The following is a 56,582-nucleotide window of genomic DNA, read 5'->3' on the forward strand; positions in this document are numbered from 1 at the left end:
CGCACCCAGTCCGCGGCCCGCCGCGTGGCCGAGATCGCCGACGCGCTGCGCACCACGGACCCGCGCACCGCGCTGCTGCTCGGCGCCGCCTCCTGGCGCGTCGCCGAACTGCCGGAGACCCGCCGGGCGCTGCTCGGCTCCCTCGCCCAGCCGGAGACGGGCACCCTCACCGGCCCCGTGCCCGTCGACGAGACCCGGCGCACCCTCGACGACACCGGGCGCATCATGCTCAGCGCCCAGGGCCGCTCCTGGCGCGCCTGGGACGTGACCACCCAGCGCGTAGTCGGCTCGGGCCGGGTGCCCGAGGGCACCGTCGACGAGGCCGGCCCGGACGCCCGGGTGCTCGGGGTGGACGTACACGACGGCGTACGGCTGTGGGACACGGCCACCGGCCGCTGGACCGGCGGCTCCCACGCCGTGCGCGACGCGGGCGACGTCTTCTTCTCCGGCGACGGGCGGTCCTTCCTGACCACCCAGGGGGACCGGCTGCGGCTCCGCTCGGTCACGGACGGCCGCGTGCTCTTCGACGCCCGGGCACCCGACGCCGCGATGACGGCGGTGAGCGAGGACGGACGGCTCGCGGCCGCCTGCGCCACCGGGGGCACCCCGCAGGTGTGGGACACGTCCGCGCACCGCGTCGTGACCGGAGCCTGGCAGCACGACCACGCCTGCGAGGAGGGCATCGGCACCTTCCTCATCCTCGGTGGCGACCGGCTGGCCGCCGCCACCGGCACCGGGGTCCGCATCTGGGACACCCGCACGGGCCGGCGGAGCGCCGACCTCGGCGACACCGGGGTGCAGTACGCCGCCTTCAGCCGGGACGGCGCCTTCCTGGCGACCGCCGACCGCACGGAGATCCGGGTGTGGCGCCTGGCGGACACCGAGGCACCCGTCTTCCGGTACGCGCTGAACAACCAGCACCTGCGCGGCGGCGGCCCGGTCTGGGACCGGGACGGCCGTTTCCTGCGCTATCTGGAGGGCGGCACCGTCCACACCCTCGACCTCCGGGAGGCCGTCACCTCCGGCTGGCGCGCCACTCCGGCGTCCGAGGTGCGGTTCAGCCCCGACGGCCGCACCTACGCCACCGCCGAGCGCACCGGCGACCGGTACGTCTTCCGGCTCCACGCGACCACGGACGACCGCGTCCTGCGGACCCTGCCACCGGTACGCGTCCCCGTCTCCAAGGACCCCACCGTGCCCGTCGTCCCCGGCGACACCCAGGCGCTGGCCTCGTTCAGCCCCGACAGCACCCGCTTCGCGTACGGCGTCTCGGCGCCCGGCCGACTGGCCGTCGCGCAGCGGGTCCACATCTGGGACGTGCCGCACGGGCGGGCCGTGACCTCGCTGGACCTGCCGGGCGGGGCGCTGATCGACATCGCCCTCGGCCCGGACGGCCGCACTCTGAGCGCAGCCCGCACCCCGGACATCGGCGAGATGACCGACGAGGTGTGGGACATCCCGCGCCGGCACCGTACGACGGTCCTGAACGGCGTGACCGGCAGCCACCTCGCCGTCCGCCCCGACGGAGAGCTGCTGGTCGGCGAGGGCCGGGCGGTCCGACTGCCTTCGGGCCGGGCCGACGGACACGACCTCGTGCAGGGCGACCAGACCGGCGCGCTGGCCTTCACCGCCGACGGCTCGCTGCTGGCGGCCGGCGACCAGACGGGCCGGGTCGCCCTGTGGGACGGGGACCTCGCCCACCGCGAGGGCGTCCTGCGCAGCGTCTTTCCCGCCCCGTACGGCACCGACCCGGAGGGCGTGAGCGCGGTCGCCTTCAGCCCCGACGGGCGCACGCTGGCCGTCGGCGGCTCCGCGGGCAGCCTCCAGCTGTGGGACGTGGCGACCGAACAGCCCCTCGGCGGCCCGCTGACCACGGCGGGCGACGCGATCGACTCGCTCGCCTTCGGCTCGGGCGGCACGACGCTGTACGCCGGAAGCGCGCACGTTCCGCTCCAGCGCTACACGGTCGACCCCGAGCAGGCGCTCCGGGCGGTGTGCGCGCGGGCGGGCGGCGCCGAACTGACGCGGGCGCAGTGGCGGACCTATGCGCCGGAGATGCCGTACCGGACGGTGTGCGGGTCCGCCTCCTCGGCATCATCGCCGAGGACGCCCGCGACACGGAGGCCGCCGAGGAGCACTACGTCCGTGCGCTGAGCCTGCTGGAGCGGGCCGGTGCCGTCGGCGACCTGGCCGACCTGTGCCGGCTGCTCGGCGATCTGCTGCGCCGTACCGGCCGGGTGGAGGCGGCCCTGGACGCGTACCGCACGGGCCTCGGCCACCGCACGGCCCCGGGCACCACCACCCTCGGCCCCGCACCCGCACAGCCTCCTCTGTGACCAATGCCGTTCTTCGACCAATGCTGTCCTTCCTGGCGTTTCACCCCTGTGGGCAGGGCTACTCGGACGGTGGTTTCGAGCGGGCGCGACGCCAGTCCCGCTGCGATCGAAGGAGGCGGTGGTCGTGCGGCCCGAGGACGACCGTCACGGCTTCTACGGCGGTGATCCCCGCCCGGCCGGTGAAGGATTCCGTTCGGTCGGTCACGACGCGTGTTCGGGAAGGACGGAGCGCGACCCGGACCGGCTCAGGACCGCCGAGGTGATCGCCGCGGGGGTGCATGACGCGCAACCCGCGCAGATACCGGCCCGGTTGTGCAGGGTGGCGGTGACGCTGCTGCCGGTCGTCGGTGCGAGTGTGTCGCTGCGCAGCGACGGGATGTCGGTCCGACTCGGCGCGAGCAGCGACCAGGCCTCGTATCTCGCGGAACTCCAGACCACCCTCGGCGACGGGCCGTTTCTGTACGCCTCCGAGGCCGCTGCCCCCGTGCTCGCCTGCGATCTGACGGCCGGCCGGGACGTGTGCCGCTGGCCGGTGTTCGCACAGCAGGTGACGGCGGCGGGGGTGCAGGCGGTGTACTCGCTGCCGCTGGGCAATGACACGGTGACCGTGGGCACCCTCGACCTCTACCGTGCCACCCCTGGTGGACTGACCGAAGACGAGCTGAACCGTGCGCTGATGGTGGCCGGTGTCATGACGCTGGCCGTCATGACCCTGCCGCGGGAGGAGGCCGGCAGCGGAGCGGGCGAGCGCTGGCTGGGCGGGCTGGCCACCGACCACGACAAGGTCTACCAGGCCATCGGCATGATCATGGCGCAGCTCGGGGTCGACGCCGACGAGGCGACGGCCCGGCTGCGGGCCCGCGCCTTCACGCAGGGCCGTACCGCGCTCGACGTGGCGCGCGACGTGGTCGCGCACCGGGTGATGCTGGAAGGCGGCTGAGGAATCCTAGGATCGTGGCATGGACATTCTTGGATTCTCCCTGATCACCCTGCTCATACTCATCGGCATCGGCAGCGTGGAGAGCCGGATCTCCCGCCAGGACAAAAGAGTTGCCCGGGTCGAGTACAAACTCGACCTGATCCTCGGCCACCTGGGGCTGCGCGAGCGGGAGCCGTGGTCGGACGAAGTGGACGCCCTGCTGCGGGACGGCAAGAAGATCGCGGCGATCAAGGCGTACCGGGAGGCGACGGGTGCGGGCCTGAAGGAGGCCAAGGAGGCGGTGGACAAGCTCGGTTAGCCGCCGAAACACGAACACGGACACGGGCGCGACCGCGGACTCGGGCGCGAACGCAAACCCGAGACGTCGGACTCGGGCGCGAACGCAACCCCGACCTCGGACCAGGGCGCTATACGCGCAGCCGCGCCTGTTTCCGCACGTCGGCCAGTCGCTGTGCACCCACCTGTACGAAGGCCCTCGTGGCGTCGGCCGACACCACGCCGGGGCCGCCGTGGGTGAGGGCGATGGTGTCGTCACCGATGCGGACCGCGGCGACGTCCAGGGTGAGCATGGTCGGTTCGCCGTCGGCCGTCCGCCCGGCGAAGGTGAGCCGCAGCCCCTGCCGGGCGTCCCCGACATCGGGCAGTGCGGCCTCGTTGACCTGGACGTCCTGCACGGAGCCGTAATCGGTGACCGCCGTGAACCGTCCGCACGTCGCCGTCAAGGTCTTCATCCACGCCAGCGTCCGGTTCACGTCCGCGGGAGACAGGGCCAGCACCTGGTAGCGCAACTGCGCCTGGTCCATGGCGTCGTCGAGCGCGGTCACGGCCCGTGGCCCGCTCGCGGCCCCGAACAGGTCGTCGGTGTACAGCGCGTCCAGAAGCCGTCGGCAGTCGGGTGCCTGGGCGGTCGCCTTGAGCACGCCGTCCCGCCAGGTCGCGGTCCCCTGCGTCGACGCCCAGGGCGCTCCCAGATCGCCCTCGGTCACCAGCGCGGCGTGCGCCTGTGCCTCGGTGAGGGGGCGGGAGGAAGGGGGCCCGGTCGGGGGCCCGGCCGGCTTCGCGCTGCGCGAAGGGGCGGGCGCCTGGACCCTCACCTGCGCACCGAGGCCGCACGCGCTCACGCTCACCAGGGTCCCCAGGGTCAGCACGGAGGCGAGGAGGACGCGGTGCGGGGTGCGGATCATCGGAGTCCTCCCTGGTCACGATCGGTGCGTCTCCAATGGATCACCCCCCGGGCCACCTCACCAGCGCGCCGGTCCGTCCGGGTTACCCGCGGCACGCCTGCGGCCGACTCCACACCCGCGCAGCCCGTACACCCGCTCCCCGTCCGGAAGGAGACTCGCGACCGCCCCGTCCCGCCCCCGAAAACCAGTCGCCCTCTCCCCGCCCCCGCGTTACCGTCCTCCCATGAAGCGCGCCCATTCGTTGTTCACGACGACGCCGGAGAGTGTCCCGGCGCGCTGATCACTGGACTGGAAGTCCGAAGCCCCGGGGCGAGTGCCCCGGGGCTTCGTCGTCGGTCGCTCGCCCGTGAGACCCCTGACCCGCGAGGAGACCGACCATGTACGACCACCGCAGGCTCGGCCGTGAACTGGACCTGTTCGACACCGATCCGCTGATGGGCGCGGGGCTGCCGTACTGGCTGCCCGACGGGGCGATCGTGCGGCACGCACTGGAGGAGTACATCCGGGACCAGGAACGCGCGGCCGGCTACCGGCACGTGTACTCACCCGTCCTCGGCAAGCGCGAGCTCTACGAGATCTCGGGGCACTGGTCCCACTACAGCGACGACATGTTCCCGCCGATGGAACTGGGCAGCGAACAGGTCGTGCTGCGGCCCAGTCTCTGCCCCCATCACGCCCTCATCTACCGCTCCCGTTCCCACAGCTACCGTGAACTCCCCCTCCGCATCGCCGAGTTGGGCGGCATGTACCGGTCCGAACTGTCCGGGGTCCTCGGCGGCCTGACCCGCGTACGGTCCATCCAGCTCAACGACGCCCACATCTTCTGCACCCTGGAACAGGCGGTGGACGAGGCACGCGCCGCCCTCGCACTCATCGGCCGCGCCTACGCCGACCTGGGCATCCGCGCCGCCCGCTACCGGCTGTCCCTGCCGGGGGAGGGCGGCAAGTACGTCGCCGACCCGGAGTTGTGGGAGCGGGCCACCGGGCTGCTGAAGGAGGTGCTGGAGAGCAGCGGCCTCCCGTACGACGCCGTGGCGGGCGAGGCCGCCTTCTACGGGCCCAAGATCGACGTCCAGATCACCGACTCCGCCGGACGCGAGTCCACCCTCTCCACCGTTCAGATCGACTTCCACCAGCCCGAACGCTTCGACCTGCACTACATCGGCCCCGACGGGGCGAAGCACCGCCCGGTCATGGTCCACCGCAGCATCATCGGCAGCGTGGAGCGGGCGGTGGCGCAGCTGGTCGAGGAGCACGGCGGGGCCTTTCCGGCGTGGCTCGCGCCCGTGCAACTCGTCGTGCTGCCGGTGTCGGACGCGCAGATGGCACAGGGCCAGGAGATGGTGCGCCGGGCCGTGGCACGCGGGCTGCGGGCCGAGCTCGCCGGGCCCGAGCAGGGCACCCTCGGCGCCCGCATCCGGGCGGCACGCCTCGTGCCGTACCAGGCGGTGATCGGCGAGCGGGAGGCCGAGAGCGACCTGGCGGCCGTACGACTGCGGGACGGGCGGCGTCCGGGGGCCCTGCCGGTGGAGCGGCTGCTGGAGCGGATCGGCGTATGTGCCGCAGCCCGTGGCGCCGAACTGTGGGCAGCTGCGTAGGGTCGTCCTCGTAGCGTGGAGAGAGAGGAGCGCGGCCGTGACCGGTCAGCCCATCCCGGTGATCATCGACTGCGACACAGGTGTCGATGACGCCCTGGCCCTGCTGTTCGCCGTACGCCACCCGGCGCTCGACCTGCGGGCCGTCACCTGCGTCGCCGGGAACACGGACGTCGACGGCGTGGTCCGCAACACCCTGACCGTGCTGGAGCAGGCCGGCGCCCCCGACATCCCGGTCGGCCGCGGGGCCGAGCGCCCGCTGATCGAACCGGCGCGCTCCGCGGCCCACGTGCACGGCATCGACGGCATGGGCGACCTCGGCCTGCCCGCGCCCACCCGCACTCCCGCCGACGTGGACGCGGTCACCCTGCTGCGCCGCGAGATCCTCGCCTCCCCGCGCCCGGTCACCCTGATCCCCACGGCGCCCCTGACCAACATCGCGCTGCTCCTGCGCACCCACCCGGAGGTGACCGGCAACATCGAGCGGATCGTCTTCATGGGCGGCGCGGTGGCCACCGGGAACGCCACGCCGGTCGCCGAGTTCAACGTCTGGCACGACCCGGAGGCGGCCGCGGTCCTGCTCACCGCAGGGGTGCCGATCACGATGTACGGGCTGGACGTGTTCACGCAGGTCGTCGTCCCCAGCGCCGCCGTGCACCGGCTGCGCGCCAGTTCCGAGCCCGGTGCCCGGCTGGCGGGCGAACTCCTCGCCCACCGGCCGGCCCACCCGGGCGAGGCCGCCGAGGCCGAGGCCGAGGACGCGGGCGGCCTCGGCGACGCGGGCGCGGTGTGCTCGGTCGTCGACCCGGTCGGCATCACCACCAGCCTGCTGCCCGTCGAGGTCTCTCTCGCCCCGGGCCCGTCCCGCGGCCAGACGGTCGTCGACCGGCGCCCGCGCCCCGGAGAGTCCGAGATCCACGAGGGGCTGCGAGAACAGCCGCTCGTGGACGTGGCGTTGGAGGTGGACGTGGAGCGGTTCGTGAAGCTGTACCTGGAGACGGTCGAGATTCCGGGGGCTTGAACCGGGCCCTGGACCGGGCCTTGGACCGGGCCTTGGACCGGGCCTTGGGTCGGGTCCTGGGTCGAGTCCTGGGCGGGGCCTTGGACCGGGCCCTGGATCTGGCCCAGAACGGTTCGTGGACCGGGCGCCGGACCGGGCCCTACTCCGCCTCGGTGGCCGGAATCGCGGAACCGCAGAGGGCTGCTCGCGCCATCATGAGGGAGTGCGGGCCTCGCACCGCGGCGCCGAGTTGATCCGGAAGCAGGCCCGGGGGCTGAACCGCCCGCGGACCGGTCCGGGCGCGGTCATGGGGCCCACACCTCTGGCGCGTTCGCGGACCGGGCATGACGAACGCCCCGGAGCGGGGGTCTCCGGGGCGTTCGTATCGGGATGGCTCAGGAGCGGGCCGTGCGCCGCCGCTTCGTCACCACGACGATCGCCGCACCGGCGGCCAGGAGGGCCGCGGCGCCGCCGGCGATGATGCCGGAGTCGCTGCCGCCACCGGTCTCGGCGAGGTCACCGCCGCCGCCACCGTTCGGGGTGGGCGCGGGCGCCGAGGCCGACGCCGAGGCGGACGGGGTCGGGGCCTCGGTCGAGGGGGTCTCGGACGCCGGCGGGGTCGTCTCCTGCGCCGGCGTCGACGGCTGCTCGGTCGCCGGGGTCGACGCCGGCGGGGTGGCCGGCGGCTGGGACTCCTCGGCCGTCGTGCAGTCCTTCGTGCCGCCGTTCCACGACGCGATCAGCTTGTCCTTGATGACCGGGTGGTCGGGGCCCTTGGGCAGGTCCCCGTGCTCGAAGCCGTCCTTCGCGTCGAGCTTGCCGTCGAACTTGACGGCGCCGCGGTAGAGGTCGATCTGCGCGAAGCAGCCGGCGTCCGGCACCGCGATGTCGAGCGAGTCGGTCTGCCCCTGCTTGACCGTCACCGAGTCGAAGTCGACGAACACCTGCTCGCCGGAGGTGGCGAAGGAGGAGCCGTGGGCCAGGTACGAGGCAAGGGAGGCCGTGCAGGTCGTCGCGTCGCCCGCCGTACGGACCTTGACGTGGATCTTGCCGCCGTCGGTCGGCTTCAGGGTCTGGTCGTCGACCTTGACCGAGTCGAAGAAGTTGACGCCGTCCAGAGAGAACTGGCAGCGGTCCGCCTCCGTCTTGGTGCCGGCGCCCGTGCCCGGGTGGTAGGCGCCGCCCGACTTCCAGCCGTCACCGCCGGGGGTGTCGGTGGCCCAGGCGCCCGAGGCGGCGGCGACGGTGGCGGCACAGAGGGCGAGCGACGCGGCGCCCGTACCCAGGAGACGTCGCGCGGTGACACGGCTCGCTATGGACATGCAGGATCCCCACTTTTGCGTGTACAGACCCGGCGACGGCGGCGCAGGACAGCATGCGGCAGCCGGCTGTACCGGGGTGAATGGTCTGAGGAACACCGGGCTCACTGTTCACATGCGCCTCAGTGTGCCCACATGGTGGATGCCGTGATCGAACGGTGTCAACCTGCGGTGACGCCAGAGTAGTTCAATCTTCGATCACGATTTCGCCACAGAGGGAACAGGCGGCTCCGCATCCGCTCGGCCACCCACACCTCATCGCACGGTCGGGCTCGGGCTGGCCGCCTGGTTGGACGACTCGCCGGGCAGGACCGGCGGCTGGGTGGTGCTGTCCACCGGCGGCGTGAGCACGATCTCAGGCTGGCCCGCGGCCGGCGGCGGCGGGGTCAGGTCCGTGGAGGGCAGCTTCGGCGGGGTCGTCTCCTGGAAGAGGACCTGGTCGAAGTTGACCAGGCCGGTCTGCTCCATGACCGTGATGTGGTCGAGGACCGTCACGTTCGCCTGGTCGGCCAGGGCCCGCACCACGGTGTTCTTGGTCGTCGAGCGGATCTTCGCGATCGTGTTGAAGATCGAACCGTGCGTCACGCGCAGGATGTTGGCGAAGTCCGTGTCGAACTGACTGCCCTGGTCCGCGGCGAGCGTGTTGACGAAGCCGACCTGCTGGGGACTGGCCACGTTCGGGATCGTGATGTTGAGCATCGTGCTGATCTTGCGGCAGCTGGCGTCCAGCGCCGCGTGCCCGTCGATCAGGTGCTTGCTCGCGATGAGCACCCCCTTGCTCTGCCCCTTCTTCAGGCCCATCTGCCCGACCGGGTACTCCCACAGCCCGGCCGCGCGCACTTTGACCACGAAGTCCCGGTCCGCTTCCGTCAGGGGACCCCACTGGGTCTGCGCGATGATGAGTGTCCCTGAGCTGGATGTGGTGTTGACTCCGAGCATCGCGGGATACGCGAGCGCGGCCAGTGTCACGCTGAGCGCACCGCCCACGAAGAGGGTTCCCATCGCATTCCGCGAAAAGCGCACCGTGCCTCCTGCCCGGTCGAGGGTCCCCGCCGAAGATCTGCGGGGTCGGACGGTGGGGAGTACGGATCGGGTGCGCCGCGAAACCTTTTGATTTGGTAAAATCCTTGGAGTGTGAGGCAGGTAACGCCCGTCGGGCTCCGGCCGGTTGACGGAATGTTGACCAACTCCACAAGGAGTTGACCAAGTCACGGGAGAGTCGAGACGAACCCCCGACCTAGATTCGGCCCATGCCCCCACAGCCCCGCAGACTCCCCACGGCCCTGCCCGTCCTGCCTTACCGCAAGCCCACCAAGGGCCGCGACTACTGGGTCCTGGACGACGTCCTGCCGGACGTGGACGCCGTACGGGAGCGCTGTCTCGCCAAGGACGACTGGGCCAAGGGGTATCCGTACACCTCGGAGACCTGGCCGGGCCTGCGCACCATGCCGGGCCTCGAACCCGCCGAACTCGCCCGTGTCGAACGGCTGGTGAAGAAGTCGACCGGCGCGAAGGAACTGTGGGTGCAGCAGGCTCCCGGCGGCGGGACTCTCAACCACAACTGCGTCCAGGTCGTCGGCGAGGGCGAGAGCGAGCCGCGTCCGCACACCGACTCGCGGGCGCTGTGCCGCTACGCGGCGGTGCTGTACCTCAACCCCGATGTCCCCAAGGACTGCGGGACAGCCTTCTACCGCCAGTCACTCCCCGGCGGCCGGCTCGGCGGCAACGTCGTCCAGGCCCCGCACAACAACCTCGTCGAGGCCCTGGGCACCCGGTTCGTCGCACCGGACGCCTTCGAGGAGGACGTACGCGTCCCGCACAAGTACAACCGCCTGCTTCTGTACAACGCCAACCTCGTGCACAGCGCGACGGGATACTCCGGCCGGACGCTGGAGGAGAAGCGGATGACGGCGGTCTTCTTCTGGATGGCGTGAGGCGCGAGTTCACGCGGACGGCGTGAGGCAGCGCATCCCTGCGGAGGCGTGAGGCGGCGCATCCCTGCGGATGGCGTGAGGCGGGAGTCCTTCCGGCCGGTGTGAGGTCCGGCGCGTCAGAAGCGCCCCACGCCGCCGCTGCCGAAGGAGCCGCTGGAGCCGGGCAGCCAACGCCGGCGGTGCTGGTCCTTTCGTGTCCTGCTTCCCGATGAGTGGAGCTCGTACGGCATGAGCCGCTGCCCGCCCTCCGCGTGCGGAACCTCGTCCGGTTCCCGCATCTCGCGCATCTCCCGGACCGCACCGCTGTCAGGAAGGTGGGGTTGCTCGTCCGGGTTGGGTCGCGGCAGTTCGCGGTCCCGGACCCTCATGCCGAACTGCACGGCCCAGATCAATGCTCCAGCGATGATCAGGCCACCGACAAAGGCGGCGATCACGTTGAGTACTTCACTCGACGTGGCCGCTGTTACAAGCGTCGCCGTACTCATGCCCCAATTATCGCCGAAAGGGAGCGTTTGCGGAGTCTTCCGCGTTTCCGCAGGTCACAGGGGTCATGCGGGGGGTGGACGACCGTTGCGTCACGGGCCGGGTGCCGAGTGCCACGTGCGGGTGACCGGCAGGGCGCGGGGGCCGGCCCGCCGCACTCGTCCTGCCGCCCGTGCCCACGTGGGTGAAGGGGGCGAAGTGAGCAACGTCTCCTGCGGGTTACGGATCCCACAATGTCTGGTGTCCGCGCGGTGAGCACCGCACCATGGGCACATGACACCGGCCCAGAAAGCCTTGGACCAGCTGGCCGCCTGGCCCGACCTCAGCCCGTGCGAGGCCGGCTGCGGCACGGGCCGGGCGCTGCGTTCCGCACGGGACGAGATCGTGCACTTCCACTCCGACCGGGATGTGGACCTGCATCTCACCGACCGCGCCCTCCAGCGGATGCACTACGACTTCGCTGAGTCGACCGCCATCCGCCTGGTGCCGGGCTCGCGTTGGGTGACGATCCACCTCGACTGCGACGCCGACGTCGACCTGCTGCTCAGTCTGGTCAGCGTCGCCCTCAAGGCCCATACGGGCCCGCAGAGCCTGTCGGCGGCGACGGAACCGTTGATGGCCCTCTGCAACTTCCACCGAGTGACGGTGCTCCAGCGCGACGAGGCGGACGACGCCTGACGGACGGCGGGGGCTGGCGGAACGGTGGTGCCTGGCCGTACGGCGGGGGCCGGCGGACTGCCAGGCCTGACGGGCGGCGAGGCCTGACAGAAGCGGAGAAGCGGAGAAGCGGAGAAGCGGAGAAGCGGAGAAGCGGAGAAGCGGAGGGCCGGTCCGGCAGAGAAACGTCTCCTCCGGACCTCCTCACACCCAAAACCCCCTCCTCAACTGTCACAGCCATGTCATACGCTGCTCCCAGCAGCCGCGCCCCGCGCGTCACCGCACTCCAGCGGTCATGTCCGGGTGCTGCGCGGCGCACTCATCTCCCCGGTCACACACCGGGTTTCTTCGTGGGGGTTACAACACTGTGCGTACGCGCAGCATTTCGGCCGCGACAGCGCTCGCGGTCCTCTTCAGCTCGGCGGCGCTGAGCGTCGCCCTGGCCGGCACCGCCTCGGCGGCCACGGCCAGTGTCACCTCGCCCGGCGGCATCGTGGCGGACGGCGCCCTGAAGCGGGTGTTCGTCGGCGACAGCTCCGCCGGCACCGTCGCGGCCACCGACTACTCCGGTGCCGTCCTCGGCTCGGTGGGGGGAATCACCGGGGTCAGTGACCTCACCGTCTCGGACGACGGGGCGACCGTGTACGCGGCCGCGCCGGAGATCCACGAGATCTGGGCCATCGACGCGGCCACCCTCGACGTCAAGGCCCGCTACACCGTCTCCACCACCACCGGCCCGCGCCATGTCGCCTTCAGCGGCGGCAAGGTGTGGTTCTCCTACGGTGACCAGTGGGACGGCGACCTGGGCTCGGTCGACCCCACGGTGGACCCGGCGAGCGGCGCCGACCCGGTGGCGCTGAAGCAGTTCTCGTCCAGGGTCTGGGGCCAGGCCCTGCTGGACACCGACCCGGCCCAGCCGGGCATCCTGGCCGTCGGCGAGACCGGTCTGTCGACGGACTCGATGGCCGTTCTCGACGTGTCGAGCGGCAAGCCCACGCAGGTCGCCTGGCACAACGGCGACTACTCCCTGAACAACGGTATCGGGGACATCGACCTGGTGCCCGGCGGCTCACAGGTGCTGGTCAACGGCAAGGACCGGGACGCCTACGCGGACGGAGCGTTCAAGGCGGCCGGCTCCTACCCCAACGGCCAGCGCGCAGACATCGCCTCGAACGGCCTGGTCGCCCAGGTCAGCGGCAACAAGATCCTCACGTACCAGCCCAACGCCACCCTGCCGCTGCACACCTACGACCTGGGCACGTCCAACACGGCCGACCTCACCTGGGCGCCGGACAACTCCCGGATCTTCGCCCTGGTCGGCTCGGAGAGCGGCTACAGCCTCAAGGTGCTCAGCGACACGGCGCTGAACAACCCGACCCTCTCGGTCAACGCCCCGTCGACGGCGACCCGCGCCAAGGCGCTCACCGTCACCGGCAAGCTGTCAGCGTCGGTCCCGCTGCCGGCCGGCGCGAAGCTCCAGGTCACCCGGACCGACCTGGATTCCCCGAACGGCAAGGCGCTGCCCGTCGTCACGGTGAAGTCCGACGGCACGTACTCCTTCTCCGACACCCCGCCCGCCGGAGGCACGGTCACCTACAAGGTGACCTACGCCGGCGACGCCGACCACTCGGCGGTCACGGCGTCCGACAAGGTCGACGTCTCCCGCGCCTCGACGAGCCTGTCCGTGAACAACAACGGCAAGGTGTACTCGTACGGCGCCGACGTGAAGTTCACGGCGCACCTCGGTACGACGTACAAGAACCGCTCGGTCGAGATCTGGGCCAACCCCTTCGGTGGCGACAAGCCCAACAAGCTGATCAAGACCGGCACGGTCGACTCCAGCGGCAACATCTCCGCGTGGGTGGACATGACCCGCGACACCGACGTCACGGCGGTCTTCAAGGGCGACTCCCGTTACAAGCCGAAGACCGTCAAGTCGACCGGCTACGCCAAGGTCAAGGTCTCCACGGCAGTCACCAAGAACTACAAGAAGGCCGCGATCGGCTCGCACACGTACTACTGGGTCCACAAGAACACCGCCCCGGTGGTCACGACGACCATGACGTACTACCCGGGCCGCAAGCAGCGCCTCGACCTTGAGGTCTACTACGCGGGCAAGTGGTACGAGACCGACGGCAGCCCCCGGTACTTCACACTCGGCATGAACGGCAAGTCGGCCGTGAACCTGGGCGCCCCGGGCGAGTCCGGCATCAAGGCACGCGTGCGGGCGGCGTACATCAACGGCTCGTCGGGCGACACCGTCAACTCGACGACGTACACCGACTGGAAGTACATCTACTTCTCCAACTAGCAGCAAACCAGCGGTACTTCAAAACGCCGGGACGATGGCTCAGCCCATCGCCCGGCGTTTCCGTACCATCTTGATCACGGTCACGGCTGTTTGCTCTGCTGCCGTGTGCGGTCGCGGTTCACCGGGGGATGCAGGCGTCTCAGAGACAGCTGAAACGCATACCCACCTCGAAGATGGTCGGCCGGTCTTCGGGAGCATGGCTGAGCATCGCGTCGACCGACTTGCCGAGCACGCCGGGCGCCTTGACCGGTCGGCGCCGGCCGTTGGCAACGGCCTCTCTCTGGACGAGCCGTGGAGCGTCGTCCGCGTACTCGACGGCCCGCCGGCCGGTGGCGCAGATGAGCAGGGAGGCGCCGAGCGCGTAGATGTCGGCTTCAGGTGTCGGCTCGGCTTCCCCCGAGTCGAGCACGCTGCGCGCGATCTCCGGTGCTTCGTAGTGGACGAGGCAGCCGCGGATCACGGACACCCGGATCGGGATCTTCTCAGACACCGCCTTCACGATGTTCGCTCGGGTACGGGCGTGACTGTTCCGCCCGGTGACCGTGTTGTGTACTGGGTCTGGATGTAGAAATCACCGGGCTCGTGGGCACGTACACCGACCCTCGCCACGTCATCGCCTACTCGGACGGCGAGATGCGCCGACAGTTCAACGTCTGCTTCACCGCCCGCATGACCGGTGGCCGACTCGCGATCTCGGACGAGTCCACGGAGCTGCGATTCGTCCAGCCGGAGGAGATCGGCCACCTGCCGATGCACCACACGCAGCGGATCCGGATCCGTCACTTTCTGGAGCACCGTGAACGGCCCTATCTCGGCTGACTTCGTGGAAGCGGTCGAGGGATCCGTTCAGCCGATGGTGAAGCGCTGGTTCTGGGCGCCTCGGTCGCAGGGGGCAGTGCGGTAGTAGCCGTTGTCCTGCTGGTAGAGGCAGCGGCCCGTGCCGACGCTTTGGAGCATGATGGCGCTGCGGGCGGCGGGCTGGACGGTGCGCCACTTCTGGTATGAGCCGCCGTTACAGCGCAGGGGGTAGACGTCGCCCCGGTCATTGCTGTCGAGGCAGCGGCCCCAGGTGTAGTTCGTAAGAGTGGTGTTGGTGTTGAGGCGGCCGTTCCAGTGCCACAGGATGCTGCCGCGTCCGGAACTGCAGCGGTCGGCCTTGAGGCCGGTTTCGTCGTTCTCGCGCAGGCAGTCACCGTAGCGGTAGTTCGCGAAGCGGCTGGTGGCGGTGGCAGCCGAGGCGGGTGTGGGGGTGAGGAGAGGGAGGGCGAGGCCGGCTGCGGCGATGAGGGCGGCGAAGGCTTTCCGGGTCGGGCGGCGCACTGGGGTCTCCTTGCAGTGGTTTTCGCAGGTACCTCGACAGGATCCCCCGAACGCCACCGCCTACGTCTGAAAAACGGGGAAAACCCCGGATCGAGCCGCTCATGCCGGCCGATCCGGTCCGGGGACGGCGCTGGGCCGATCACCGCGGCACGCTTGAGGCCATCGCGTGGAAGTACCGCACCAACTCGCCCTGGCGGGACCTCCCCGAGGGGCTCGGCTCGTTCCAGACGGCCCATAAGCGGCTGACCAGGTGGGCCGTCGACGGCACGTGGGAGAAGATCTTCGCCGCCGTCCTCGCCGCGGCGGACGCCGTCGACGACATCGGCTGGACCGTAGTGATCTCTAATCGGACAGACGCATCCGATCAACTGACCAACCCATCAAAGAGACCCGCTCCAGCCGAAGGCGACCGGCAGTTCGGTCAGCCCCCGCAGCAGCGTGCCGGTGTGCCAGGTCAGTTGCGCCGGGTCGGCGGCGAAGGCCATCGTGCGGCGCTCCCGTACGAGCATGCGCACGGCGATCGCGGTCTCCGCGCGGGCCAGCGGTGCGCCCAGGCAGTGGTGCAGGCCGTGGCCGAAGCCCAGGTGGCCCTGCGGGCGGCGGGTCAGGTCGAAGCGGTCGGGGTCCGGGAAGTGGTGCGGGTCGCGGGAGGCCGCGGCGAGGGAGACCTGGACCGCGTCACCGGCGGCGATCTGCGTGCCCGCGAGGTCCAGTTGCTCGGGGGCGAAGCGGAACGTCGCGGAGTGGACAGGGGAGTTGTAGCGGAGCGACTCCTCGACGGCAGCCGATACCTGGCTCAAGTCCGCCCGTAGCAAGGCGAGTTGGGTCGGATCGGCGAGCAGGGCGTGTACCGTGCCCGAGATCAGGTTGACCGTGGTCTCGTAGCCTGCGACCAGGAGCAGGAAGGCCATGCCGAGGAGTTCCTCGGCGGTGAGGCCGGACGCGTCGGATGCGAGGTCGCTCAGCAGGCTGGCGTCGGGGACCGCGGCCTTCCGGGCGGTCAGTTCGGTGAGGTAGCCGGCCAGGTCGGTGGCCGCGGCGGTCGCCGCCGCCGGCGAGGTGGGCAGGACCAGCTCGTTCGACCAGAGGTGGAAGTCGGGGCGGTCCACCGCCGGAACGCCCAGCAGGTCGCAGATCACCGTGACGGGCAGGGGCAGCGCGTATCCGCTCACCAGGTCGGCGGTTACCTGCCGAGGCAGCGCGGCGAGCAGCTCGGCCGTGGTCGCCTCGATCCCCGGCCGCAGCGCGGCGATCCGGCCCGGTGTGAAGTGCTCCGCCACCAACCGGCGCAGCCGGGTGTGGTCGGGCGGGTCGCTCTGGAGCATGTTGCGGCCGAGGGCGTGGCCTCCGTCGGTCCGCCAGGACGAGGAATGCCGGATGTCGTTGCGCAGCCGCGGATCGGTGAGCGCGGCTCTGGCCGCGTCCCGCGTCACGACGAGCCAGCACTCTCCGCTGTCGGGGACCAGGACGCGGTGCACGGGGCCCTTGGCGCGCAGGGCCGCGTAGACGGGATACGGGTCGGTCGCCAGGTCATGGCCGTCGGGGGCCAGTTCCTGAAGCGTGGGGGCGTGCACGGGCTCGCCTTCCGGTCCGGGGATCAGCTGTCCCATACGTCCGCCACCTCGGCCGCAGCCGCCGTCGCCTGGGCGAATCCGGCACGCGCGGCGGCGGGCACGCGGGCGTTCGCGGTCAGGTCGCGGCCCATGGCGCGGCGGGCGGCGCGGTCGGGCCACAGGAGGTATACGGCGGCCCCCTCGGCGGTGAGCGCGGCGGCCTGCTGCTGCGCGCTCGGGTGCGGACCGACGGCGCCTGGGACCGGGGCGATGGCCAGCACCCGCCGGTATCCGCGGGCCAGTTGGAGGTTGGCGGTGGAGCGGCTGCCGCCGTCGATCCAGTGGCGGCCGTCGAGCGCGACGGGCGGCCAGACAAGGGGTACGGCACAGCTCGCCGCGACCGCGTCGAGGAGGCCGACCTTCCCGTCCGCGTCGAAAGCCGCCACCTCGCCGGCCACGGCATCGACCGCGGCGATCCGCAGGGCCCGCGCGGGCCAGTCCGTCGCCCCGCGGAGCAGCTCTCGTACGGCGTCGTACATCTCGGACGCGGGTTGGGTGCGCGCGGCCAGGGCGGACCGGCCGAGGCGCCGTACGGAGCGCTCGGGGTCGCGGGAGCCGAGGGCCGCCCACAGGAAGCGGAGCGTCTGGGCGGTGGTGACGCGGAGGTCGATGCGGTCGTCGCCGGTGAGCTGGCGTTCGTACAGCTCGCGCGCCGACTGCCCGCACGCCAGCCGGGATCCGAAGATCGCGCCCGCCGAGGTGCCGATCACCACATCGGCTCGGCCGAGGTCGACGCCCGCGTCCGCGAGGCCGGCGAGCACCCCCGTCAGCCATGCGCCGCCGACCGGGCCCCCGCCCCCGAGTACGAGTGCGGTTCCGCTGCTGTTTCCGCTCACGGCAGGCCCTCCCGGGCGAATGGACGAAGGATGAAGGACGAAGGACGAAGGATGAGGGGCGAAGGATGAGGGGCGAAGGATGAAGGACTGAGGCGGGGGTGGTCCCTCCCCCGTGGGGACCACCCGCCATGAAGTGGGGAGTGGTCCCCACTTCATGTTCCGACGATAACATCAGTACTGGGGACCGCTCCCCACTTCTTCCGGAGGATGACGATGACCGTCGGCGGCGCAGGCGATGCAACGGCCCCGCGGCGGCGCGACGCGCGACGCAACCGGGAGCTCCTGGTGGAGGCGGCCCACGAGGTGTTCACCGAGCTGGGGCTGCAGGCCCCGCTGGACGTGATCGCCCGCCGGGCAGGCGTCGGCAACGCGACGCTCTACCGGCACTTCCCCACCCGTGCCGCCCTCATCGACGCCGTCTTCCGCGGCCAGCTCGGCGAGACGGTCGCCGCGGGCGAGCTGGCCCGGACGGCCCCCGATGCCTGGACCGGCCTCGACACCTATCTCCGGGCCGTCTTCCGCACGCTGGCCGCCGACCGCGGCACCAACGACCTCATGACCACCCACGTCCAGGGCATCGAGGCGCTGGACGACGTGCACGCGCACAACCGGGAGACGCTGGAGTTGCTGCTGGAGCGCGGGCGCGAGGAGGGCACGATCCGCGCGGACGTCACCACGGAGGACGTTCTGTTCGCCCTCGCCGCCCTGGGCCGAGCCGTCCCGGCCCTGACCGCCGCGACTGCCGGGGCTGCCGAAACCGCCGCGACTGCCGAAACCGCCGGGGCCGACGCGACCGCACCGGATGCCTGGTACCGGCCCCTCGCCCTGTTCCTGGACGGCCTGCGTCCTGCGCCGGCCGTTCTGCCGGGCCCCGCCCTCACCACGGCCCAACTCGGTGACGTGCTCAGGGAACTGGGACCGCACCGCGCACCTGTACGGAGCGTAAGAGAGGAGTGAAGAGCCCCGTGGCCGGGCATGCCGACCTGGCGTTTGCGGCTCTGCGTCGGCGAAGATGCCTCTGTGAACGATCACATAACCCCCCACCCACCCGAGCCGAATGACCCGTCCGAGCCGAATCGTCCGGCCGAGCAGACACCCGCTCCCGTCCTGCGCGGAGTTCGCGGTTCGGCCCGGCTGGCCGTTGTCCTTCTCGCTCTTGCCGGCGCCGCCTGGGCGGCGCGGGCCGTCTGGGAGATCCGGCTCGCCGTGACAGGGGAGCCGGCCTCAGGACCGCCGGACCAGGGGGGCGGCCAGCACCGGCCGCTGACCTCGCTGGAGGACTCGTTCCACCTGGTCAACACGGCGGGCGGAATCGTGGCACTGCTCTGCGCGATCGTGTTCCTGCTGTGGCTGGACAACGTGCGGGACAACGCACGCACCCTGTCCGGGCAGCAGCCGCGTCACTCGGGTTTCTGGCTCTACGCGGGCTGGTTGATCCCCGTCCTCAACCTGTGGATCCCGCGCGGCATCGTGGCGGACGTCCACCGGGACAGTGCCCCCGGCGAGCGGCTGCCGCGTTCCCTGAACGTGTGGTGGGTCCTGTGGCTGACCGGGCTGATCAGCGGGGTGGGTCTCCTGTACGGCGACGAAGTGGACGAACTCATCGCCCGCGCGTACACGGACCTGTGGATGCTGCTCGCCTCCGACGCGGCCGTCATCGGCGCGGCCGTGGCCGGCATCTTCGTCGTCCGCGCCGTCACCGCCGTACAACAGCGGTACATCGACGGTGACAGGCGGGACGGCGACTCACCGGGTCAGGCCAACGCGTAGGCGGGTACGCCCTGTTGGGCCCTGCCGGTCAGCTCAGGCAGAGCAGGCCGAGCACGCAGATCCCCGAGGGCGACGTCGCCGCGGGGGTCGTGCTCGACTGCGAGGAGCCCGACTGGGACGAGCCTGACTGGGACGAGCCCGACTGCGACGAACTCGAGGACGCGTTCGAGGAGGAGTTCGAGGACGAGCCCGACTGGGACGAGTCCGATGTCGTGCCGCCGGTGGGCGTGGAGGAGGGCTGCTGGTTCGCCGTCGTCGTACCGGAGCCGGTGGATGTCGTGCCGGAGCCCGTCGAGGGAGTGCTCGCCGTCTGCGGCTGCGAGGCTATCGAAGGCTTCGAGTGCCGGCCGGGGGCGGTGTACGGCTCCGTCTTCTCCGAAGCGGTGTGCGGCGCACTGGCCCCGGAACGCTGGGCCGGGGTGCCGGTCGCGGGGGACTGGGCGTCGGTGGCCGAGGGCTTGCGGTGCTTGCCCGTGCCCGGGTCGGTCGACGGGAGCTCGGCGGACTGGTCCGCCGTCTCGTTCTCGGCGCCCATGCTCGACAGGTCCGTGGCCGCCGTCGCCCGGCTGCCGTGGCCGGAGCCGCCGTCCATCGAGGCGACGGTCAGGCCGCCGCCGACGAGCGCGACCGCGGTCGCGACCACGGCCCGCCGCTGGCTCTTCTTCCAGCGGGCCCGCTGCCGACGCCGGGCGGCCCGCCCCGCACCGACAGGTGCGGCGGTCTCCCAACCCTCGGCTCCCCCGACACCGCCGGCTCCCCCGACACCACCGGCGCGGCCGGCACTCTCAAGGCCGTCGGAGGGGTCGACTGGGCCGAACGGGTCGAACGGGCCGAAGGAGTCGTACGGGTCCGGTTCGGGCCGGACCGGCGTCGCGGAGGCCGGGAAACCGTGGCCGTGTGCCGTCATCGGTGCGATGTCCGGGGCGTAGGCACCACAACCGGGGCACACCAGGGCGCCGTTGAGGTGCCGGCGGCACGAGGAGCAGTAGTCCACGCTGTGTTCCTGACCCTTCGCACGGGAGATCGAGCAGCTCGCAACGCTAACGGCGACTTCGAAAGACTGTGTGGGCTCTGTGTGGTGCTCCTGCACGGATTCTCTGCACATGACGTGTCCTGCGCGTGCCTGACGCGTGAACTCCCAGATCAGCGACCGACTTCCGGGTGATGTGCGGGTCCGTGGCGTTGGTCACCCCTCCAGCGGCGGGTGAACGGTGCGAACGTGTGGCTGAAGTGCCAGGTGTCCTGGGCGATCCCGGAGCAGGAGTCGGAGCCTTTGGTGCCCACGCAGCCGCCGTTGTCGCGCTGGAGTGCCCAGAAGGAAAGGGTGTTGATCCCCTTGGCGACGGCCCACTTCTCGACCTTGACCGCGTCCTGGGTGGTGAACGTCTCCTCGGGGCCGAAGTCGTCGATACCGGGCATCTCGGTGACACCGATCATGTGCCACAGCTTCGCGGGGCTCTTCTTCGGGTGGAGGACGCCGAGTTGGCCGTGCAGACCGGCGGCGGCCGTCTCCGTGTCGGCGGCCATGTCGTGGACGGCCCCGTCCCAGTAGTCGAACGTCATGATGTTGACGACGTCCACGTGCGCGCCGTTGCCGACGGCGTTCTGCAGCAGAGCGAGACCGTTGGGCGCCAGCCCGGTCGTGGTCGTGGGCAGTGTGTACGAGAACTGCACGTGCCGCCCGGTGTGCCCGGCCCACCGCTGCGCCTTGGCGATGGCCTTGTTGCGGCGGTCGATCCCGGCGGCGTTGTTGATGGAGTCGGCCTCGACGTCGAGATCGATGCGCGTGATCCCGTACGTCGTCACGAGGCTCTCGTACACCTTGGCGATGGCGTCGACGCTGGTGCAGCTGTCGGCGAGTTCGGTGCCGGTGGTGTCGGCGCTGTAGCCGCCGAAGGAGGGGATGACGTTGCCGCCGCGGGCCTGGATCGCCGAGATGTCCTCACCGAAGGACGACCTGGAGATCGGCTGGTTGGTGGCGCCGTTCCAGTACGCCGTGCACGAACCGGGTGCGTCCGTCTGCAGAAAGGCCATGGTGAGGTACTTGTTGCCGGACGCGGCAGCCGGCGCGGCCGGGCTCTGTCCGGTCCAGGCCTCGAAGTAGGGCGCCGAGACCCGGGCGGGCATGGTCCCGGGCCGGTACGGGGACGGACCCGCACCCGCGGCGAGGGCTCCTCCCCCGCTGAGCGCGACCAGCCCGGCGGCCAGGCCGGTGACGGCGACACAAGACAGCAACGCACGAAGCACACGACGAGAACGAGGTCGTCTCACTGACGCTCCCAGGGACGTAGAAGGGAGGGGGTGGGGGCGAACGACGACCATCTTTGGACTAGACCAATTAACTGTCAAGGTTCTTTACGATTCCTGGCCGGTTCTTGGCCAGGTACTTGGACAGATTCTTGGACAGGTCCTTGTCCGGCCTCTTGGGGCCGTGGGAAACGCGGGAAGCGCGAGGGGCGCGAGGGGCGCGAGCCGCCGGAGCATTCGCGCGGCGGGCGCGGGCACAGGAGAAGGACGCTCGGCTCACGTGTGGAGCTGAGCGCCTCGGACCCGGCCGTGGGCATGCCACCGACAGGCTCCTGTAGGTCATCGAAAAGGAAAGATCTCGTCTTCCCCGACGTCCGAAGTCCGGAGCCTGGAGGGCGTGCGCCGGCGGACCTACAGCTTGGTCATCTTGGTGTACGGGCTCAGGATCCGCATTTGCGACGAGCCGAAATCGACGAGAACCGCGATTCCGTCCTCGATGCCGATCACTCGACCGAGGCCGTACATGTCATGCGTGACCTGGTCGCCCACGGCGAAGTGCTTGGGCGCCGGGGTGGCCTTGGCCTTGAAGGGGCTGGTAGGCAAATGGCGCTTGGGTGCAGGAGGCTTTGTCATCACCTCCAGTATGCGCCTATGGGCGCCCTCTTCGCTGCGGCCGTCCAGATCCGCTGTCCGGCGGACCTCACCGGCCCGCCTGGGCGCCGGCCGGCGGACGACAGGGCCCAGATGTCGCCGGATGGGGAGATTCCGTAGCGACTCAGCGGTACGACAAGTGGATGTCTTGACGTGGTCTCCACGGCCCCGTTGGCTTCTCCTTCACCCGTGGCCCGCTCTCCCCATGCCCGGAAGGCACCTGTAAGTGAACGTTCACACCCCCCGCAGATCCGGCGCGCGTCGCTACGCCATACCCCTCTGCGCCTCCGCCTCGGCTCTCCTCCTCTCCGCGTGCGGTGTCATCGACGGTGTCGGTGGGAGCAACAGCTCCGCGAGTCCGAGGAAGGGCGACGACATCACGGTGGGGCTGCTGCTGCCCGACACGGACACGGCGCGCTTCGAGAAGTTCGACTACCCCCTCATCAAGCAGCGGGTCGCCGCCCTCACCCACGACAAGGGCAAGGTCCGCTACGCCAACGCCGGTGCGAGCGTGGCCACCCAGAGCAAGCAGTTCGGGCAGATGATCGCGGCCAAGGTAGATGTCGTCCTGGTGGACGCGGTGGACGCCAAGGCCATCGCGCCGGACGTCCAGAAGGCCAAGGACGCGGGCATTCCCGTCATCGCCTACGACCGGCTCGCCGAGGGCCCGATCGACGCGTACATCTCCCACGACAACGAGCTCGTGGGCGAGGTGCAGGGCCGCGCCATCGTAGAGGCGCTCGGCAGCAAGGCCGCCACCAGCAAGATCGTCATGATGAACGGCGATCCCGGCGACCCGAACACCGCACGCTTCAAGGAGGGCGCGCTCAGCGAGCTGAAGGGCCGGGTCGTCATCGCCAAGTCGTACGACACCGAGAAGTGGCTGCCTTCGGCCGCCAAGGCGAACCTCAGCAAGGCCGTCAAGTCCATCGGGCTCGACAACATCGCCGCCGTCTACTCGGCGAACGACGGCATGGCGGGCGCCATCATCGACGCCCTGAAGGATGACGGCGTCACCAAGATGCCGCCGGTCACCGGGCAGGACGCCAATCTGGACGCGGTGCAGCGGATCGTCGCGGGCCGGCAGCAGATGACCGTGTACAAGTCGTTCCTGCTTGAGGCGACCAACGCGGCCGAGATGGCGGTCGCCAAGGTGCAGGGCAAGTCGATCGAGTTCTCCGCGCTGACCGAGGACACCGTCGACAGTCCCACCCAGAAGGACATCCCGTCGATGCTGGTCCCGGTGGTCGCCCTCACGAAGGACAACATCAAGTCCACCGTGATCAAGGACGGCGTCTACACCGTCAAGGACATCTGCACCGCCCAGTACGCGGCGGACTGCGCGGCGATCGGTCTGAACTAGCGCGGCGCCCCTCCGGTATAACCGGGCCATGATCTATCACGTCGTGCCGAGCGCCGAGTGGACCGTGAGCCCGGACCGGCCGTATGCCCCCGCCTCCCTCACGGACGACGGCTTCGTCCACTGCTCCCCCGACGAGGAGACCACGCTCACCGTCGTCAACTCCTTCTACGGCGACGCTCCCCGGCCGCTGCTCGCGTTGCTCATCGACGAGGCACGGCTCACCGCGGAGTGCGTGTGGGAGGAGGCGGCTCCCCTGCCCCCGCCGGGAGTCGCCGAAGGCACCCGTTTCCCGCATGTGTACGGTCCCCTCGACCGCGAGGCCGTGGAGCGGGTCCTGGTGGTCCGGTGGGACGAGGGCGGCCGGGCCACGGGGCTGGCTGAGGCAGGGGAGGGCGGCGGCTGAGGGCCCGGCCCTGCGTGCGCCGTGGCGGCCCGGGCGCGGCGTCCTGGACCAACGTCGCCGTGCGAACGGACCTACCCTGCTGAAGGGGGTACCGCCGCACACCCTGCGAGGCGATTCATGGTCACGGTCCGCTACATCGTCGACGACGTCGATGCCGCCCTCGACTTCTACTGCCGTCACCTCGGATTCCGTGAGGTGATGCACCCCGCGCCGGCGTTCGCCATGGTCGTCCGGGACGATCTGCGGCTTGCGCTGAGCCGGCCCGGGGGCGGGCCGGGCGGTGGGCAGGCCATGCCGGACGGCACGCTGCCGAGGCCAGGCGGCTGGAACCGGATCTCGCTCCAGGTGGCCGACCTCGACGCCGACGCCCACCGGCTGCGGCAGGCCGGTGTGCGGTTCCGCAACGAGCCGGTCTCCGGCGTCGGCGGCAGGCAGGTCATCGTCGACGACCCGTCCGGAAATCCCGTCGAGCTGTTCGAGCCGGTCCTTCCGGAGGCGCGTGAGTGAGCGGGTGTCACGCGACATGCCATGATCCGCAGCCGTGGGAGGGATGGACCACGCACGGGCGGGCCGCACGCCCGGGCGGCAGCGCGAAGGCGTGGACCAGGCGACGGCGGGACTCGTGGGCCCCCGCGGTCGGAGCCACGGCGCGTGTGCGGAGGCGTCGTCAGCGGCGTACTCCTTCGTCGAGGGTGGCCCGTACGGCGCGGATCACGTCGAGATAGGGGCTGCCGTGGGCGGCGAGGCCGGTGGCGAGCAGGGTGAGTGCGGCGCGGTGCTCGTGGAGCAGGGCCCGGCCTGCGTCGGGGCAGCGTGCGGCGAACTCCAGGACGGCGGGGAGGTGGTCGGGCGGTTCACTGCCGGACTGCACCCAGCCGTGCTCCCGGTAGCGGGCCTTGAGGGCGGCGAGCGAGGCGCCGCGGCGACCGAGGTCGCCGCCCGTGTACTGCGTCAGGCGCAGGGTGCGGCAGGGTGCGCGGTCGAAGGTGGTGACGTACTGGGCCGCGAGGTCGAGCACGGGAACGTCCGCGGTGCGGCGGCAGAACCGCCGCAGCGGCTCCGCCGCCGGGCCGGAAAGCCCGCCGATCGACTCCAGTACGAGGGCGCGGTGGGCGGGCCAGCGCTGGTCGGGGTAGAGCAGGAGCAGGGAGGCTGCCTGGTGGACGGCTCGGTGCTGGTACATCGGGGCGGTTCGGCCTTCGGGTCGGGGAACAGCCCTCGGGGTCGGCCGCGGCCGTTCCGGTTGAGCGGATTGGCGCGGCGCAGACCGGCCCACCGGGACGGGTGGCGCCGCCGCTCGGCGGAGTCACCGGTGACCTCGGCCCACGCCGCCACGGGATCGCCGGGCCGTGCGGGGGCCGCGCGGTACATCTCCGGGAGCACGCCCCGCACGTGCGGGTGGCGCACGCGGGTGGGCGAGCAGGTCTCCTGCGTCTCCCAGGTGATCATGCCGTCCTTGCCTTGGGACCAACGCTCCCGGTAGGGAGGGTCGTTGACACCCTGACGGGTGCGGAAGGCAGCCCGCGCGTCGGGAGTGGCCCGTCGGGCGCCGCACCGTCCCACCGTGCTCACTCCCTACGCAGTCGGCTTTCCGCTTCCCTCAGCGTGGGGCATCGTGGCGCTGTGAAGTCGTATGACTACACATGGTTGATCTTCTCTATACGGTGCTTTTCTTGCCCTTTGCAATAGTTGTGCTCGGCATGCGTAGAGATGCGGCCACCGGGGTCAGCGTGACCCTCGGTGCCACCCCCTCCACTGCTCTGCGCATGGCTGAGCGGCTGGAGTCCCTGACCCTCGTCGACCGGCGGGTCAACCCGGACAACCGCCGTGAGGTGGTGCTGCGGCTGCGGAGTTCTTCGACGAGTCCTGTGCCTGCCTCGCCGCTGTCTGTGATCGCCGCTGTCGCCGTCGCCCGCCGTGACTGCCATCCGTATGGATGTTTCGTGGATACCGTCCGGTAAAGCGCCTGGATTCCCGTTCCGTTCAGGGCGGACTGCTAACTTCCGCTTCGCTGGCCCCGGTTGACCGCCGGAGCCGCCCACACTCCACAAATGAATCCGGACGGAACACCTTGCGCACTTCTCGTGAAACACCCGGGGGAAGGCATCGCTGGCGGGTCCCGAAGAGCCGGCGCGGCCGGATAGCCGCCGCCGGGGCGATGTCCGTGCTGGCGCTGGCGCTCCTCGCGCCGCTGGCATCGGCCGCCCTCACCGACCAGTCCTCCTCCGCCACTCCCACGCCGGCGGACCGGGTCACCGACACCTCCCGACTGCCCTCGGGCTGGCAGCAGTCCGACGACCGCATGGTCACCTACGACGGCGACGCCACCGGCCTGCACGTCCTGGTCGCCGACGCGGCGCACGCCTACACCTGGCGCACCGCGGCCACCCTGTCCGAACCCGGCATCGACACCGACCAGTGGATCGGCCAGACCTGCGTCACCGCCTCCGGCGACCGCGCCGTGGTCGTCTACGCGCCCCGCCAGGTGACCAACGATCAGCAGGGCTTCCAGGAGGGAGCCTTCGCCGCCGTGGTCGACCTCACGGACGGCAGGGTCACCAAGCTGCCGGAACTGGTGTCCATCGCCTACTTCAACCCCGGCTGCGGCGACGGCGAACAGGCCGTGCTGTCCCGGCCGCAGGGCGACGGCACCCAGCTGCTGACCGTCGACACCCGCCAGGGGAAGCTGGTCCGGCGGCAGACCGTCCCGGGGCAACTGACCTCCGCCGTGCCCTTCGGGTCCGGCATCGCGGCGGCCGCCGGCGACTCGGTGGTCTCGGTCAACGGCGGCGGGCACGTCAGCACGCTGGCCCACACCGGGGGAACGCCGTTCCGGCTCGTACCGGACGCGCACAGCGGGCTCGCCTACCAGGTCCCGGCCGCCAAGAAGACCGTGCAGGTCCGGCGGGTCACCTCCGGTGGCTCCGACCGGCTGCTCGGCTCGGGTGCGCTCGGCTCCCTCGCGGTGCGGGGCACCGGCGGTCGGGTGTTCGTGACGGGCAAGGACGCGCAGGACGACGTACGGCAGTCCGCTCTGCCGAAGAGCTGGAGGGCCCTCCAGGTACCGGCCTCGGCCGAGGTCTCCACCAACGGGCTTCTCGCCCTGACCGGAGTGGGCAACGGCACCGGGTTGGCCGGATCCGGGAAGCAGGGCGCGACCGCCACCGCCGACACGGCACAGCCCGTCGGCATCGACGCCCTACTGGCCGGATCCGGCGAGAGCCTGGGCTTCCGGGTGAAGCCCAGGGCGCCGGCGCGGTCGCAGGGGGACAAGCAGTCCCCGGCCCTGTCCTCCGGCACGGCCGGGACCAAGGCCAACGCCGAGGACGGCGGGCTGCAGACGGAGAGCATCCGTACGGAGAGCCTCGACGGCAGCGGGCTGGAAGCGGCGCAGTCCGCGCAGTCCACCTCGGCCGCCACCACCGACGACGACCCGGCCCACACCACCACCGACCCGGACCGGGCCTGCGCCGTCACCCGCAACGACCCCGGACTCCAGGCGCTCCAGCCCTCGACCACCATGATCGAGTGGGCGGCGGACCTTGCCGTGCAGGGCAAGCTCGACGTCCGCCGGCACAAGGGCTGGAACGGCACCGACCTCGCCTCGTACACCCCGCAGAGCCTGTTCCCGTCCGTCCCGCTCAAAGGCGGCGGCCGGGTGCCCGCGCAGATCATGCTCGGCGTGCTCGCCCAGGAGTCCAACCTGGTGCAGGCCAACTCGCGTGCCTCCGCCGGGGAGAGCGGCAACTTCGTCCAGGGCGGCTACTACGGCAACGCCGGTAGCGTCCACACCGTCAACTGGGCGGCCGCCGACTGCGGTTACGGCGTGGCACAGGTGACCAGCGGTATGGCCCGCACGGACACCACGACCTACACCGCCGAGCAGCAGAAGGCGATCACCGTGGACTACGCGGCCAACATCGCCGCCGGTCTGCAGATCCTCCAGGACAAGTGGAACCAGCTGTACGACAAGGGCATGCTCGTCAACGGCGGCGACCCGCAGTACCTGGAGAACTGGTGGTTGGCGCTGTGGGCGTACAACAGCGGCTTCAACGCGCCGAGTGCTTCGGACACCGCGGCTCCCTGGGGCCTCGGCTGGTTCAACAACCCGGCCAACGGCCTCTACCCGGCCGACCGCAAGATGTTCCTGTCCTCCGGCTACGAGGACGCCCGCACCCCCAACCTGTGGACGTACCCGGAGCGGGTCCTGGGCTGGGCGGCGTACTCCCTGCAGAAGACGGACCCGGCGACCGGCACGACCGGCAAGGCCTTCACCGTCGGCACCTGGCCGACCGGCAACGCGCCGGATGCCCAGCCCGCGCACGACACCTTCTGCAAGCCCGCCTCCAACGAGTGCGACACCTCCAAGCCCCGTAAGGTCGAGGGGTCCAGCCAGCCCGAAGGACCCTGCCAGCGCGACGACTTCAAGTGCTGGTGGCACGAGCCGGCGACGTGGACGGACTGCGCGACCACCTGCGGCACCGAGGTGCTGAAGTACCAGGCGGGCGAGCGGGAGCCCCAGGTCACGCCGGTCCACCCGGCATCCTGCACCTCCACCCTCCCAGCGAACGCGCTGATCGTGGACGACGTGCCGAACACGTTGAAGTTCCGCACCAACAGCACCAACCCCTGCGCCGGCAAGCACAATTGGACCAGCCGGGGCACGCTGAAGTTCACCTTCGGGTCGGCTCAGCAGAACGGCGCGACCGTCTACCCCTCGAAGATCGACTTCCATCAGCTCGGTGCGGGCTTCGGCGGCCACTTCTGGTTCACCCACACCCGGGTGCCGAGTTTCACCGACTCGGTCGTCACCGGCACCTGGACGCCCGATCGGTCGCTCACGGGCTGGGCCCGGATCATGGTCCATCTGCCCGACCACGAGGCCAACACCGGCCAGGCGACGTACCACGTCGACCTCGGTGACGGCACGGTCGTGGACAAGACGATCTCGCAGGACACCGGCGGCAAGAACGCCTGGGTGTCGCTGGGTTCGTACCAGGTGCACGGCACCCCGAGCGTCTCGCTGAGCTCGGACACGGCCGACGGCACCGGAGACGCCTCGATCGCCTGGGACGCCCTGGCCTTCGAACCGCTGCCGGCAAAACCGTCGGACGCGGTGACGCCGTCGCCGTCGCCGTCGCCGTCGCCGTCGCCGTAGTAGTCGTCGTCGTCGTGTAGCCGAGGGTCTGGAAGCCCCTCTTCACCTCTTCGCCTGCCCCCGGACGGTCACCGTCCGGGGGCTCTGGCACGATCGCGGTGACTCGATCAGCAACGATCCTGAGGGCGTGGTGGAGAACTGTGCCGGAGCATGATGTGAACCCGGATCCGGACGGGGGGGACCTGGACCTGGATCTGGACCGGGCCCTGGAGGTCGCGACCGGGCTGGCGGCCTGGGCCTCGGAGGTGATCCGGCGTCCGCGCACCCCGGACACAGCGACCGACGTACGGGAGAAGGACAGCCCCGCGGACATCGTCACCGACACGGACGAGGCGGTGGAGGCACACGTCCGGGCGACGCTCGGCCGGGCCTTCCCCGGGCACGGGATTGTGGGCGAGGAGTACGGCCGTACGGAAGGCACCCCGGGCGCCCCGCACTGGCTGGTCGACCCCGTCGACGGCACGACCAACTACGCCCACGGCCTCGGCTGGTGCTCCTTCTCCCTGGGCCTGGCGGCGGCCGACGGCACCCCGTTGCTCGGCCTGGTGGCGGACCCCTGGCGGGGCGAGACGTTCACCGCGGTCCGGGGCAGGGGAGCCCACCTCAACGGCACCCCCGTCCGGGCGGCCGGCCACACCACCCTCACCGGGCACGTCTTCATGACGGAATGGGCGGCCCATGCCCACTGGCCCGGCATGGACACCCTCCTCGCCACCCTCGCGGACCGCCACTGCACGGTCCGCGTGATGGGCTCCACGGCCCTGTCCCTGGTCCAGGTGGCGGCAGGCCGCGCCACCGCCGCTGCGATCGGCGAGTTCCACCACGTCGACGGGCTTCCCGCCCTGCTGATCGCGACGGAGGCGGGCGCGGTGGCGGTGCCCGAACTGCCCGCCTACGACGAGCCGTTGCTCCTCGCGGCGCCTGGTGTGGCGCGGGAGGCGACGGAGCTGCTGCGCAGGTCGAGGGTCAGCGTGTGACGGGATCGTCCCGGCTGCGGCGCACGACCTCGCCCCGTCCCCCGGCGACATGTCCCCGCGCCGCCTCCTCCAGCAGGTGCCGGGCCGGCCGGCGGCGGTGAGCGAGGGCCCGAGAGGGCTTCGTAGCGCCTGATCAACCCGCGCGATCACCCGCGCGATCACCCCATCGATCAGCCCCGCTCGATCACCCTCGCTGGAAGAACTCCACCTCCGCCAGGGCCAGATGGCGGCCCGGCTTCAGGCCGGTGGCCGAGTGCAGCACCAGGCGCACCTTCTTCACGTCGCTGATCCCGGTGGGGATCGGCTGCGCGCCCGGCTTGTCGCTGAGGGTCAGCTCCTTGTCGTGCCGCTCGCCGTCCGCCGTCGTCACCTCCAGGTCCATCTGGAGTGCGCGCCCCTCGCGGGCGTACTCCTGCGGTTCCTTGGACGCGCCGTTGGTGATGATCAGGTCGACCATCCGGAACGGCTTGCCGAAGGTGTACGTCACCGAGGCGCCGGCCGCGGGCATGCCCCAGTAGCGGTTCCTCAGGCCGTCGGTGGTGTTCTTCGCCGGGTGCCCGGGGATCTGGGCGCTCGCCTCGATGCCCGACGGTGTCACGGCCTTGGGGTCGGACAGCTTGTCGCGGGTGTCCTCGAACAGGGCGCGGCCGGCCGGCAGCAGCAGGAAGACGCCCGCGCACAGGGCCACCACGACGGCCAGGATCACCAGCAGCCGCACTGCACGGCCCGAACCCGCCCGCACCCGGCGGCGGAACGGCCACACGGTCCGCCACCACGGCAACGGAGCGGCCTTCGCGGTCGGCTTCAGATCGGTCGCACAGCGCCGGCAGAACCTGCGGTCCGGCGGGTTGGGCGTACCGCAGGAGGGACAGGGCCTCCCCGCCACTTCGTCCGGCACCACCGTGGGCCGTACGACGGGGCGTGGAGCCTGTGGCTTCGCGGGGCGCACGGCCACGATGGGGTCCTGTGCAGGCGCAGGTTCAGGTGCCGGTGTCCCGGGGGAGGCCGGTTGCCGGGGGCCCGGCATGTCCCGGTTGGCCGGAGCGGAGGCGGTGGGGCGGACCGGTGGTGCGGCCGGGGGCTGCGGGGGTCGTGGCGGCGTACCGGACACGGCCGGTCCGGGCCCATCTCCCGTACGGGGTACGGCGGTTCCCGAACCGTCGGCCGTTGCGGACACGCCGCTCGCGGATCCGGAGGATCCGGCGGGGGCGGGTGATGCTGCGGGCGCGGGCGGCGCGGTGGGGGGAGCCTCCCGGGTTTCCTCGGTGCGGACGTCGGCGGGTCGAGCCGGGGGCGGAGGGCTTGGCGTGCCGTCCTGGCCGGGCGGGGTGTCCGGGCGCTCGCCGGCGCCGGAGCGTGTGTCGGTGCCCGGCCCGTCCGCCTCGCTGCGGCTCCGGCCGGTCAGCCGGCTGCGCAGCGTCGAGGTGCGGGCAGGTGCGGAGGAGGTGGGTGCGTTGTCCGCGGACGGTGCCGGCGCCGGAGACTGCGTGGGTGCGCTCGGCTCCGGCTCCGGTACGGACGGCTCTTGTACGGACGGCTCAGGTTCGGACGGCTCCTGTTCCGGCCGCTCCGGGGACGTGGCCGCCGGGGTGCTCGCGGCCTGTGGCTCTTCCGACCAGCCCAGGTACGTTCCGCAGTTGCCGCAGAAATCGTCCCCGGGGCCGTTGGACGCCCCGCACGCGGGACATGCGCGCATGACGTCACCTCCCTTCGTCGGCGGGTGGGCCGGGCAGGACCTCCACCCGGCAGACGGTGTGCACCGGGCTCATGGCCCGGACGATCTCGCGGACCCTGCCCACGTCCACCCGCTCCTCGCGATCCGGCCACACCCGGACCAGGGGCTCGGCGGGGGGCCGCGGCGGCAGGTCGGCTCCGGCGGTGCCCGACCACCACGAACCGCCGTCGTCGCTCACCTCGGCGTGCACACCGAGCGCGAGCCGCAGGGCCTCGACCAGGCCGCGCCGGGTGCCACGCCACCGGTGCAGCTCCACCGCCCGGACGACCGCCTCGCGGCGCCGCTCCACCGGCCACTGCGGATCGTCGGTGGCGCCCACCCACGACGCCAGCCAGGCCAGGAAGTCCGTCGGAGCGATTCGGGGATCGAGGTAGGCGGGCAGGTTGTCGAGGGTGGTGAACACCGGGGCGAGGACGGTGTCGAGGCCCGCGGTGAAGCGCTGCGCGAAGTCGTCGTCGGCGTACAGGGCGGGCAGTTGCTCACCGATCGGGTGCCGGCTGGGCAGGCCGGGTACGGCGGCGCGGCTCATCCCCGCGCCTCCGGCTCGATGGCCGTGACGACCACCTGGTGCTGGTAGGAGAAGACCAGGGCGCCCGCGGCCACGTCGATGCGGTCGGACGGCGCGCCGCGCCGTCCGGTGATCGGGTCGGCGGGGAACAGCCGGATGTCCTCCACCAGCGCGTTGCCGGTGGCGCGTTGGAGGATGCCGAACACCTCGCCGTACTGCACCGGCCGCCCGAAGGGCCATCCGGTGCCGTCCGGTCCGCCGTGCAGCGGGTTGAGGTGCCGGAACAGCGCGGCGAGCGCCGCGTCGCGCACCCGGTCGGTGTCGCCCGGCGCCGCCGCGAGCCGGGCCACCACGGTGACGCCCTGGTAGACCGGCGGCTCCACCACGAGGCGGGTGCCGATCAGGCGTCGTTCGTCGAGGCTCGCGGTGATGGTCTCCAGCACCTGGTCGGAGGGGATCAGCTGCTCGAAGCGAAGCCGGTCGTCGCCCTCGTCGGCGACCGCGTCCGGCACCACCAGGACCCGTACCGCGCCGGGCCCGTCCGCGGCGGGCAGACAGCGCACCCGCCGCACCGAGGGCGCCGCCTGGCGGCTGATGATCTCGTAGTCCTCGGCGGTCACCGCGCGTTCCTGCATCCGCAGCGCGTCCGGCGCCCGCAGCTTGGCGTTGTCGAGGGTCTCCCCGGGCACGCCGCCGCGCGCCGCCTCCCGGTTGGTGACCCGGGCGACGTACGGAACGGAGCTGCGCAGCACGGAGATCGCACCGCGGGCGACATTGCCCGCCGGTCCGCCGCCGGTGCGGTAGCGGGCCACCCTGATCTGCGTTCCCTTCGGCGGTACGGCGCCGCACTGGCGCAGCGTGCCGTCCGGCTCGCGCAGCACCGGGGGGAACATGAACTCGCCTGTGGTGGCGTCCACGCGGACATGCCGGTCGGCGGGCCCGGAGCGGCCGAAGTGCTCCACCACCTCCCAGCGCTGCCAGCCCTCGGCGGAGGACACCTCCACCACGGGCGGTTCGCCGTCCAGGAGGACCGGCGGGCGGCCGAGCCGGAACGTCTGCCCCGACACCCCCTCCGAGGTACCGAGCGGCACGTCGGTCACGGTCTCGGCGTGCTCGACGGACATGGTGCCGCCCACGGTGAACACCGCCGCCTCGCGCACCGTCGGGGACTCCGAGTAGAACGGCTGGCCCGGCTCCGCCTCGGTGACCCGGCAGCGCAGCCAGCCGGCCCGGGTGCCGCCGATCACCGACGCCGTGTGCCCGGCCGGGACGTGGACGATGACCTCGCCGGGCCGGTTGAGGCCGCCGGTGGTGTCCGCGCCGGTCTCGCACAGCCGCCAGCCGCTGCCGTCCCAGGCCTCCCACACCAGCGGGGGCTGGCGCGGGTCCACACCGACGCCCTCCACGCGGCTGTCCAGGTTCACCGCGACGATGCAGCGCGGCACCGCCGTGGGCAGGCCGAACAGCAGCGCGTCGCCGGGCTCCGGTGTCGCCTGGAAGCACGGCACGTCGCCGCCCTCGGAGATCTCCCTGGTCCGGTCGGTCTGCTCGCCGGTGCGGGGTGCGGTCACCAGACGCGTCAACTCGCTGGGCACGATGCGCAGTTCGTCCGTGGTCGCGAACACCACGGCCTCGTCGCTCTCGCCGCTGTCGCCGCGCGCGCTGGTCACCTCGGTGCCCGCGGGCAGCGCCACCGTGTCGGGCTGCGGCGCCGACAGCCAGAAGTCGACGTCGGCCCCGGCCGCGGCGGGCGGGAACAGGCGGATGCCCAACAGGTCGAGAAACGCGGTGTAGTTCTTGTCCGGCACCCGGTTGAGCCGGTACAGCAGCTGGTCCACGAGATAGGCGAACGTCTCGATCAGCGTGACGCCCGGGTCGGACACGTTGTGGTCGGTCCACTCCGGGGCGCGCTGCTGCACGTACCGCTTGGCCTCGTCGACGAGCTGCTGGAACCGCCGGTCGTCCAGATTGGGGGAGGGCAGAGCCATCAGTCGGCGACCATTTCCTCGGCCCCCTCCTCGGAGGGGATCGTGTAGAAGGGAAAGACCAGGTTGCGCCGGTCGTTGGTGGTACGCACCGTGTAGTGCACGTCGATGTAGAGGGTCCCGGCCTCGACCGCGTCGAAGGCGACCACCACGTCCTCCACGGCGATGCGCGGCTCCCACCGCTCCAGGGCCTCGCGCACCTGCTGGGCGATACGTCCGGCGGTGGCGCCGTCACCGGGAGCGAAGACGTAGTCGTGGATGCCGCAGCCGAACTCGGGGCGCATCGGCCGCTCGCCCGGTGCCGTGCCGAGGACGAGGCGGATGGCCTCCTCGATCTCCTGGGCCCGCTCGACCATGCCGATCCCGCCGGTCGGCCCGACCCGCATGGGGAACGCCCAGCCGCGCCCGATGAAGCGTTCACTCATCACACGCCCCCGATCAGGACGTTGAGGGCGCCCATCATGACCATCGCGCCGCAGGTCGACTGGTCGCGCTGCCGTGCGGCCGGCAATCCGCCGATGAGGACCTGGCCCTTGGCGAGCGAGCTCGGGTCGGGCTTGATCACGTTGGCCGGTCCCAGGGCGGCGTGCGGCGGGATCGGGCAGGCGACCAGGCTGCCCACGACGGCGGCGGGCTTGCCGCCGATCCACACGGTGGCCACGGCCCTGGCGGCCATGGGCGGCGGGGTACCGACCGCGCCGCCGTGGCTGGTCTGGTCGCCGGTACGGGCTGCGGCTGGCATTGGGAAGCTCCTTGCGACGGGTAGGGGACGGAGGGTCAGTTGATCCGGATGAGCTTGGCCTTGAGGACGCCGAGCAGACCGCCGTCGACGGTGACGCCCGTGCGGCCCTTGATGTTCACGTTCGAGCTGCCGTTGATGTCCACGTCGCGGCCGCCGATCCTCACCCCGACCCGGCCCTGGATGTCCACGTTCCGGCCCGACACGCTCACGTCGCCCCGCCCCGCGTCCAGGGTGATGCCCTTCTTGTCGAGCACGACGGAGGAGAGGGGCTGCTTGCTGCCCCTCCCGGCGTACACCTTCAGCTCGATCCGGTCCTGCCGGTCGTCCAGGAACACTTCGAGGCGCTCGTCGGCGGACCTCAGCCGCACCCCGGAGGGCCCCGGTGCCCGTGCGTCGAGCAGTTCCACCCGGTGCCCCGAACGCGACACCAGGGAACGGCGGTTGACTTTCCCGGAGGTGCCGTCGACGAGTGGCACGTCGTGCTTCGAGGGCAGGTCCACACCGTTGTAGAGCCCGCCGATGACATACGGGCTGTCCAGCAGGCCCTGTTCGAAGCCGACCAGGACCTCGTCGTTGACCTCGGGACTCACCACGCCACCGCCGCCCTTGCCGCCCCACTGAACGGTGCGCACCCAGTCGGTGACGTAACTGTCGTCCAGCCAGGGGAACTTCAGCCGTACGCCACCGCTCTGGGCGCCGCCCGGCTCGCGTACGTCCGTCACGACGCCGATCGCCAGACCCGGCATGCGCGGTCCGCGGCCGGGCGCGTTGGCGCCGGTCACCAGGCCCGCGAGCGAGCGGTCCGGGCTGGCGCTGACCCACACCGTCGTCCGGTATCCGCCGTGCGGCTCCACAACGTGCTGCACCGCCGTCGCCGTGTACTTGCCGGAGAACGCCTGCCCCACGTTGCCGAGGGCCACGGGCCTGCCCGCGCGCAGCCGCGGGTTGCCCTCGGCCAGCACCTCCAGCTCGCCGAAGGCCGCGCTGACCTGATCGGCCACGGCGTCGGCGACCGCGGTCGTCTCGGCCTGGGTGCGGTACGGGGTGTCGGTGACGGTCAGCTTGGCGGACTTGCCGAACCGGGCCGCGAACGCCGGGCTCAGGCCCGGCACCACGGTCTCGCTGTTCACCGACGGCTTGCGGGCCACCAGCGGCCGCTTCGTGGTGACGTCCCAGCCGCGCACCTCCACCTGCGAGGCGCCGTCGGCGGCCGACAGGGAGGCCCGCAGCGCCAGCAGGTTGCGCCCGTACTCCAGCACCATCGGATTGCGGGTGGCCGGGGTCGAGGGCGCGGGCGCGCCGGACGCCTTCTCGGGCTTGGTGAACTGCAGCACGCCCTTGTCGTCGACGCGCACCTGCGCGCCGCTCTCGCCCGCCAGGTACTGCAGGAAATCCCAGTCGGACACGTTCGCCTGCGAGAGCTGCTTGTACGTGACCGGCGCGGCCTCCACCTTTCCGCAGGTCAGCCCGGCCCCGGCGGCGACCTTGCGGACGATCGCCGCGGCCGTCATGTTGCGGTACGCCACCACCTTGCGGCCCCGCTGCAGACGGTGCGCCTTGGAATAGGCGCGCACCACCGTGAAGGAGCCGGTGCTGTCCCGGTCCACCTCCAGGGCCGTCACCTCGCCGTTGAACAGCCGCTCGCGCGCCTGCCCGGACACGGTCACCACCGACACCCTCAGCGGGGTGCCGATGGTGATGCCGGTCGCCTTCAGGAACTCGTGATCGGGGTCACGGAAGGTGAGCTGTGCCGCATCCGGCAGGCCCACGTTCTCGTCCACCACGCAACTCACCAGCTGGGCGGCCCAGATCGGCGGTAGTTCGGCGGGCGTCTCCACGACGGGGTCCGCCGCGAACAACCGACCGCCCCGTGCCTCGGGTGTGGTCACCGCTCCTCCTCACCGCCCGCGTCCCGCAGCCCGGGCACCACCAGTTCGGTGCCGGGTACGAGCGCCATCGGATCGTCGATTCCGTTCGCCTCGGCGATGGCCCGCCAGGCGGTCGCGTCGCCGTACTCCCGCCAGGCCAGCAGGGCCAGACTGTCGCCCGCCACCACGGTGTGCGTGCTGCGGGCGGTGCGTGCGCCGGATGTCGGGTTCTGGCCCGGCGGGTCGACGCTCGCCTCCTCGATGGACAGCGCGCAGGTGGCCCTGAGCGGCGTGCCGTCCACGTCGAAGAGCGTGTACGTCACCGAAAGGCTCGACATCACCCCGTCGAACGACGTCGTCCGCGCCGTGCCCCATTCGAACCGCACCCACGGGCTGGCCGGCTTCTTGCGGCCCAGGCTCGCCGGGGTCGGCACACACGCCTTCATCAGCTTCTCCACCGCCCGCTCCACGGACTTGTCGTGGGTGGCGGTGGCGTCCAGGAACACCTCCAGGCTCAGCATGCGCGGGCCGCTGCCGACGAACTCGGGCAGCGCCGACTCGCCCGCCATCCGGGAGGGGGTGCGCCGCCACTCGGTGGTCTTGCGCAACTCCAGGGTGGAGGGGTTGAACTGGAGGTCGAGCTGCGCGATCGTCCCGCCCGGCTTCGCACCGACCGAGGCCGGCGGCTCCTTCAGGGTCAGCTGGGCCCTGGTCCGACTGGTGCGTGCCGCTGGGGACATGCCGGGACCTCCTTTCCGGGGCGTAGAGGCGAGTGGTGGCTGGTGGTCGGGGAAGGGGCGGGGAAGGGCCGGCTCGGTGAGAAGAGGTCAGGACGGGCGCAGCCCCTGGTGGGCGATCTCCAGCGTCTCCACCGCCGCCTCGGAGTTGGCGGGGTCGAAGGACGGCCCCTGCCAGCGCACCGGGACGATCCCGAACACCTGCCAGCTGATGATCCGCGTCAGGTCCGGTTTCAGCGCCACGATCTCGCCGTCCTTGGGCTCCACCCGCTTCAGCGTGTCGTCGAGCCAGCGCGCGATCTTCGCCGTGTCGGCGGTGACCGGCCGGGTGAGCGTGATGTTCGACCAGGTCACGCGGCCGGGCAGCTGCCAGGTGAAGCCGTTGTTGCCGCCCTCGGCGTAGCTCTCCATCTCGACCTCGGCGCCCATGCCGGAGCAGGTGTGGAACGCGCCCAGGTCGTTGCCGCCGATGGCGAGCCTGAAGAACACGCTCGTGGCGAAGATGTTGTCGGTCATCGGTCCGTCGTCCGTTCCATGCGCCTGCGTTCCATGTCCTCAGCGGCGTCCGTCGTAGGGGCGGCCGGTACGTTCCCGGCCGCGCCGCAGTTCGGTGCGCAGCAGCCGGGCCATCGGGTCGAGCAGACGTCGCGCCAGGTCGTCCAGATCGACACCGGGGTCCTGCGGTGTCCCGGCATGCCGGTCCCCGCCCCTGCCGGAGGCGGATCCCGAGGCGGATCCGGAAGCGGAGGTCCCGGAGGCGGCAGACGTGGAGGCCGAGCGCGAACGGCCTTGGGACCGCGCCGACTTCACCGGTCCGCCCTTGGACGGGGTGGAGCCGTGGCCGTCGGCGGCGTCGCGCTGAACCGGGGTCGCCGCCGTGCCGTTGCCGCCGCGCACCGGCCGGACCACGGGAACGGCCTGCACCGGTGTCGCCGTGTTCGGCGGACGTTCGGCGAGCGGCGGCGCCTGCGGGGCGGTGACCGGCAGAGGGCGCGCCGGAACAGCGGGAGCAGCCCCGGTGGACCGGCCGGGCGGCGTGGGCCGTACGACGGGGACGCGCTGGACAACAGCGGGCGAGGCGGAAGAACCCGGGGAGGCGAAAGAAGCGCCCGTGGCGCCAGGGGAACCAGGAGACCCCGAGGAGGTGCCGGGAGACCCCGAGGGGGAGCCGCCCGTGCCGCTGCCTCGTACGCGCGAGTTCGGCCGCCCGGCGGGCGCGGACGCGGCACGCTGGACCTGCGGTGTCGCCGGCGTGATCGGGGCGGTGGCCGGAGCCGGGCTCGGTGACGGCCGTGCGGCGTCGCCCTGGTGGGCGGCCGGGGCGCCGGGCCAGCGCGCGGCCACGACGGGAGGGCCGCCGGAGCGTGCGGCGGCGGGGGGTGCCGCCCCTGCCGGTGCCCGCGTGCTCAGCAGGAGCGGGCGCGCGGGAAGGAGTTGGAGGGGGCGGGTGAGGGGTGCTGCCTGAGCCGAGTGCGCTCCGGTGTGGGTGACGGTGTGCGGGCGCGCGGTGCCGGTCTCGCTGCCTCCGGCGGCCGGGGCCACCGCACGGGCGACGACGACCGGGCTCGGGGAGCCGGGGACTCGGGGACGCTGCTCGCTGGCCCGCACACCGGGCGGTCGTACGGGCGCGGCCGGGTTCTCGGTGACCCCGGCGCCCGTGGACGCCGCCGGGGCGGGCGTCACCAGAGGTGTGGCGGAGGTACTCCCGTGGTCCGCGGGGGCCGACGACGCGGGGGCCCCGGTGGAGGCCCGGTCCGCGGGGCGGCGCTGGACGTCGATCGTGCCCAGCAGCGGCGCGTCCGGTCCCTCTGCACCGGGTGTGGTGGAGGGCGCCGTGCCGGTGCGCGCCTGGCCGCGATCTGCCGTCGGCGGCAAGGGAGTTGGCGGGGTGCTCCGGTCCTGCTGTGCCGGAGCCTGCGATGTGTCGGGTGTGCCGTCCGCCTGACGCTGGACGATGGGCAGGGCCGGGCCGGACGTGGTGGGAGCCGTGAGCGCGCCGGACGCGCCGGCACCGGGCAGACCGGCGCTGGGCGGCAGTGCGGACAGCGGTGCGCCCAGGCCGCCGCGTACCCGGGCGCCGTCCGGCGCGCCGGGGGCCGTTCCCTTCGCGCCGCTGTCGTGCGGGCGTGGGGTGCCGGCGGTGCTGTCCGACTGCCGCTGGACGACGGGCGGCGCCGGTGCGGGCACGGGGCCCGCAGTCCGGGACCCGGACGCGGTGGCACCGGGCACTTCGGCGCTGGGCGGCAGTGCGGACAGCGGTGCGCCCAGGCCGCCGCGTACCCGGGCGCCGTCCGGGGCGCCCTGCACCGGCTTGTTCACGGCGCTGTCGTGCGGACGGGTGGTGTCCGCCCCGGTCGCCCCGGTCCCGCCGTCCGCCTGACGCTGGACGACAGGCAGGGCGGGGCCGGAGGGGGCGGTCGGGACGACGGCGCCCGCCGACAACGGTGCGGCCGGCGCAGGCAGTTCACCCTGCCCGCTGCCGAGCGGCGCGCGGCTCGGCTCGACGGCGGTGGCACGCTGTACGGGAGCAGTGGCGCCGTTGCCCGGTGCCGCGGGAGGCGCGGGACGCAGGGCTGCGACGCGGCGCACCGGTCCGGACGGTCGCCGCGCAGCGGTCAGGGCGGGCCCCGCCGGGGTGGCCCTGACGGCGGGGCGGGTCGCCTCCGGCTGCCCGTCTCCCCGAACGGGCGAGGCCACGGCGGGCGTACGGCCCCCGGAAACGGTGCCGGACGGGGCCTTTGAGGCGGGCTTGGGCGCGTAGCCCACCGTGCCCGTGCCAGCGCCGGCACCGGCGACCGGGAGCACGGATACGCGTCGTACCAGAGGAATTTCCGGAGCGGTCGCCGGGCGGCCGGTGCCGGCGGGGAGTGCGGGGGGAGCGGGGGTCACGACCGGGTCGGTGCCCGGCAGCGCGGCCCGTTGGACGGGAGCGGACGACGAGGGGAGCACGGCGGGAGAGTCCGTCGCCGTCAGGCCGCGGGTGCGCGGTGCCGCCTTGCCCGAACTTCCCTTTCCAGCAGAGCTGTTGGCTCCGGAAGGCGCGACCACGGGCCTGCGTCCGGATCCCGTGTCCGCCGCTTCGGCGACGTCCTTGCCGCGGGACGGACGTACGGGTGCTGCCGACGGCCCGGCGGCCGGCGTGCCGTCCGCCTGTTCGCCCGCCCCTTCCGGGCGCAGCGCGCGCAGCAGCAGCGGCCCTCCGCCGGAACGGGCGGCCTGCGGGGTGGCCGGGTGGGTGACGCCGCGGACCAGGCCGGTCGGGGCGGTGGGCAGCATCGCGTGACCGAGACCCGAGTCGAACGACGGGTTCTGCCAGGAGGCGAGGCCCGCACGGAACGCGAGCCCGTCGCTCACCCCGAGCGGGGCGCGGGCCACGGTGAGTTGCGGCGCCGCGGTACGACGCCAGCCGCCGTCCCAGTCGCCGGGCACGGTGGAACCCGCGGGGCCGGACGTGCCCGGCTCCGGGCCGGCGTCCGGCGAACCGTTCGGCGCCGCGCCGGAGCGCTCCGCACCCGTACGCTCCGTGGTGTCCGGCGCGGCGGTCCGGCGGCGCAGCCTGTCCCGCCATGCCATGCGCTCAACCGCCTTCGTTCACACGGGTGTTGATACGGGCGATCTCCGCCACCCACTGCCGGCGCTCGTCATGGGTCAGATCGAGGATCTGCTCGCGCTGCCAGTGGAAGTGGTAGGCGATGTACGCGATCTCCTCCCGGAGCCGGGGAAGGGCGTACGTCACGATTCCCCCAGGCGCCCACCCGAGAGGTCGACCTCGAAGCCGCCCTCGCAGTGCGGGCAGGTCACGGCCGCGCGGGTGTGACCCTCGCTGTTGACCCGGCGGTAGAAGTCCTGGAGGAAGGCCACGTCGGTGGCGTACATCCGCTCCACGATCCCGGCGTGCACGTCCGTGATACCGCCGATCCGCGTGATCACCTGGCTCAGCAGCACGACGCTGAGATACGCCGGGTTCTCCTTGACCCGCAGATCGATCTGCGGCCGCAGCTCGTCCCGGGCGGTGGCCAGCCGCATCGAGCCGTGCCGGTGCACCGTGCCCGCCTCGTCCACGTAGCCGCGCGGCAGCTCGAACTCGAACTCCGTGCGCAGCCCGTGGTCCTCCCGCGGCGGCGGGGGTGGGGCGGCGGCGGGGGGTGCCACCGCCTGCTCCGGCTCCTGCGCGGCGGGCGCCGTCATCGCGAGGATCTCGTCCAGGTTGCCCGCCGTCACCGTACGGCGCCTCATTCGACCGTGATCTCCTCGAACACGATCGTCACGGACTCGGTGGCCGGAGACGACTCGCCCGCCTTCAGCGACGGGCCCTCCCACTTGGACACCCAGCCCTGCATCAGCTGGATGCGGCGGACCGTGTTCATCTCGGAGTCCATGATCTCGATGGTGAGGTTCTGCCGTGCGGAGGAGACGGCGCCCTTGTTCAGGGTCTCCTTGATCCACTTGGTGAACTCACTGCTCTTGTCGAGTCCCCGGGTGATCGTCACCTCGCCGGCCTGCCGGGCGCCGGGCTGCTTGCGGATGATCTGCTTGCCCTGGTCGCTGACCTGCTTGACCTCGACGACATCTTCCTCGACGGTCATGCCGCTGATCTCTTGGATCGACTCGACCCGGTAGCCGCCGAGCTGCACGCCGAAGACGTGGGTGGAAAGAGCATCGCCCTCTGCCATGACTGTCTGTCACCTTTCCTTGCGGGGCCGTTGGTCCTGCGGATCCGGGGTCACTCGTCGACGAGGCTGGTGCTGTCGGAGAACTGCGCCAGCCGGAAGATCACGAACTCGGCGGGCTTGACCGGCGAGACGCCGATCTCACAGACGACCCGGCCCTGGTCGATGGACTCCTGCGGGTTGTTGTCGCGGTCGCACTTCACGTAGAACGCCTCTTCGGCGGTGCGGCCGAACAGCGCGCCGCGGCGCCACTCCTCGGTGAGGAACGCGGTGACGTTGCGCCGGATGCTCGACCACAGGCGGTCGTCGTTCGGCTCGAAGACCACCCACTGGGTGCCCAACAGGATGGACTCTTCGAGGTAGTTGAACAGGCGGCGCACGTTCAGGTAGCGCCAGGCCGGGTCGGAGGAGAGCGTGCGGGCGCCCCAGATCCGGATGCCCCGGCCGGGGAAGGCCCGTACGCAGTTCACGCCGATCGGGTTCAGCAGGTCCTGCTCGCCCTTGCTGAGCCTCAGTTCGAGGTCGACCGCGCCGCGGATCACCTCGTTGGCGGGCGCCTTGTGCACCCCGCGCTCGGCGTCGCTGCGCGCCCACACACCGGCGACGTGACCGCTCGGCGGGACGGTGGTGTTGCGTCCGACGGCCGGGTCGAAGACCCGCACCCACGGGTAGTACAGGGCGGCGTAGCGGGAGTCGTAGCCCGCCTCGTCGTTGCGCCAGGTGCGTACCTGCTGGGCGTTGAGGCCGGGCGGGGTGTCCAGGACGGCGACCCGGTCGCCCATCTGCTCGCAGTGCGAGATCACCGCGAGCTGCACGGTGCGCACACCCTCGGCGTCGATGTCGCCGCGCTGGTAGGCGCTCATCAGGTCCGGCACCGCGACCATGGTGATCTCGTCGATGGTCTCCAGGCCGCCGAACCCGGTGCGGGCCGCGGAGTCGCCGACGTACTCGGCGGGGTCGAGGCGGACGACCTCGGCGGAGCCGTTCGTGGCGGGCGCGCCCGGGGCGTCCGGCACCGCCACGGTCTGGGCGGCGGGCCTGCTCTGCGTGGCGCCGCGCTGCTCGGTGACCTCGATCAGCTTGGAGGCGCGGGTCTGCGTGAGCAGGTAGCCCTTGACGTTCTTGCGGACGGAGGCCTCGTACGTCTCCGCCACCTGCTCGCCCTGGCGGACCAGCACCTTGAAGCGGTCCTCCGGCGGGTTCTCGCCGTCCGCGTCGGCGATCTCCACCGACACGCCGGTCACACCGGGCCGGGCCGCGACGAGGAAGCCGCCGAGCTCCACCGGCTGGGCCGCCCTCGGCTGTCCGGTGTCGTTCGCCGACGGGCCCGAGGCACCATCGGCCGAGCCGCCGATGCGCACGATGTACGCGGCGCCGCCGCCGTTGGAGAAGTACCCGTACACCGCATGGGCCAGATAGGTGCCCTCGGTGAAGGAGCCGAACAGCTGGGTGTACTGGTCCCAGCTGGTGACCAGTGTCGGCGCGTGGAAGGGACCGCTCCCGGCGAACCCTACGAACGCGGCGACGGCGGTGCCGACCCCCTCGATCGGTCGGGCACCGGACTGCACCTCCTCCACGTACACGCCCGGGGTGAGGTACGTCGGCATGCTTGCTCCTTCACGTCCTTGCGGGGCACCTGTGTCCAGGGCAAGTCTGCGGGGCGGGTGAGGCGGGCGGCAGGGGCCGGGGGACCTGGCCGGGGGCAGGGCCACTGCCTTTCCGTACCTTCCGCACGGACCGTCCGGACACCGCCCACCTCTGCCCGCACACTGCCCGCGCGGACCTGGACGCCCGGTCAGCGCGCGCTGTCGACTGGAGCGGCAGGGGAAGCACGCCGACGAGGAGGCAGCGGATGCAGAGGTCCGGACGGCGTACCGAGGAGACCGAGGCCCAGCGGCAGCCGGTACGCGGCGCCGCCGCCCCGCAGGTGACGTCCTCGGCCGGCGCCGCCGTCCCTCCCCCGCTCACCGCCGACGTGTTGCGTGCGGCGCAGCGCGGCGCGGGCAACGCCGCGGTCACCGGCATGATCGCCCGCCGCGCCCGCACCGCGCCCGCCACCGAGGAGTTCGACACCGGGGTGCCCGAGGTCCTGAACTCGGGCGGCAAGCGGTTCGGCGGGCCGATCCGCCAGGAGATGGAGTCCCGCTTCAACGCCGACTTCTCCGACGTACGCCTGCACACCGGTGCGGCGGCCGCCCGCTCGGCCCGGGCGATCGGCGCCCGCGCCTACACCTCCGGCAGCCATGTCGTGATCGGCGCGGGTGGCGGCGACAAGCACACCCTCGCCCATGAACTCACCCACGTCGTCCAGCAGCGCAAGGGGCCGGTCGCCGGCACCGACAACGGCGCGGGGCTCAGGGTCAGCGATCCCGGCGACCGCTTCGAGCGCGAGGCCGAGGCCAACGCCCACCGGGTGCTGGCCGGGCCGGTTCCGGCGCAGACCGGCGAACCAGGGCACCCCACCGCTGCCGCAGACGCGTCCGCGGTCCAGCGGGCGGTCATCGTGGGCGGGGTCGAAGTCGCCGATCCGGCCCGTGTCATCGCGGACGCCGGACAGGGTCATCTCATCAGCGACACCGGCCAGTTGGTGCTGAGTTACGTGCCGAGACTGCCGGACGCGTCCCTCCGGGCGGAGGACGGCGAGGCCCTCGTCATCGAGGTCGAGCGCATCGCGGCGATGATCGACCTGATCCACTCCATCAACAGCAGCGGGATCCTGGGCCGCAGGACCATGTCCCAGGCGGGGATGGCCTTCACCGGTTCGAACGACGAGGGCGACCGCACGGCCCTCGCGGTGAACGTGCTCGACGCGCGCGGGGGCGGCTTGGCCGCGGGCATCCGGGGCGTGGTGAACGAGTCGCTGACGGCACGCGACCGGGGCAGTTTCAGCGTGGCCATGGAGCGGCCCGAAGACGACGACATGATCCTGGACGAGATGGCCTCGGACGTCTCCGGCGCCGCCTTGGACGAGTCGGAGCTCGCCGCGATCCGCGAGGCCGCGGAGGGCGACCAGTCCCTGATCCGCATGCTGGTCTCGGCCAAGGTGAACGACAAGAAGGGCACACTCCTCGCGGAGTCCCACAAGGCCACGGTGGCCCAGTACCGCGCCCTGCTCCAGGACCGGACCCAGAACACCGCGATGGCGATCATCGGCAGGCCCGGCGCCGATGTCCTCACCAAGGGCGCGCACCTGGGGTCCTACGAGTCCGACGTGCCGTCCGACCGGATCGCCCCCGGCGCGGGCGGGTTCACCTCCCTGGTGCTGCCCAGCTGGTTCGAGCCGTACGGGCCGCTGCTGATGACCCGGGACTGGCCGGCGGGCGTCGAGCTGAAGTTCGCCGGGAACCAGCAGATCACCGCGCACTACCGGGCCAAGGGCAACGACTATCCCGTCACCGTCGACGCACCGGACTACGCCCGCGAGATCGAGACCCAGTTGCGGAGGTTCCAGGTGATCGCCACCCACATCCTCAAGACCGCCGGCCTCTGAGGGATCCTCACGCGCTCACGGCCTCCGCCGGATACGCCACCAACTCGCCCGACTCCGCCGCCGGGACCGAGTCCAGCAGCCCGTCCGGCGACTCCGACATCGACATGTCCGACGGTTCCCGGCAGGCGTCGCCCGGACAGCCCTTCGCCACCATCCAGTACGGCTCACCGGGAAGCAGCTCGGACGGGGACTACGAGGACCGGATGACCACCGACCAGTAGTGCTTCGTCAGGCTCCTGAGCCCCGCGTGGGTTCCCGGGCGACCGCCGTGTCCGTCACCGCGTGCTCCGCTCCCACAGGCCGGCCGCCCGATGGTGCCACCGGACGGCTGGAGGTGCGATCTCCGGCTGCCAGGGCGACGCTGGCCGTGCAGCAGGGGCCATCGAAAGGGAGAAGACCATGACTGTCCGTACCTACGTCTCGACGACCGTGCGCAACGACCGTCTCGACGAGGTTCTCCACGCGCTGGAGAACGTGGACCCGAACGCGATCGTGGCATCCGTCACCCGGTCGGACGCTCCCGACGCCCTGGCCGGGGCATCGCTGACGCTGGCCGGCGACGTCCGTGAGGCGGTGAAGGAGCAGCTCGACGTGTTCCCGGATCTGGACTGCGAGATCGAGGTGAGGGAGTAAAAGCCCCGTGAGCCGGACGAGGCTCCGTGCAGTCGCGGTGACCATGCACAGGGTCACCGGACACGGAGCCGGTCGCCCTCGTCCCTGGAAGCGCCGGTCTTGACCAGGCGGCCGCCCCCCGTCTGACCGAACGGTGGCCGGCCGGCCTCATGGGGGGAGAGCAGCATCAGGGGGCGAGGGGCACGGCTGCGCCGATGAGGAGCGCCGGTAACGGCCGGGCGCCAGATCCAGGCGCCGGCGGCCACGGCCAGGCGGCCACGCCAGGCGGCCACGGCCGGGCGGCCACGGCGTGGCCGACGAGGTGGCCGCCTGGACCCTCTCGGAGTTCCGTGACCGCGTTCGCCGGCACGCCGAAGACAAGCGCGAGCGTCTTCCATGTGCGGAACACCGTGGGTTCCTGGCCGGCATCCGTCAGATGTCCCCGCTCCACGACAGATCTTCCCGCCCCACGCCCGCATCACGGATCCGAGCACGGAGCGGTCGCTCGATCGACCGGACAGGTCCTGACTAAGCCCCGGTGGCCTCCGCCAGGTACGGCCCGAACTCGCCTTCCAGGACCAGCCGCCCGAGCTTGCGGTACTCCTGGGCGATCGCCGTCACCAGCTGGCGCATGGCGAGCGGTGCGCCCGACTCCGCCGCCAGGTACGCCGCCGTCACCGCGCACGCCCGGATCGAGCCGCCGGCGAGTTCGAAGCGGTCCGCGCAGAAGGTGAGGTCCAGGTCGGCGGCCCGGGGCAGCCGTTCGCCCAGGCAGCGCTCCCACAGGGCGAGGCGCTGGCCGGCGTCGGGTACCGGGAAGTCGGCGACCACGTCCAGCCGGCGGGTGAACGCATCGTCCAGGTTGGCCCGCAGGTTGGTGGTGAGCACCGCGATCCCGTCGAACGACTCCATGCGCTGCAGCAGGTACGCCGACTCGATGTTGGCGTGCCGGTCGTGCGCGTCCTTCACCTCCGAGCGCTTGCCGAAGATCGCGTCGGCCTCGTCGAAGAGCAGCACCGCGTTGACCGCCGACGCCTCGGTGAAGATCCGCTCCAGGTTCTTCTCGGTCTCACCCACGTACTTGTCCACAACTGTGGACAGGTCCACCACGTACAGGTCCATGCCGAGGTCCGCCGCGACGACCTCGGCGGACATGGTCTTGCCGGTGCCCGACTCACCCGCGAAGAGTGCGATCACGCCGCGGCCCCGGCCGCCCCCTGGCCGCATCCCCCACTGCCCGAGCACCTGTTCGCGATGGCGGGCGCGCAGCGCGAGTTCGCGCAGCCGCCGGTGGGTGTGCGGCGGCAGCACCAGGTCGTCCCAGGCGACCCCCGGCTCCACCCGGCGGGCGAGCCGGTCGAGCCCCGCGCCGTTCTGGGCCCGCACGGCGCCGCGCAGATCGTCGGCGAGGACCGGGCGGCCCGCGAGGGCGGCCGTGCGCACAGCGACGTCTGCGGCACGGTGCAACTGCCCGGCGTCCAGGCGATGCGCGGCGACCGCACGGGCGAGAGCCTCCATGTCGCCGCTCACCAAGCCACGGGTGCCATCGGCAGAGCGGACGTCGTCGGCGCCGTCGTCGGCACCGGCACCCGCGGCCCGGGCCAGGGCGTGCCGCCAGCGGGCGGCCTGCCGTTCCGGGGAGGGCGCGGGGACGGTCAGGACCACGGGGGTGTCGGCCGCCCACAGGGGGTCCCAACCGAGGGTGCCGTGCGCGAACAGCGGGATCCCGCGCAGTGCCGTGCACAGCGCGCCCAGTGTGCGGGCCCGTTCGGCGGGTTCGGCGGGCAGTGCTTCCAGCGGCCCGAGGACGACACCGGCACCGGTCAGCCGGGCTTCGAGCGCCACCACCCGGGCGAGCGCCGGTACGTCGCCGGAGCGCCGGGCGAGTGCCGCCGCGTCCAGGACCAGGGGGCGCAGCCCGGCCGCGCGCAGGGCCGCGACGGCCAGCCCCCCGGCGTCACCGCCGCGGCTGCGCAGCTGGACCAGGCCGGCACCGGTGCCGGCCGCGGCCGCCGCCCGGTGGACCTCCGCCGTCTCGGCGGTCGGGTCCTCGCGGGCCTCGCCGAGCACCCCGGCGAGCCGGGCGTCGGGCTGCGTGCTGCCCAGGAGATGCCCGGTGACCCGGTCGGGGACGGTCAGCACCCGGGACAGCGGGGGCCGTTCGGCTTCGGTGACCTCCACCAGGCCGCCCGCGACCAGCGGCGCCGCGGGGGCCAGCCGGAACCGGCCGGACGCCGCCCCGGCGAGCCCGCACAGCTCCAGGGCGAGCCCGACCGTGGGCCGACGACGTGTCAGGTCGTCGTTGAGATAGCCGTAGAGCCGTTCGAACCGTGCGTCCACGTCGGGTGCCATCGCAACCAGGAGCAGGTCCAGGTCCAGGGAGGACAGGGCGAACCGTGCGGCGAGAGCGCCGAGGACGGAGCCGGCCGGGGGCTGCCAGGGCTGCTGCTCGGGCACGCCGAGCCCGCCCGGCTCGTCCAGGATGCGGGCCGCCGCCTCGGGCGTGAGGTACTGGCCGCGGTAGGGGTCGTCGGGATCGGGATCACCCGCGCGCCGCAGCGCCACCGCGAGCCGCACCCGTTCCTCGACGGCGCGCAGCCGCAGCCACAGATGCTCTTCGGTACCGGTGGGCGAGACCGTCACGGCTTCCGCTGTCCGGGTCACGGCTGCCGGTCCCCCCTGCGGCGGCGCCTGGCCGGTGGCGGACGGTCGCGGGGGCCCGCGTAGCCGCTCGCGCCCGGGTCGCTCGTCTCCGTGTAACGCAGCCGGCGGCCCTGTTCCGGGTCCTCGGTGCGCGGGGTGGCGCGTACGACGAGGCCCTCGGTGACCGGAGGCGCGGTGGCCTTGGTGATGCCGGCCAGCGGTGCCGTGACCCGCACGTTGAGGGAGGCCTTCAGCTCGCCGCCCATCGCCGACCACACGTCGGAGGCGGTCGGCGCGTCACCGGATCCGGCGGTGTCAAGCCCCACGGTCAGGCCGAGTTCGGCGAGCGTGCCGCTGAGCAGCCGCGCGGGCAGGGTGTCGGCGGACACCAGCGTGCCGAGCACCTGCGAGAGCAGCCGGTGTTCGTCCTGCGGGCGGGTCGCCCACGCCGTGACCAGGTACGTCAGCTCGAACCAGCGCGGCGGGGTGCGCCGCGCCACGAGGTGGCCGTCCTCGTCGTACACCTCCCCGGAGCCGCTGCCGCGCCGGACGGCGTCCTCGCGGATGTCGTACAGGAAGACGCAGACCGTCGGGGCGCTGCGGCGCGCCGCCCAGTCCCGGGTGGGGGCGTCGAAGACCACGTCGACACCCGACGCCTCCAGGCCGGACTCGCCGAGCAGCCGGCGCAGCCCCTCGTCGACCTCGTGGATCACCGGCGGGTCACCTCGTCCGGCGGCTGCACACTGCCGGTGACCACCAGGAAGTCGGTCGTCACCGGGGAGAAGCCGGGGCCCTTGGCGGTGATGATCCGCGGCCCGGTCTGGTCCTTGGCGAGAATGAGCAACTGGCCGATGAACGTGCCGTCCCGCAGCGGAACCGTCGGCGCCGCCGCCGCGGTGATCCCCGGCTTCCAGCTGAACCGCACCGGCACGCCCGGCGGGAAGTCCTTGCCGCGCACCGAGGTGACGAAGCCGGGCTTGCCGATCGGCGGCACCGCGACGATGCGCGGCTGAAGGATGCGCAGCCGCTGCCGGGTGCTGTTGTCGCTCTTGTCGGCGTCCGTCCCCGTGGTGGTGAGCCGGCCGGTGACGTGACCGGTCAGCGCCTTGTCGGGGGACAGGACGACCCGGACGACGGTGCTCGCGCCCTGGTCGAGGTCGGGCAGCGCGCACACCCAGGCCTTGTCGCAGCCCTCCGGCGGCCCGTTGTCCGGGATGCCCTTGGGCAGGCCGATGTGCAGCCGCAGCCCGGTCGCCAGCGCGTTGCGCCCGTTGCGCACGGTGTACGTCACCACGACACGCCCGCCGACGTAGCCGGGGTTGGGCTGGGCCGTGACCTTGACGCCGGGCCCGGCGTCGGGCGCGGGCGGCTGCGGGGGAACGGTGGGCGGCGGGACGGGGGTCGGCGGGGGCGTGGCCGCGCGCACCGGCACCACGGTCTGGCCCGTGTTGTCGCTGGGCTGCGGATCCAGGACCGTGCCGGTGACCGTCCAGCCGACCGGCTGGTCGCCCGCGGTGAGCCCGGTGAGGGTGACGCTCACCGTGACGGTGGTGCCGGGCTGCACCACGCCGACGTTGCACTGCAGGGAGGCGGCGTCGCAGGTGCCCCCGGGCCAGGTCACCTTGGTGACCTGCACGCCGGCCGGCGGGGCGATGGTCAGGGTGGTGCCGGGGGAGGCGGCTGGGCCGTTGTTCACGAGGCCGACCCGGACGGTGGTGGACTTGCCGACGGTGACGTCGGGGGTGGTGCCGGGCGCCTGGACCGCGAGGTTCACGGACTGCTGGACGCTGGGCTCCTTCTGCCGGCCCGCCAGCCCCGAGGTGAGCGGCGTGAGAGCACCGGAGCCGACGTCCAACAGGCTCAGCTTCTCGGGGCTGTTGGACGCCACGGCGGCACGCGAGCTGATCACCAGGCCCTTGCCGTCGGCCGTCCAGGCGGCGTCGCGCGGCTGGAACGGGCCGGTGACGGAGGTGTCCGGCAGCTGCCGGCCGCAGGCACCGGGCAGGCCGCGGGCGGCCGCGGGGGTCAGCACCCGGCAGTCGTCGCCCGAGACGGAGGTGAGGAGGATCCCGTCGCGCTCGTCGACCTGGCCGCCGCCGCTCTTGCGGTTGAAGGCGATGCTCAGGCCGTCCGGGGAGAACGCCGGACTGTCGTCGATGACCGCGCAGTCGCCCGGGCAGATCGTGGCGCTCAGGTCGCGCTGCTGGTCCAGGTGGTTCACGGGCACGGTCCAGATGTGCTTGTTGCCGCCGTTCCCGCCGATCACCTCGTTGCGGGTGAAGGCAAGGGTGGTGCCGTCGGAGGACCAGGTGGGCTGGGCGTCGCCGCCCGTCTGCTGCCCGGCCGGCGGGGTGACCTGGCCGGTGATCGCGCCGGTGGCCGCGTCGGCGATGAGGATGCGGCTGGGACCCGCCGCGTCACCGACACCGCCCGGCGAAGTCCGGGTGAAGGCAAGGTACTTGCCGTCCGGGGACAGCGTCGGGTCGGTGTCCCAGTCGGTCGCGCCGCGTCCCGCGAGCGGCATCGGCGCCGCGTTGGAGCCGTCGGCGTCCACCGTCCAGATCCGCTCGATCCGCTGGCCGGCCGCGTTGTTCTCGAAGCGTGTGACGACGATCCGGTGGCCGTCGGGCGTGTAGTTCTGCCGCTCGGTCCACGGGTCGAACCCGGCCGCGGGCTGGAACAGCGGGTCCTTGGCGGGATCGGTGTTGGTGTCGGCCGCCGGATCCTCGTTGAGGATCGGCAGCCCCAGGTCGCGTGGGTCGGACCCGTCCGCCCGGACGTCCTGCAGCGTCACCACGTGCGCGCCGGAGTGGTCCTTGTCGGGGGCTGCCGCCGTGGTGCGCTCCACCACCACGCCGCCGCCGTTGACCGGGCCGAGCCAGGTGGGCGAGAGGACCTTCCGGTCCTCGTTGAGCACCAGCCCGGGTTCCTGGCCGGAGTGCGCGGTCGAAGTGAACACGTGGTCGTAGTCGCCCTCGCACGTACAGGTGATCTCGGGGCTCAGGAACACCAGCCCGTCCCCGTCGGGCTTCCACGCCGCCCCGTGGGCACGCCAGTTCGCGTACGTGCCTCCGAACAGCGGCTCGTCGCTCGTCCCGTTCGTGATCCGCAGCCGGGGCACGGACGTCCCGTCGACGGTGGTGGTGGCGGTGTACGCGATCCAGTCCCGGTTCACGTCGTCGTTCACCGGGTTCCACGCGGGTTCGCCGGCCGTGCCGTTGGCGGGGGAGGTGATCAGGGTGGCGGTGCCGCCCGTCAGGGCCCGTACATAGATCTGCTGTCCGACCAGCGGATTGCTGTCACTGGAGTACGCCAGGCGCTGCCCGTCGGGGGAGACCGTCGGGCACTCCTCGTTCGCGGGGGTGTCGGTGAGCCGCGTCAGACCCGTGCCGTCGGTGCGCACCAGCCACAGGTCGCGCTGCGTCCCGCCGCCCAGGCCGGCGGATTCGGCCGCGTCGAACACCACGGACTGCCCGTCCGGTGTCAGCCGGGGGTGCGCCGCGTCCATGCCACTGGTGAGACGCCGTACGGAACCGTCGGCGGCCCGCAGATAGACCTGCGGGGTCTTCTCGTCGCGGAGGCTCGCGAACACCATCTGGTCGCCGAGCGCGGACGGCTGCACGTCGTAGTGGGCCGGGCCCGCACCGAACAGCGGGGTGCTGGAGGTGGTGGTGGCGACCGTGCCCAGGCTGCGGTGCCCGGTGCCGGCGTACGCGACCCGGGTCTCGGTGGCACCGGCCGCCCGCGGGGCGGACGCGGCGCTGCCCTGTCCGGAGGCCGCCGTCACCCCGAGCAGCGGGATCAGCAGCAGCAACGACGTTCCGAGTCTCCCCAGGCGGTACCGCCCGCCGGGGTCAGCCGTTCCCATCGCGGTCCCCTTCGCAGTCAGGTGCGGCCGCTGCATGTGCCCATCCGGACCGCCTCCGCCACTCTGCACCGGCCGTGCGCGGTGCGGCAGGGCGGCGGGTCCGTACCCGGGGGAAGCGCGCGGTGCGCTTTCGGGCAATGGCGGTGTCATATAAGGCCGTTGCGCAGGGCGTAGCCCACCGCGTGGGCCCGGTTGCGCAGTTGGAGCCGGGTGATGATCTCGTGCAGGACGTTCTTGACGGTCCGTTCCGAGTACGCGGTCTTGCGGGCGATCTCCGATGTGTCCAGGCCCTCCGACACCAGGCGCAGCATGTCCGCCTCGCGCGTGGTCAGCGTGGACAGGGACAGCCCGCGCGGGTCGAGCGCCGAACGCTGGAGGCTGCCCACATGACTGAGCAGCTTGCCCAGCAGATCGCCGGGGAGCACGCCCTCGCCGTTGGCCACCGCCAGGACCAGGTTCAGCAGTTGGTCGTGATCGGCCTCGGAACGCCGCAGCACCGCCGCCACACCGCACTCGATGACGCGTTGCAGCCCGCCGGAACCGAGGGTGCCGACCACCAGACCGGTGCGCGTGTCGGTGTTGATCCGCAGCCGGTCCAGCAGGGCGGCCACGTCGTCGTCGACGGTGTCCACCACCACGAGCGACACCTGGGCCTGCCTCGTGTCGCTCTCGTCGAGCAGTTCGACCTCGGGGCGCTGGCGCAGCTGATGGACGATACCGACGCGCAGGACCGGGTCGCCGGCGTACACGCTCACGGTCACCCGGCTCTCACGTCCGGGCGAGCTCTTCTCCTGTGCACTTGCACTGGGCATGGGGAGGTACCTGTTCCATGGGTTCGTGGGGGTGGGGCGCAGGGGCGTGGTAACCACACGGCGGTGCGCGGGAGGCGGCGGGCGACACTAACGGCCCGCCGTTACGGGGGAGTTGACGATGGCCGTCCGGGCATCGAGGCTGCCCGGACCTTGCCCTCGCGTTCCTCGCGGCGTCCCCGGGTGTGTTTCTACGGTGGTGGCGTGACGCCTTCCGCAGCCTCTTCCGGTCCCGGTGCGCCCGGCCTCGACATCCCGGCCGTGACGGTGGCGCCGGGGGACACCGCCACCACGACTCTGACCGTCCGCAACGACAGCGACATCGTCGAGGCGTACAGCCTGGAGGTCGTCGGGGACTGCGCCCCCTGGACCACCGTGGAACCCGCGCGGGTCTCGCTCTATCCCGGCACCTCCGAAACGGTGACGCTCCGTCTGGAGCCGCCGCGCTCGCACGAGATACGGGCCGGCGAGCTGCCGCTCGGCGTGCGGATCCTGCCGACCGAGCACCCCGAGACCGTGCGGGTCCTCGAAACGACCGTGCACATCGAGGAGTTCCACGAGCTGCGCACCGAACTGGCCCCGCGCCGCCGGCGCGGCTGGCTGCGCGGCCGCTACCGGCTGGCCGTCCAGAACCAGGGCAACACCCCGGTGCAGGTGGGCTTCACCCCCGGCCAGGCCGGCGAGGAGCTGGCGTTCGCCTTCACTCCGGCGAAGCCGAAGCTGGAGCCCGGCGAGTCGGCGGAGATCGGGCTGCGCGTGCGCACCGGCAAGCCGGTGTGGTTCGGCGCCCCGGTGGTCTGGCCGTTCACCGTGGACACCGCCGAGGACGGCGAGCAGGAGGAGCCCAGGCCCTACGAGAGTGCCGTACGGGCGCCGCTGGAAGCCGAGTTCGTCCAGATCCCGGTCTTCCCCAAGTGGCTCCTCGCGCTGCTCGCCGCGCTCCTCGCGCTGCTGATCGCCTGGTTCCTGCTGGTCAGGCCCGCGGTGCGCAGCGCTGCGAAGGACGCGGCCGACGAGGCGGTCCAGGCACGTCCCACGCCCGCCGGACAGCAGACTCCGGGCAACAGCGGTTCCGGCGGCGCCGGTTCGCCCAGTCCCGGCGGCCAGGGGTCGGGCGGATCGTCCGGAGCGGGCGGCGACGGCGGCGGCACGGGCGGTGGCGGCACCGGCGGCGGTCAGCAGAGCTCGCAGACCATCGACGTGCAGTCGGCGAGCGGCCAGACCAAGCCCGGCACCTACGTGGTTCCGAAGGACAATGTCTTCGAAGTGACGGACATCGTCGTCGCCAACTTCCAAGGCGACGAAGGGCTGTTGACGATCTCCTTCGGCGATCGCAAGATCACCACGATCGCCATGGAGACCTTCCGTAACCAGGACTACCACTGGGTGACCCCCATCAAGATCCCCGAGGGCGATGCCGTGTCCATCGAGGTGACCTGCAACAAGCCGGGCACGCCGGCCACCGGCCGTCGGGCGAAGGGCTGCCACGAGGTCCTGAACGTGAGCGGTGTGCTCCGCAGCACCAAGCAATGAATCGAACTCTCCACTTCCGGGCCATTGTTGATCGGCAAAGGTGCCGTATGCAAAGAGTTCGATCTCTCGCGACCGGATCCGTCCGGAAAACGTCAACACCGGTCTGAAAACCTCGTCCCGCCGTCAGGCGGGCGGAGTGCATGAACCCCGGGTCCCATGGGCCCGGGGTTTTTTGCTGCCCCGTCCCCGTCTCCGTCACTGGTCAAAGAGGCGCTGCAAGGCGCACTGAATCCCGGATAGGCAGGGGCAGGCGGTTGTCGCGTCAATTATCGTCACCGTCTCGACTGGTGACGTCCCTCATGTGAGAGTCAGTCATCGCACCAGCCGGTGCGGCAGGGACGCGTGGAGGATTCGCATGATCGACAGGCGTGGCTTCGGCAAGGTCCTGGGAGTGGGCACGGGTGCCACCGCCCTTTCGGTGGCCGGTCTGCAGGGCGCCTCCGCGGCGCAGACCGTCCCCACGGCCGACGCCGCGACAGTCCCCGCGGCCGTCCCCGCGACCGCATCCGGCGGGCGCACCGGATCTCCGCGGCTGAAGCAGATCAGGGCCGGGCCGCTGGACGTCGGCTACGCCGAACTGGGCCCGGCCCACGGCCCGGCGGCCATCTGCCTGCACGGCTGGCCTTACGACATCCACAGTTACGTCGATGTCGCCCCGCTGCTGGCGGCACAGGGGTACCGGGTGATCGTCCCGTACCTGCGCGGTCACGGCACGACGCGCTTCCTCTCCGACCGGACGTTCCGCAACGCCCAGCAGTGTCGCTCACAGGCATCACCTGTCAGGATGGTGACGTGAATTTCGATCATGTCTTCGTCTGCGGAAACCCGGCGCTGGACTTCGCCGCCACACTCCGAGCGCGCCGTACGGTCCGCTTCGAGATGTTCGCGACGCCGGACAGACTGAACGCCTGGTATGTGGAGTCCGGCCTCGTCGACGCGGTCTCCCCCGGCCAGGAGGCCGACGTCGAGCAGGCGACGACCGTAAGGGAAGCCGTGTACCGGCTGGTCACCGCCCGGCGGCTCGGCGAGGAGTGCGACGGGGCGGCGCTGACCGTCGTGAACAACGCGGCGCGCAGGCCGTCCGCGGTGCCGCAGCTCACCCCGTCGGGGCGATGGACGCAGGCGACGCCGGAAGAGGCCCTCTCCATGGTCGCGCGCCACGCCGTCGAGCTCCTGAGCGGACCGGACGTGCCCCTGCTCAAGGAGTGCGGCAACCCCGAGTGCACCCGCACCTACATCGACCGTTCGCGGGGCACGCGCCGGCAGTGGTGCGGGATGGAGTCCT

Annotated in this window: 48 protein-coding genes and 6 pseudogenes (2 of these 54 only partly in view); 24 read left to right on the forward strand and 30 right to left on the reverse strand. The window is 72.0% G+C overall.

Annotated features, from left to right (window positions below; genetic code table 11):
* The 4 genes and pseudogenes from OOK07_RS22195 to OOK07_RS22210 form a co-directional block, all read left to right on the forward strand.
* A protein-coding gene (locus tag OOK07_RS22195) for an nSTAND1 domain-containing NTPase (RefSeq protein ID WP_266798108.1) crosses the window boundary here: on the forward strand, positions 1-2,154 show its 3' portion. 1,635 nt of this gene lie to the left of the window's left edge; only the last 2,154 of its 3,789 coding nucleotides appear in the window; its start codon lies beyond the left edge, outside the window; it ends in the stop codon at positions 2,152-2,154.
* Positions 2,082-2,336: pseudogene (locus OOK07_RS22200) on the forward strand (transcriptional regulator); the annotation flags it as partial. The gene OOK07_RS22195 and the pseudogene OOK07_RS22200, both read left to right, overlap by 73 nt.
* Before the next feature lie 118 nt (positions 2,337-2,454).
* On the forward strand, positions 2,455-3,276 hold the full coding sequence (locus OOK07_RS22205; RefSeq protein WP_266798109.1) for a GAF and ANTAR domain-containing protein: 822 nt from the start codon (positions 2,455-2,457) through the stop codon (positions 3,274-3,276).
* Positions 3,277-3,295: 19 nt separating this feature from the next.
* On the forward strand, positions 3,296-3,574 hold the full coding sequence (locus OOK07_RS22210) for a ribosomal protein L7/L12 (protein WP_266682523.1): 279 nt from the start codon (positions 3,296-3,298) through the stop codon (positions 3,572-3,574).
* 109 nt (positions 3,575-3,683) lie between these two features.
* Here OOK07_RS22210 and OOK07_RS22215 read toward each other — a convergent pair whose 3' ends face one another.
* A complete protein-coding gene (locus OOK07_RS22215) occupies positions 3,684-4,460 on the reverse strand; it encodes a hypothetical protein (protein ID WP_266798110.1) in 777 nt (258 codons plus the stop codon).
* A gap of 377 nt (positions 4,461-4,837) precedes the next feature.
* Between OOK07_RS22215 and thrS the strand changes: the two genes are divergently transcribed.
* Together thrS and OOK07_RS22225 are read left to right on the forward strand one after the other, a co-directional pair.
* A complete protein-coding gene (gene thrS / locus OOK07_RS22220; RefSeq protein ID WP_266798112.1) occupies positions 4,838-6,058 on the forward strand; it encodes a threonine--tRNA ligase in 1,221 nt (406 codons plus the stop codon).
* A 37-nt stretch (positions 6,059-6,095) separates the two neighbouring features.
* Positions 6,096-7,076 carry a nucleoside hydrolase gene (locus OOK07_RS22225; RefSeq protein ID WP_266798114.1) on the forward strand — a complete coding sequence of 327 codons (981 nt, stop codon included), beginning with the start codon at positions 6,096-6,098 and terminating at the stop codon, positions 7,074-7,076.
* Between the two features lie 374 nt (positions 7,077-7,450).
* Here the strand turns inward: OOK07_RS22225 and OOK07_RS22230 are convergent, their stop codons facing one another.
* Both OOK07_RS22230 and OOK07_RS22235 read right to left on the reverse strand, forming a co-directional pair.
* On the reverse strand, positions 7,451-8,377 hold the full coding sequence (locus OOK07_RS22230) for an LAETG motif-containing sortase-dependent surface protein (RefSeq protein ID WP_266798116.1): 927 nt from the start codon (positions 8,375-8,377) through the stop codon (positions 7,451-7,453).
* A 252-nt stretch (positions 8,378-8,629) separates the two neighbouring features.
* Positions 8,630-9,376: a DUF4142 domain-containing protein gene (locus OOK07_RS22235; RefSeq protein ID WP_266682528.1), complete on the reverse strand. Its 747-nt coding sequence runs from the start codon at positions 9,374-9,376 to the stop codon at positions 8,630-8,632.
* 248 nt (positions 9,377-9,624) lie between these two features.
* Here OOK07_RS22235 and OOK07_RS22240 point away from each other — a divergent pair, with 248 nt between their 5' ends.
* Positions 9,625-10,308 (forward strand): DUF6445 family protein, encoded by a 684-nt coding sequence (locus tag OOK07_RS22240; RefSeq protein ID WP_266682529.1) that lies wholly within the window; start codon positions 9,625-9,627, stop codon positions 10,306-10,308.
* Between the two features lie 116 nt (positions 10,309-10,424).
* On the opposite strand, the gene OOK07_RS22245 is transcribed toward OOK07_RS22240, so the two are convergent.
* A complete protein-coding gene (locus tag OOK07_RS22245; protein ID WP_266682530.1) occupies positions 10,425-10,793 on the reverse strand; it encodes a DUF6479 family protein in 369 nt (122 codons plus the stop codon).
* A 271-nt stretch (positions 10,794-11,064) separates the two neighbouring features.
* Between OOK07_RS22245 and OOK07_RS22250 the strand changes: the two genes are divergently transcribed.
* Both OOK07_RS22250 and OOK07_RS22255 read left to right on the forward strand, forming a co-directional pair.
* Complete coding sequence (locus OOK07_RS22250; RefSeq protein WP_266798117.1) at positions 11,065-11,469, forward strand: luciferase domain-containing protein; 405 nt, start codon at positions 11,065-11,067, stop codon at positions 11,467-11,469.
* Positions 11,470-11,815: 346 nt separating this feature from the next.
* A complete protein-coding gene (locus OOK07_RS22255; protein ID WP_266798119.1) occupies positions 11,816-13,759 on the forward strand; it encodes a YncE family protein in 1,944 nt (647 codons plus the stop codon).
* 139 nt (positions 13,760-13,898) lie between these two features.
* Here the strand turns inward: OOK07_RS22255 and OOK07_RS22260 are convergent.
* Positions 13,899-14,213 (reverse strand): annotated as a pseudogene (locus OOK07_RS22260) (protein kinase); the annotation flags it as partial.
* A 101-nt stretch (positions 14,214-14,314) separates the two neighbouring features.
* Here OOK07_RS22260 and OOK07_RS22265 point away from each other — a divergent pair.
* A pseudogene (locus tag OOK07_RS22265) lies at positions 14,315-14,578 on the forward strand (NUDIX hydrolase); the annotation flags it as partial.
* A gap of 27 nt (positions 14,579-14,605) precedes the next feature.
* Here the strand turns inward: OOK07_RS22265 and OOK07_RS22270 are convergent.
* Entirely contained in the window at positions 14,606-15,079 is a 474-nt protein-coding gene (locus OOK07_RS22270; RefSeq protein ID WP_266798121.1) for an RICIN domain-containing protein, read from the reverse strand.
* A 101-nt stretch (positions 15,080-15,180) separates the two neighbouring features.
* Here OOK07_RS22270 and OOK07_RS22275 point away from each other — a divergent pair.
* Positions 15,181-15,424 (forward strand): annotated as a pseudogene (locus tag OOK07_RS22275) (transposase); the annotation flags it as partial.
* A 35-nt stretch (positions 15,425-15,459) separates the two neighbouring features.
* Here the strand turns inward: OOK07_RS22275 and OOK07_RS22280 are convergent.
* A complete protein-coding gene (locus OOK07_RS22280) occupies positions 15,460-16,689 on the reverse strand; it encodes a cytochrome P450 family protein (RefSeq protein WP_266798122.1) in 1,230 nt (409 codons plus the stop codon).
* Positions 16,677-17,528, reverse strand: a complete 852-nt coding sequence (locus OOK07_RS22285) for a patatin-like phospholipase family protein (RefSeq protein WP_266798123.1) — start codon at positions 17,526-17,528, stop codon at positions 16,677-16,679. Before OOK07_RS22285 ends, OOK07_RS22280 begins: the two co-directional genes overlap by 13 nt.
* A 213-nt stretch (positions 17,529-17,741) precedes the next feature.
* Here OOK07_RS22285 and OOK07_RS22290 point away from each other — a divergent pair, with 213 nt between their 5' ends.
* Positions 17,742-18,485 (forward strand): TetR/AcrR family transcriptional regulator, encoded by a 744-nt coding sequence (locus tag OOK07_RS22290; protein WP_266802003.1) that lies wholly within the window; start codon positions 17,742-17,744, stop codon positions 18,483-18,485.
* A 63-nt stretch (positions 18,486-18,548) separates the two neighbouring features.
* Positions 18,549-19,298 (forward strand): DUF4328 domain-containing protein, encoded by a 750-nt coding sequence (locus tag OOK07_RS22295; RefSeq protein WP_405671291.1) that lies wholly within the window; start codon positions 18,549-18,551, stop codon positions 19,296-19,298.
* A gap of 28 nt (positions 19,299-19,326) precedes the next feature.
* On the opposite strand, the gene OOK07_RS22300 is transcribed toward OOK07_RS22295, so the two are convergent.
* The 3 genes from OOK07_RS22300 to OOK07_RS22310 all read right to left on the reverse strand — a co-directional run bounded on the left by OOK07_RS22300 (position 19,327) and on the right by OOK07_RS22310 (position 22,178).
* Complete coding sequence (locus OOK07_RS22300) at positions 19,327-20,292, reverse strand: SCO2400 family protein (RefSeq protein WP_266798125.1); 966 nt, start codon at positions 20,290-20,292, stop codon at positions 19,327-19,329.
* Positions 20,293-20,441: 149 nt separating this feature from the next.
* On the reverse strand, positions 20,442-21,533 hold the full coding sequence (locus OOK07_RS22305; RefSeq protein WP_266798126.1) for a chitinase: 1,092 nt from the start codon (positions 21,531-21,533) through the stop codon (positions 20,442-20,444).
* 423 nt (positions 21,534-21,956) lie between these two features.
* Positions 21,957-22,178 (reverse strand): CarD family transcriptional regulator, encoded by a 222-nt coding sequence (locus OOK07_RS22310; RefSeq protein WP_266682537.1) that lies wholly within the window; start codon positions 22,176-22,178, stop codon positions 21,957-21,959.
* A 244-nt stretch (positions 22,179-22,422) separates the two neighbouring features.
* Here OOK07_RS22310 and OOK07_RS22315 point away from each other — a divergent pair, with 244 nt between their 5' ends.
* The 3 genes from OOK07_RS22315 (at position 22,423) to OOK07_RS22325 (ending at position 24,469) form a co-directional block, all read left to right on the forward strand.
* A complete protein-coding gene (locus tag OOK07_RS22315) occupies positions 22,423-23,559 on the forward strand; it encodes a sugar ABC transporter substrate-binding protein (RefSeq protein WP_266682538.1) in 1,137 nt (378 codons plus the stop codon).
* 28 nt (positions 23,560-23,587) lie between these two features.
* Positions 23,588-23,962 carry a DUF952 domain-containing protein gene (locus OOK07_RS22320; protein ID WP_266682539.1) on the forward strand — a complete coding sequence of 125 codons (375 nt, stop codon included), beginning with the start codon at positions 23,588-23,590 and terminating at the stop codon, positions 23,960-23,962.
* Between the two features lie 117 nt (positions 23,963-24,079).
* A complete protein-coding gene (locus tag OOK07_RS22325) occupies positions 24,080-24,469 on the forward strand; it encodes a VOC family protein (protein ID WP_266682540.1) in 390 nt (129 codons plus the stop codon).
* A 160-nt stretch (positions 24,470-24,629) separates the two neighbouring features.
* On the opposite strand, the gene narJ is transcribed toward OOK07_RS22325, so the two are convergent.
* Both narJ and OOK07_RS22335 read right to left on the reverse strand, forming a co-directional pair.
* Entirely contained in the window at positions 24,630-25,145 is a 516-nt protein-coding gene (gene narJ, locus OOK07_RS22330) for a nitrate reductase molybdenum cofactor assembly chaperone (RefSeq protein ID WP_266798128.1), read from the reverse strand.
* Between the two features lie 101 nt (positions 25,146-25,246).
* Positions 25,247-25,517 (reverse strand): annotated as a pseudogene (locus OOK07_RS22335) (hypothetical protein); the annotation flags it as partial.
* Between the two features lie 145 nt (positions 25,518-25,662).
* Here OOK07_RS22335 and OOK07_RS43720 point away from each other — a divergent pair.
* From OOK07_RS43720 to OOK07_RS22350, 3 genes are all read left to right on the forward strand, one after another.
* A complete protein-coding gene (locus OOK07_RS43720) occupies positions 25,663-25,923 on the forward strand; it encodes a hypothetical protein (RefSeq protein ID WP_405671286.1) in 261 nt (86 codons plus the stop codon).
* Between the two features lie 197 nt (positions 25,924-26,120).
* Entirely contained in the window at positions 26,121-29,120 is a 3,000-nt protein-coding gene (locus OOK07_RS22345) for a golvesin C-terminal-like domain-containing protein (RefSeq protein ID WP_266798129.1), read from the forward strand.
* 140 nt (positions 29,121-29,260) lie between these two features.
* Positions 29,261-30,097, forward strand: coding sequence for an inositol monophosphatase family protein (locus tag OOK07_RS22350; protein WP_266798130.1), 837 nt, complete (start codon positions 29,261-29,263; stop codon positions 30,095-30,097).
* A gap of 184 nt (positions 30,098-30,281) precedes the next feature.
* On the opposite strand, the gene OOK07_RS22355 is transcribed toward OOK07_RS22350, so the two are convergent.
* From OOK07_RS22355 to OOK07_RS22415, 13 genes are all read right to left on the reverse strand, one after another.
* On the reverse strand, positions 30,282-31,052 hold the full coding sequence (locus OOK07_RS22355; protein WP_266682544.1) for an NADase-type glycan-binding domain-containing protein: 771 nt from the start codon (positions 31,050-31,052) through the stop codon (positions 30,282-30,284).
* Between the two features lie 745 nt (positions 31,053-31,797).
* The gene (locus OOK07_RS22360; protein WP_266798132.1) at positions 31,798-32,361 is read right to left on the reverse strand and encodes a phage tail protein; all 564 of its coding nucleotides are present in this window, start codon (positions 32,359-32,361) and stop codon (positions 31,798-31,800) included.
* On the reverse strand, positions 32,358-34,328 hold the full coding sequence (locus tag OOK07_RS22365; protein ID WP_266682546.1) for a putative baseplate assembly protein: 1,971 nt from the start codon (positions 34,326-34,328) through the stop codon (positions 32,358-32,360). Before OOK07_RS22365 ends, OOK07_RS22360 begins: the two co-directional genes overlap by 4 nt.
* Positions 34,328-34,750 carry a gp25 family contractile injection system sheath assembly initiator gene (locus tag OOK07_RS22370; RefSeq protein WP_266682547.1) on the reverse strand — a complete coding sequence of 141 codons (423 nt, stop codon included), beginning with the start codon at positions 34,748-34,750 and terminating at the stop codon, positions 34,328-34,330. Before OOK07_RS22370 ends, OOK07_RS22365 begins: the two co-directional genes overlap by 1 nt.
* Entirely contained in the window at positions 34,750-35,067 is a 318-nt protein-coding gene (locus OOK07_RS22375; protein WP_266682548.1) for a PAAR domain-containing protein, read from the reverse strand. The genes OOK07_RS22370 and OOK07_RS22375 overlap by 1 nt, the downstream gene beginning before the upstream one ends.
* Positions 35,068-35,102: 35 nt before the next feature.
* On the reverse strand, positions 35,103-36,956 hold the full coding sequence (locus tag OOK07_RS22380) for a VgrG-related protein (RefSeq protein WP_266682549.1): 1,854 nt from the start codon (positions 36,954-36,956) through the stop codon (positions 35,103-35,105).
* Positions 36,953-37,675 carry a CIS tube protein gene (locus OOK07_RS22385; RefSeq protein ID WP_266682550.1) on the reverse strand — a complete coding sequence of 241 codons (723 nt, stop codon included), beginning with the start codon at positions 37,673-37,675 and terminating at the stop codon, positions 36,953-36,955. Before OOK07_RS22385 ends, OOK07_RS22380 begins: the two co-directional genes overlap by 4 nt.
* Positions 37,676-37,762: 87 nt before the next feature.
* Positions 37,763-38,188, reverse strand: a complete 426-nt coding sequence (locus OOK07_RS22390; RefSeq protein WP_266518219.1) for a phage tail protein — start codon at positions 38,186-38,188, stop codon at positions 37,763-37,765.
* Positions 38,189-38,227: 39 nt separating this feature from the next.
* Positions 38,228-41,245 carry a hypothetical protein gene (locus OOK07_RS22395; protein ID WP_266798135.1) on the reverse strand — a complete coding sequence of 1,006 codons (3,018 nt, stop codon included), beginning with the start codon at positions 41,243-41,245 and terminating at the stop codon, positions 38,228-38,230.
* Between the two features lie 4 nt (positions 41,246-41,249).
* Entirely contained in the window at positions 41,250-41,408 is a 159-nt protein-coding gene (locus tag OOK07_RS22400) for a DUF6760 family protein (RefSeq protein WP_266682552.1), read from the reverse strand.
* Positions 41,405-41,908 (reverse strand): hypothetical protein, encoded by a 504-nt coding sequence (locus OOK07_RS22405; RefSeq protein ID WP_266682553.1) that lies wholly within the window; start codon positions 41,906-41,908, stop codon positions 41,405-41,407. Before OOK07_RS22405 ends, OOK07_RS22400 begins: the two co-directional genes overlap by 4 nt.
* Positions 41,905-42,345, reverse strand: coding sequence for a phage tail protein (locus OOK07_RS22410; protein WP_266682554.1), 441 nt, complete (start codon positions 42,343-42,345; stop codon positions 41,905-41,907). The genes OOK07_RS22405 and OOK07_RS22410 overlap by 4 nt, the downstream gene beginning before the upstream one ends.
* Positions 42,346-42,395: 50 nt before the next feature.
* A complete protein-coding gene (locus OOK07_RS22415) occupies positions 42,396-43,949 on the reverse strand; it encodes a phage tail sheath family protein (protein ID WP_266682555.1) in 1,554 nt (517 codons plus the stop codon).
* A 245-nt stretch (positions 43,950-44,194) separates the two neighbouring features.
* Here OOK07_RS22415 and OOK07_RS22420 point away from each other — a divergent pair, with 245 nt between their 5' ends.
* Together OOK07_RS22420 and OOK07_RS22425 are read left to right on the forward strand one after the other, a co-directional pair.
* Positions 44,195-45,832, forward strand: a complete 1,638-nt coding sequence (locus tag OOK07_RS22420) for an eCIS core domain-containing protein (protein WP_266798138.1) — start codon at positions 44,195-44,197, stop codon at positions 45,830-45,832.
* 399 nt (positions 45,833-46,231) lie between these two features.
* Entirely contained in the window at positions 46,232-46,465 is a 234-nt protein-coding gene (locus OOK07_RS22425; protein WP_266682557.1) for a hypothetical protein, read from the forward strand.
* Positions 46,466-46,972: 507 nt separating this feature from the next.
* Here OOK07_RS22425 and OOK07_RS22430 read toward each other — a convergent pair.
* From OOK07_RS22430 to OOK07_RS22445, 4 genes are all read right to left on the reverse strand, one after another.
* Positions 46,973-49,108 (reverse strand): AAA family ATPase, encoded by a 2,136-nt coding sequence (locus OOK07_RS22430; RefSeq protein ID WP_266798140.1) that lies wholly within the window; start codon positions 49,106-49,108, stop codon positions 46,973-46,975.
* The gene (locus OOK07_RS22435) at positions 49,105-49,800 is read right to left on the reverse strand and encodes a Pvc16 family protein (RefSeq protein WP_266798142.1); all 696 of its coding nucleotides are present in this window, start codon (positions 49,798-49,800) and stop codon (positions 49,105-49,107) included. The genes OOK07_RS22430 and OOK07_RS22435 overlap by 4 nt, the downstream gene beginning before the upstream one ends.
* Positions 49,797-52,955, reverse strand: coding sequence for a hypothetical protein (locus OOK07_RS22440; RefSeq protein WP_266682560.1), 3,159 nt, complete (start codon positions 52,953-52,955; stop codon positions 49,797-49,799). Before OOK07_RS22440 ends, OOK07_RS22435 begins: the two co-directional genes overlap by 4 nt.
* Positions 52,956-53,101: 146 nt before the next feature.
* Positions 53,102-53,767 (reverse strand): helix-turn-helix transcriptional regulator, encoded by a 666-nt coding sequence (locus tag OOK07_RS22445; protein WP_266682561.1) that lies wholly within the window; start codon positions 53,765-53,767, stop codon positions 53,102-53,104.
* Positions 53,768-54,016: 249 nt separating this feature from the next.
* Between OOK07_RS22445 and OOK07_RS22450 the strand changes: the two genes are divergently transcribed.
* The 3 genes and pseudogenes from OOK07_RS22450 to OOK07_RS22460 form a co-directional block, all read left to right on the forward strand.
* Positions 54,017-55,297 (forward strand): COG1470 family protein, encoded by a 1,281-nt coding sequence (locus tag OOK07_RS22450; protein ID WP_323178122.1) that lies wholly within the window; start codon positions 54,017-54,019, stop codon positions 55,295-55,297.
* A 355-nt stretch (positions 55,298-55,652) separates the two neighbouring features.
* A pseudogene (locus OOK07_RS22455) lies at positions 55,653-56,054 on the forward strand (alpha/beta fold hydrolase); the annotation flags it as partial.
* Positions 56,055-56,089: 35 nt separating this feature from the next.
* Positions 56,090-56,582 carry the 5' portion of a CGNR zinc finger domain-containing protein gene (locus OOK07_RS22460; protein WP_266682566.1) on the forward strand. It continues 68 nt past the right edge of the window, so the window shows 493 of its 561 coding nt (coding positions 1-493); its start codon is at positions 56,090-56,092; its stop codon lies off the right edge, out of view.

The organism is Streptomyces sp. NBC_00078, assembly GCF_026343335.1.
GTDB lineage: Bacteria > Actinomycetota > Actinomycetes > Streptomycetales > Streptomycetaceae > Streptomyces.

Coding starts and splice junctions, on each gene's coding strand:
- OOK07_RS22210 (WP_266682523.1), top strand. CDS start 3,296: ATGGACATTCTTGGATTCTCCCTGATCACCCTGCTCATACTCATCGGC.
- OOK07_RS22215 (WP_266798110.1), bottom strand. CDS start 4,460: ATGATCCGCACCCCGCACCGCGTCCTCCTCGCCTCCGTGCTGACCCTG.
- thrS (WP_266798112.1), top strand. CDS start 4,838: ATGTACGACCACCGCAGGCTCGGCCGTGAACTGGACCTGTTCGACACC.
- OOK07_RS22230 (WP_266798116.1), bottom strand. CDS start 8,377: ATGTCCATAGCGAGCCGTGTCACCGCGCGACGTCTCCTGGGTACGGGC.
- OOK07_RS22235 (WP_266682528.1), bottom strand. CDS start 9,376: ATGGGAACCCTCTTCGTGGGCGGTGCGCTCAGCGTGACACTGGCCGCG.
- OOK07_RS22240 (WP_266682529.1), top strand. CDS start 9,625: ATGCCCCCACAGCCCCGCAGACTCCCCACGGCCCTGCCCGTCCTGCCT.
- OOK07_RS22245 (WP_266682530.1), bottom strand. CDS start 10,793: ATGAGTACGGCGACGCTTGTAACAGCGGCCACGTCGAGTGAAGTACTC.
- OOK07_RS22250 (WP_266798117.1), top strand. CDS start 11,065: ATGACACCGGCCCAGAAAGCCTTGGACCAGCTGGCCGCCTGGCCCGAC.
- OOK07_RS22280 (WP_266798122.1), bottom strand. CDS start 16,689: ATGGGACAGCTGATCCCCGGACCGGAAGGCGAGCCCGTGCACGCCCCC.
- OOK07_RS22290 (WP_266802003.1), top strand. CDS start 17,742: ATGACCGTCGGCGGCGCAGGCGATGCAACGGCCCCGCGGCGGCGCGAC.
- OOK07_RS22310 (WP_266682537.1), bottom strand. CDS start 22,178: ATGACAAAGCCTCCTGCACCCAAGCGCCATTTGCCTACCAGCCCCTTC.
- OOK07_RS22320 (WP_266682539.1), top strand. CDS start 23,588: ATGATCTATCACGTCGTGCCGAGCGCCGAGTGGACCGTGAGCCCGGAC.
- OOK07_RS22325 (WP_266682540.1), top strand. CDS start 24,080: ATGGTCACGGTCCGCTACATCGTCGACGACGTCGATGCCGCCCTCGAC.
- narJ (WP_266798128.1), bottom strand. CDS start 25,145: ATGTACCAGCACCGAGCCGTCCACCAGGCAGCCTCCCTGCTCCTGCTC.
- OOK07_RS43720 (WP_405671286.1), top strand. CDS start 25,663: ATGCGTAGAGATGCGGCCACCGGGGTCAGCGTGACCCTCGGTGCCACC.
- OOK07_RS22345 (WP_266798129.1), top strand. CDS start 26,121: ATGTCCGTGCTGGCGCTGGCGCTCCTCGCGCCGCTGGCATCGGCCGCC.
- OOK07_RS22360 (WP_266798132.1), bottom strand. CDS start 32,361: ATGAGCCGCGCCGCCGTACCCGGCCTGCCCAGCCGGCACCCGATCGGT.
- OOK07_RS22365 (WP_266682546.1), bottom strand. CDS start 34,328: ATGGCTCTGCCCTCCCCCAATCTGGACGACCGGCGGTTCCAGCAGCTC.
- OOK07_RS22370 (WP_266682547.1), bottom strand. CDS start 34,750: ATGAGTGAACGCTTCATCGGGCGCGGCTGGGCGTTCCCCATGCGGGTC.
- OOK07_RS22375 (WP_266682548.1), bottom strand. CDS start 35,067: ATGCCAGCCGCAGCCCGTACCGGCGACCAGACCAGCCACGGCGGCGCG.
- OOK07_RS22385 (WP_266682550.1), bottom strand. CDS start 37,675: ATGTCCCCAGCGGCACGCACCAGTCGGACCAGGGCCCAGCTGACCCTG.
- OOK07_RS22390 (WP_266518219.1), bottom strand. CDS start 38,188: ATGACCGACAACATCTTCGCCACGAGCGTGTTCTTCAGGCTCGCCATC.
- OOK07_RS22395 (WP_266798135.1), bottom strand. CDS start 41,245: ATGGCATGGCGGGACAGGCTGCGCCGCCGGACCGCCGCGCCGGACACC.
- OOK07_RS22405 (WP_266682553.1), bottom strand. CDS start 41,908: ATGAGGCGCCGTACGGTGACGGCGGGCAACCTGGACGAGATCCTCGCG.
- OOK07_RS22410 (WP_266682554.1), bottom strand. CDS start 42,345: ATGGCAGAGGGCGATGCTCTTTCCACCCACGTCTTCGGCGTGCAGCTC.
- OOK07_RS22415 (WP_266682555.1), bottom strand. CDS start 43,949: ATGCCGACGTACCTCACCCCGGGCGTGTACGTGGAGGAGGTGCAGTCC.
- OOK07_RS22420 (WP_266798138.1), top strand. CDS start 44,195: ATGCAGAGGTCCGGACGGCGTACCGAGGAGACCGAGGCCCAGCGGCAG.
- OOK07_RS22425 (WP_266682557.1), top strand. CDS start 46,232: ATGACTGTCCGTACCTACGTCTCGACGACCGTGCGCAACGACCGTCTC.
- OOK07_RS22440 (WP_266682560.1), bottom strand. CDS start 52,955: ATGGGAACGGCTGACCCCGGCGGGCGGTACCGCCTGGGGAGACTCGGA.
- OOK07_RS22445 (WP_266682561.1), bottom strand. CDS start 53,767: ATGCCCAGTGCAAGTGCACAGGAGAAGAGCTCGCCCGGACGTGAGAGC.